This window comes from uncultured Pontibacter sp., assembly GCF_947492645.1.
Taxonomy (GTDB): domain Bacteria; phylum Bacteroidota; class Bacteroidia; order Cytophagales; family Hymenobacteraceae; genus Pontibacter.
On record NZ_CANLMZ010000015.1, the window covers coordinates 1 to 56,673 of the forward strand.

Sequence of the window (56,673 nt, forward strand, 5' to 3'; positions counted from 1 at the left end):
CAACACAAACGTATTGGAGGTCTCAAATTAAAAAGTAATTTCGTCTCAAACCCGTCAACTTATATCAGGACGAGACAACTTAAGGTGTGCTTATTTAATTGTGAATCGTACTGGAAGTGTGTAGCGTACTGGTACTGCTCTACCGTTCTGCTTACCTGGAGTCCACTTCGGCATTGTTTTCACAACGCGCATTGCTTCTTCGTCGGTACCGGCTCCAAGGTTTTTTACAACCTGGATTTCAGAGATTTCACCTGTTTTGCCAACTACGAATGAAAGTACTACCAGACCTTCAACTCCGGCACGCTGTGCAGCTGCTGGGTAGCGAATGTTTTTGGCCAGGTACTTAAGCATTTCTGTTTCGCCACCCGGGAAGGTAGGCATCTGCTCTACGTAAGTATAAGGCTTTTCTTCTACTACTTCTGCAACTACGTCGCTTGTTCCGTCAATGTCACCTAAGTCAAGAGGAGCTCCTTTAACACCTTCAACTGTTTTAGTACCAGCGTCAACTTCTTCTAGTACTTCAATATCTGGTATCTCTTCTTCTTCTCTTACCTCTTCGTCACGTTTAACCACAGGTGGTGTAAACTTAACCTGCGCACGTACTGGCGGCGGCGGTGGTGGAAGATCTGGCGGCGGCGGTGGCGGCGGCGTATTTTCTTCTAGTGGTGGTGGCGGTGCAAGGTCTACTTCTGTAATAATTCGCTCTACCACTTCTTCCTCTTCTGCTGGTGCTAACAATTTGCTTATTAGCGGAATGCTGATAAACAAAAAGAATAAAATAATAGCAATTATAGAGGCTTTAGTGACATGCGAGCTATACAGTTTGCGAAGTAAGTATGCACCATACGCTTTATTACGTCCTTCAAAGACGATATCATCAAGCGAGGCTTTTGCGAACTGACTTGCGTCCATATCTTATTGTCCTGTTTTTTGCTGAATCAGTTGTTTGTCATTGTCGGTTATATCAACAAGGGCAAATTTCCTGGTATCGGTTAATTTCAACTCATCTAAAATGTCTACCATGTTCTTGTAGCGCGAAGTTTCCATGGCTTTTACCATCACAGTCATTTTTTCGTTAGACTTAACACGTGGTGATATAAGCACTTTACGGATTCCATTTGCAGAGTAATCAGACTCTACTACTTCCGGGTTATCAGCAGGATCGCCTAAGCCAAAGAAGTAGAATAACTTGTCATCTTCACCCAGTACAATTGTTAAAGCATTACTTGCCTTTACTGGAATCTGGTTTTCTGGAACATCATCTTTCACAGGCATGTTAATTTCCATGGTCTGTGGCTTACTAAACGTAGTGGTAAGCATGAAGAACGTTAGTAGGAGAAAGGCAAGGTCAACCATTGGTGTCATGTCCAGGTGGACAGACATCTTTTTGGCTCTTTTTTTCCCGCCTTTACCGGAGTCGGCTTTTTCTTGTATTTCTGCCATTTCTTATCTCCTTCTATTAAAGGTTAGTCGGTCTATTTTCCATGTCAGTAATCAGGTTAAACCTGTTTACCTTCCTGTCCTGCAGGGTGCTAATAACCTTCTGAACCGTTTTGTAGCTTACGTCCTGGTCACCTTTGATGGCAATAACCACCTTAGGATTGCTTAGGCGTGTCTGGTGTACCCAGTCTGCTAACTCATTGTTAGTAGAATCTACAGGTATACCAGGTGCAGCTTTATCAAACTTTTTACGGGCATCGGTTTCCATAGCTAAGTAAGACTTAAGCTGGTTCATCGGTACGCCAAAGTTCGTTAAGAGCGAGAAGGTTTCTATTTCTGTTGGACTGAATCCTACACCGTATTTGCCTGCCATCTTGTTAAGTACTGCTTCCTTTGTTTGCTTGCTGTCAACTCCAAAGAATACGCGGTCGTTTTTATCAACCGTTATTACAATTACGTTAGACTCTGGTAGTTTGATCTCTGAAACTGAGGATGGAGTGTCTACCACTACGGCCTCTTCAGGAGAGAACTGTGTTGTCAGCATGAAGAAAGTAACCAGCAAGAAGGCAAGGTCCACCATTGGTGTCATGTCCAACGTTGGTTTGGTCCTTTTTACTTTTACTTTAGGCATTTTATTGTGTTAAGAGTCAATTAAACAGTTTGTTGTCTTACAGGAGCACCAGTTGTTTCGTGCTGAGCTGCGAAAGTAGAGATAATGCTGAAGCCAGCTTCATCAATGCTATAAGTTAACTCGTCGATTTTGCTAGTGAAGTAGTTGTAAGCAATGATAGCGATTGCAGAACCAGATACACCAAGGGCTGTGTTGATCAAGGCCTCAGAGATACCGTTTGATAGTGCAGTTGCATCAGGAGTACCAGAAGCTGCAAGAGCCGAGAACGCCTTAATCATACCAAGTACTGTACCGATCAAACCAGTAAGTGTTGAGATAGAAGCGATAGTTGAGATAATAACAAGGTTTTTCTCAAGCATTGGTAACTCAAGTGAAGTAGATTCTTCAATCTCTTTCTGGATAGCAGCAACTTTCTCAGCTTTTAAAAGCTCAGGCTCATTCTGCATTTCCTTGTACTTAAGTAGACCGGCTTTAACTACGTTACCAACTGAACCTTTCTGTGCGTCGCAGGCTGCAATTGCACCGTTGATATCACGCTGGTTAAGTTTAGCAGAAATAGTACGTACGAAACCTGCTACGTTCTTTGTGCCCTTAGCTTTGCTGATAGTAAGTGAACGCTCGATAGCGAAAACCAATACTAGAAGTACTAACGTCATCAAAACTGGTACTACCCAACCACCTTTGTAAACAATGCCAAGGTAGTTGCCTGGAAGTGGGTGGTTCTCGTTGCTGCCGCCTTCGAAGTTGGCAGGGTTACCAAGAACAAACATATAGATTAGCACGCAAACCACGAATGTTATTGGAATAACAATTGTGGCAAATATTGAAGCAGCTGACCCACTGCTTTTGGCCTCTACATTAGCATTTTTGCTTACTACTGCAGTCTTTTTTTCCATTTTTTTAAAGTTTAAAGTTTAGCTGTTTGTGTTGTATTAAATTGTCTGTGTTATTATAAAATGTAATTGTTTCTCTTTTAGTTCTTTATTGAAATTGCAATTTCTGCTTTTTCTGCAGATTTCAAACTCTCTGCTACGCAAAATTTAAAAAATAAGCAGTTTTTAAAGGTGCTCTTCTAAACCTGCGGATTTCAAATTTAACGTGCTTTAATATAATGCAGACTACTGTCCTTTTACAAATCTATATATTTTAATGATTTATAACAAAGTATAAAACAGCTGCAGGCAATTTAATTTATTCTAAACCGAGGCATTTCGTCTTCCATAATCGATGTAAACAGAATGTATACTTGACTAGAAAAGGAGCTGCATGGCTTACGGGTTTTTGCCAGATTCGCTGTTTAGGTACTAGCTCTGAGAGCGTCTTCTTAAATTAATGTACGTTTTGTAAAATATTTCCCTCGTTTAAATTGAGAAAAAGTGGTTTAAATATAGCTAATGTATACTTATGTTGTATGCGTGCCTACAGGTTTTTTGCCTTGTTCCAGTAATAATCCATTTCTTCCAAGTTCATATCCTGTAATTGTTTGCCGTCTTTTGCGGCTTCTGTTTCTATATACTGAAAACGGCTTATGAATTTAAGGTTGGTTTTTTCCAGCGCCTCTTCAGGATTGATATGAATAAATCGGGCGAAGTTTATCAGGGAAAACATCAGATCGCCGAACTCTGCTGTAGCGTGTGTTTTATCTATAGCACTAAAGTCTTCTACATTAAACTCTGATTCAAACTCGTTTAGTTCCTCCTTTACTTTTTCCCACACCTGAGTCTTATCGTCCCAGTCAAAACCAGCCCCTCTGGCTTTTTCCTGGATGCGCATGGCTTTTACAAGTGCCGGTAAAGAGCTGGGCACTCCGCCCAATACGGATTTATTTCCTTCTTTCAGCTTTAGTCTTTCCCAGTTTTGCTTTACCTGTTCCTCTGTCTCTGCTTTAGTATCGCCGTAAATGTGTGGGTGCCTGAAAATAAGCTTTTCACATTCGCTGTTCAGTACATCTGCAATGTCGAAAGCACCTTGCTCTGAGGCTATCTTTGCATAGAATACCATGTGCAGCATAATGTCGCCAAGTTCTTTCCTTATCTCGGGCATATCATTTTTAAGTATGGCATCAGACAATTCGTAGGTCTCCTCAATCGTCAGGTGACGAAGGCTCTCTATGGTTTGTTTACGATCCCATGGGCATTTCTCACGCAGTTCTTCCATCACGTCCAGCAGGCGGTTAAAAGCCTGCAGTTGCTTGCCTCTCGGGCTATCATCAAATTTTATAGGAGTTGTCATAAAAGCAAATGTAATAAAACCGGGGCATCTATACTTAGTTTTCGTTTAAGGATATTGTCGTATGATGGATTAGTAAAGGCTGCTTTCTTCTAAAATGCGCACACTTATTATATATAGTGGCACGTTATAACCTGCCTGGCCGCACCAACTACAGCGTGTGCATTGGAGCAGTAGCATAATTTGAACACCCGCTAAAGTATAACTATACGTATTGGTGGCAGTAGTACGCTGTAGTGGCAACATGCATGAGTTTTTGGCTAAGTATAAGGAGTAGTACTTCTGAAAGTCTCACAATTTTCACTAATTTTGCGACATTAAATAATATACAACAAGTGGCTTTAATAAAATCAATTTCCGGTATTCGCGGTACAATAGGCGGACAGGCAGGGGAAGCCCTGACGCCAGTAGACGTTGTGAAGTTCGCTGCTGCTTTTGGTACATGGGTGCTAAAAACAACAGGAAACAACACGATTGTAGTAGGGCGTGACGCGCGCATCTCCGGCGAGATGGTAAATAAACTAGTATGCGCTACACTACAGGGTTTAGGCATCAACATTATAGATGTAGGTTTGTCTACAACGCCTACAGTAGAGATGGCTGTGCCCGATATGAACGCGGGAGGAGGAATTATACTTACTGCCAGCCACAACCCAAAGCAATGGAACGCGCTGAAGCTGCTTAACCAAAAAGGGGAGTTTATCTCGGATGAGGAAGGTAAGCTGGTGCTGGAGATTGCCGAGAAAGAGGCCTTTGAGTTTGCTCAGGTAACAGAGTTAGGTTCCTACAAAACCGATTGCACTACAATGGGTAAGCACATAGAGGCTATACTTGAGTTGCCATTGGTAGATGTTGAAGCTATCAGAGAGAAGAACTTTAGTATAGCCATAGACTGCGTTAACTCAACTGGAGGTATTGCAGTACCGATGTTGCTGGAGGCCTTAGGCGTTAAAACAGTAGAAAAACTATTTTGCGAGGCAGACGGTAACTTCCCTCACAACCCGGAGCCGCTGCCGGAAAACCTGCGCGAAATAGCTAAAGTAATCGAGAAAGGTAAATTTGACCTGGGTATAGTAGTGGATCCGGATGTTGACAGGCTGGCCTTAGTAAACGAGGACGGTAGCATGTTCGGCGAAGAGTATACGCTGGTGGCTGTTGCAGATTACGTCCTCAAAAACCAGGTAGGCAATACCGTCTCAAATCTTTCGTCTACCAGGGCGCTGCGTGATGTTACCGAGAAAGCTGGTGGTGCCTATTATGCGGCTGCAGTTGGTGAGGTAAACGTTGTGAACATGATGAAGGCCGAGAATGCCATTATTGGTGGCGAAGGAAACGGCGGCATTATTTACCCAGAGCTGCACTACGGCCGCGATGCCTTAGTGGGTATTGCTTTGTTTCTGACGCACCTGGCGAAATCCGGAATGAGTATGACGCGCCTGCGCGCATCTTACCCAAGTTATTACATCTCTAAAAACAAAATAGAACTGACACCGGAAGTAAACGTTGACGAAGTGCTGCGCCAGATGCAGGAGCGTTACGCGAAGCAACCTATCAATACAATTGATGGTGTTAAGATCGAGTTTGATAAGGAGTGGGTGCACCTGCGCAAGTCTAATACCGAGCCGATCATCAGAATCTATGCTGAGTCGGATAGCAACGCTACGGCAGAGCACCTTGCAAATAAAATAATTGCTGACATAAAAGAGATTATCTCAGCCAAAGCATAATGTGTTGTTGCTGTAGCATAGTATAACCAGCAACTAAGGGTTGCGCCAGAAGAGAAACAATGTCTTTTTCTCTTTGGGCGCAACTTTTTTTTATACTTTAGTGGTTCGTTTATAGTGAATTCATCCCAAAATATCATGCGTGTTTATTTAGATAATGCTGCTACTACCCCTCTGGATAAAGAGGTTTTTGATGCCATGGCTCCCTTTATGCTTGAGCATTTCGGTAATCCTTCGTCCATACATTCGCATGGGCGAGAGGTTAGGTCTGCCATAGAGAAAGCCCGCCGAACAGTAGCCACCTTACTAAATACATCGCCCGCCGAAATCTTTTTTACGTCTGGGGGTACAGAAGCAGACAACGCTGCTATACGCTGCACTTGCCGTGCCTATGGTATAAAGCACGCCATCTCTACTAAACTAGAGCACCATGCTGTATTGCATACTATGGATCTGCTGGAGAAGGAGGAAGGCGTACAGGTAAGCTACCTGCGCCACGATGAGTATGGCAACCTGGACCTGGAACACCTGGAAGAGCTGTTGGCAAACCAGCCACGCACAATGGTCTCTATTATGCATGCAAATAACGAGATCGGTAACCTGAACAACATTGAGGCTATCGGTGAGATTTGCAGAAAGTATGATGCAGTTTTCCATTCAGACACAGTACAGACAATGGGGCACTACAAACATGATATACAAGCGCTGGGTGCTAACTTCCTGGTTGGTTCGGCACATAAGTTTCACGGGCCAAAAGGCGTGGGTTTCCTATACTGCGATGCTAACATCAAAATTCAGCCATTGATACAAGGTGGTGCCCAGGAGCGCAATATGCGCGGCGGTACTGAGAACGTATATGGTATAATTGGCTTGGCTAAAGCGCTGGAGATAGCCTACCGAGACATGGAGGAGCATGCAAAGCATATCCAGGGGCTTAAGGACAGGATGATCTATAAACTGCGCGAGCAGATGGAAGATGTAAGCTTTAATGGCCTATCGGAGTTTGGAGATAAGAGCTTGTACACAGTACTGAACGTTAGCCTTCCTGCATCCGACATAAACGAAATGCTGCTGTTTAGCCTGGATATAAACAAGATATCTGCCTCTGGTGGAAGCGCCTGTAGCAGCGGAGCCAATGCAGGTTCTCATGTGCTGCGCGCGCTTAATGCAAGCTCTGATCGTGGTTCTGTTCGTTTCTCGTTCAGCAAGTATAATACTGAGGCAGAGATAGACTATGCAGCCGAAGTACTCTCCAAAATGTATAAAAAGGAACTGGCGTAACTCTAAAACGCTGCCCTCAAAGTATAAAAGGCTTCAGCAGAGATGTTGGAGCCTTTCTTTGTCATCAGGATTTTTCAGTAAAGTATAAAAATGAAAAGTGTAGGAGTATTTTGTGGTGCTAACCCTGGGGTAAACCCAATATACCAGGAGGCGGCTGCGGACTTGGGGCGCTTGATGGCGCAGCAAAGCATACAGCTTGTTTTCGGGGGCGGTAAAGTTGGCTTGATGGGTACCATTGCAGATGCCGTTTTAGCAGCGGGAGGTACAGCTGTTGGGGTTATACCGCAGAGCCTCGTAGACCGTGAAGTTGCTCACAAAAGGCTGACGGAGCTGCATGTAGTGCAAACTATGCACGAACGAAAAGCCATGATGGCAGCCCGCTCAGATGCGTTTATCTCCATGCCGGGTGGTTTTGGTACTTTCGATGAAATCTGCGAGATAATCACGTGGAACCAGTTAGGTATTATTAAAAAGCCTGTCGCGTTTTTCAATGTAAATGGCTACTGGGATAAGTTTATGGAGATGGTGGACCATACAGTAACAGAAGGATTTGTGAAATTTGACCAGCGCGAAAACCTGATTGTGGAGAGCAACCCTGAAGTGCTGCTGCAGAAACTAAGGAGCTACGCAGATGTTACTTCAGATTACTGGATAGATTTCAAGCGGATATAGTTGCTCATCAAAGTATAAAGGCATTGCAAGTATAAACTGCTTTTGATGCAAATAGCTATTTAGAAGTGCAGGCTTAGTTTGAGTAAGCAGTTGCCCTTGATTTATGCGAGTTTAGCGGCGGCGCAACTTGTGGTGGTACGTAGTGCCAGTTTGAAACTGGCTTTGCTATCAAAAAATAAATAAAGTCTTAAGCCATACTTTTACATTGATGAGTAGTCATAAAGTATAGGTTTGGCAAAGTATGAATCCTGCTAAAGTATATTTCTGCTCTCGCAGAATGCCGGTTACAAAATGGTGTCATAAACTGTCATAAGTTGCGCCATCGCCAAACTTGTGGCAGGATAAAAAAGGAAGCGCCGCTGTGATAGTTCGTAGCGGCGCTTCCTTTTTAATTTTTACATCCTAATGCTGCAGAACCAAGTTTTCAACGGCGTCAACCCACATATCGTTGGAGTTAAGGCTTTCAACCAGTTGCCATTTTTCGCCGCCGGCCTCTAAAAACATTTCCTTAAACTCTTCGCCAACTTCAATGGTGGTCTCAAGGCAATCTGCCACAAATGCCGGGCTATAAGCCAATACTTTTTTTATACCCTTTGCTGGCAAATCCTTAAGTATAAAATCGGTGTAAGGTTGCAACCAAGGGTCTTTGCCAAGCCTGGACTGGAATGCCACCGTGTACTGGTCTTCGCGCAAGCCTAATTGCTCGGCCAGCAGCCTTGATGTGGCAAAGCAGGAAGCACGGTAGCAGTATTTGTTGCGCTTGTTATAGCTGTTGCAGCAAGAGCCAAGTTTGCAGTAGCCGTGGTCGCTGCCTTTAAGTATGTGGCGCTCTGGCAGGCCGTGGTAGCTAAACACAACGTGGTCATACTTGTCCTGGGCCATGTGCTGCTTACCTAGTGTGGCAAAAGCATTTATAAAGCCAGGGTCGTCGCAGAACGAAGATATAAAGTTTATACTTGGTACAATCCACCAGTCTTTTACGATCTCCATTATTTTATCGTGCACAGAGCCAGTAGAGGCTGAGGCATACTGCGGGAAAAGTGGCAGTACAATAATACGGTCTACGCTTTGCTCGCGAAGCTCCTCAAGCGCACTTTTTATACTTGGGCTCTGGTAGCGCATGCCAAAAGCCACATGGTAGCTGTTGCCGAGCTTTGCCTGTAGCTTTTCCTGCAGGTCGCGGCCATGGTAAAGCAGCGGAGAGCCGCGTTCTGTCCAGAGCTCTTTATAAACTTTAGCAGACTTTGGTGCCCTGAAAGGCGCAATAACCCCATTTATGAGGGCATATCGTGCAATAGCAGGTATATCGATCACGCGCTTGTCCAGTAAGAACTCGCGCAGGTATTTTCTTACATCAGGCGTGTTTGGAGTATCCGGTGTGCCTAGGTTTACCAGTAAAACACCAATTTTGCCGCTCGTTTTCTTGTTCATTAAACTACTTGTCTTCTTCTGGGTCACAAAGATACAAACTATAAGTCGTTTGTTGTAAATCGATATTATCTATAAGCAGATAGAGAAGCAACTGCATGTGGTAAAGCAAGAAGTGTAGTATAATGTTTGCAACCAGAGTATAAATATTTGCCTGGCCCGCGCAAAGTATAAACGTTATCCATCACCCGCTCATTTACAATAATTTAGACATTCTGCCGCAGTCTCGTAAAAAAGAAGTAATTTTGCATCCTTAAATTTTAAGAGTATGGCCGAAACACATCATAAAGCCGGATTTGTAAGTATAGTGGGTAAGCCAAACGTGGGTAAATCAACGTTGATGAATGCGCTGGTAGGGGAAAAACTCTCTATCATCACGTCAAAAGCACAAACCACGCGGCACCGCATCATGGGTATTTTAAATGGGGATGATTTCCAGATTGTGTATTCTGATACGCCTGGTATCATTAAACCACAGTATGCCCTGCACGAACAGATGATGAGCTTTGTGCGCACCTCCCTGGAAGATGCCGATGTTATACTTTTCGTGACGGATATTTATGAGAAGCACGACGAGGATGATGTAATTAAGCGCTTGCAGCACGCAGATGTGCCCATACTTTTGCTGATAAACAAGATTGACCAGGCCACAGAAGAAGAGGTAAACGAGAAAGTAGCTTACTGGCAGGAGAAAATGAATCCTACAGAAATCCTGCCTATCTCGGCGCTGCACAACTTTGGCTTAGACCACTTGTTTGGCCGCCTGCTTCATTTTTTGCCAGAACATCCGGCCTTTTACCCTAAAGATGAACTGACTGATAAGCCTGAGCGTTTCTTTGTGTCGGAGATTATCCGGGAGAAGATCTTCCTGAACTACAAAAAAGAAATTCCTTATGCCTGTGAGGTAGTGATAGAGGAGTTTAAGGAAGAAGAGGAGATCATTCGTATCAGGGCGGAGATAAGCGTGGAGCGCAGAAGCCAAAAGGGTATTGTGATTGGCAACAAAGGCGAGGCGCTGAAAAAAGTAGGTACCCAGGCCCGCATTGATATGGAACAGTTCTTCCAGAAAAAGATATTTCTTGATTTGTATGTGCGCGTGAACGAAAACTGGCGAACCGACCAAAAGCTGCTTAGGCGCTTCGGTTACAGCGAGTAAATAGGCGCACAGTATAAAGCTTCGGGGCAAGGTGCTCCGGGGGCACTTTAACTATTTTATTTTTATTCGATGTCATCAAACATCATCGCGATTGTAGGTCGCCCAAACGTGGGTAAGTCCACGCTATTTAACCGCTTAATTGGCCAGCGTAAGGCCATTATGGACAACGTAAGCGGCGTAACCCGCGACAGAAGCTACGGCCACGGCGAGTGGTGCGGTAAATTTTATACTGTAATAGACACCGGTGGCTATGTACACGGCTCCGACGATATTTTTGAAACAGAGATTAACCGACAAGTAGAACTGGCCATGAACGAGGCCGATGTTATACTTTTTATGGTTGACGTAGATGCTGGTTTAACCGGCCTGGATGAGGAATTTGCCAACGTACTTCGCCGCTCTAAAAAGCCAATTTATGTAGTAGCCAATAAAGCCGATACGAATGCGCGTATGCACCAGATGGGTGAGTTTTATGCATTGGGTGTAGGCGAAGAGATTTACCCGATATCGTCTCAGAACGGATCAGGTACAGGCGAATTGCTGGATGAGGTTGTAAAACACTTTAAAGACGACGGCATAGAAGATCCGGATGCAGGAATTCCGAAGATTGCTGTGTTAGGCCGTCCAAATGCTGGTAAGTCTTCGTTTGTAAACCTATTGCTAGGCGAAGAACGAAACATAGTAACAGACTTAGCCGGTACTACCCGTGATGCGATTCACTCACGTTACAACGCTTTTGGTAAAGAGTTTATAATTGTAGATACTGCCGGTTTGCGCCGCAAGAGCAAAGTAAGCGAGGACATTGAGTTTTACTCGGTAATGCGCGCTATACGTGCCCTTGAAGATGCTGACGTATGTATTGTAATGCTGGATGCTACCCGCGGTATCGAGGCGCAGGACGTAAACATTATTACACTAGCCGAGAAAAACCGCAAAGGCATAGTTATACTTGTAAACAAGTGGGACCTGGTGGAGAAGGACACAAACTCAACAAAAGAGTTTGAAGAAACCATTCTTGATCGCATTGCTCCAATAAAGTATGTGCCGGTTATATTTACTTCCGTGGTTACTAAGCAGCGTATACACAAGGCTGTAGAGAAGGCGATGGAGGTATACGACAACAAAACGCGTAAAATATCTACGTCTAAGCTTAACGACCTGCTGTTGCCAGACATTGAGCGTTATCCGCCGCCAGCAATAAAAGGTAAGTTTGTGAAGATAAAGTATATCACGCAGTTGCCGACGCACAATCCAACGTTTGCGTTCTTCTGCAACTTGCCACAGTATATCAAGGAGCCATACATGCGTTACCTGGAAAACAGAATGCGTGAGCACTTTGGTTTTGAGGGAGTTCCGATTAAACTTATCTTCAGGAAAAAGTAGTGTTTGATTAGGATATTAGAATATAGTATTATATTTGTCTCTTCATTTCATTAAAACACTAAAACATCATGAAAAAAGTATTCGGTTTACTATTTGTTGCTGGTCTTTTCGCATTCGCATCTTGCAACAACGCAGAAGAGACTGCTACTGAAGTAGAAACTACTGAAGAGACTGTAGTAGAAGAAGCTCCGGTTATGGAGGAAGACACTACTACTGTTCCTGTTGACACTACTCAAACTCCAGCTGAGTAATTAACAGCAGAAACCACCCGGCGCATGGCCGGGAAACCGAAAGGCACCCCTAACAGGGTGCCTTTCGGCGTTTTATACAGTATAAAAAAACTATATTCAGATAAACGCGTATTGTTTTTCGTGTTTCTGCCTTGGCAGCATACACACCTGCAAAACTGCAGCGAGTATGTTATTTTTAAACAGACCAGAATATGAAAAAAGTACTTTATGTGTTTGCAATGGCTGGGTTTTTCGGCTTTGCTTCCTGCGACTCTCCGGCTGAAGAAAGAGCCGAGGACAGAGTAGAGGAGATGGAAGACCAGGCTGAGGAAACCGCTGATCAACTTGAAGATGCGGCAGAGGACGCCGACACAACAGTTATCGAATAGCTAAAGGCTACCTGCTTGCAGCGGCTGTAAATAACAAAGGCTAAAGCAATACGGGTAGTTACAAGTATAAATCAATGATTAATTTTAAAAGAGAAACCATGAAAAAGTTACTATATGTTTTTGCAATCGGAGGCTTGTTCACATTTGCCTCATGCGACTCTAATACAGAAAACAGAACCGAAGAAGGAATGGAAGAAGTAGGGGATGGAGCTGACGAATTAGGTGATGATATTGAAGAAGGTGCCGAAGATGTAGGAGATGGAATAGAAGAGGGCGCTGAAGAAGTAAAAGACGAAGTGCAATAAGCACACGCAACTTAAACAGAAAGAGGACCTGCTTCAAGGTCCTCTTTCTGTTTTTATAGGCTAAGGCCCCAGCCGTTTTTGTATCAGGCTGTTTACTAAGGCAAATAAACGCTTGGGAGTATAAGTGCGCCAATAAATATCGTCTAGGTTGCCACCAGAGTTTATATAAGAGTCTAAGTTGAAGTTGCGCATCTCGCTCAGTACAAAATCGCGGAAGCCAAGTGCTGCAATCCAGCCTTCTTCCACGTCCTCAAACCATTCTTCGTAATACGAGTCGTCGGAGCCATGAAAGTTAAAGACATTCTCGCCGATAAGTATAAAATGCTTGATGCCCTCAGCCACTAACGGGTCAATAATGTTGCGTTTCAGGCTCATGATGTCGTTGTTCAACGTGTCGTTCCACTCTCCGATAAACTCAATCACGGCAAACCCCAGATCGTAGTCCGCAAAAAGTATTTTTATAAAAAGTGTCTCAGAGTCAATATCGTCCCATTGCGGATGGATGTAGTAGCCGTATATGGTATTGGTGTAGGACAAAAGGTTATTTTCTGCTCCAAATAATGGTGAGCGTGGGTCTTCAGAAGCTGTGTAATGCTCTAGCCAATTATAAAAGGGTTCTATCTCGTGCATAAATATTCTGTTGATACTGGCAGACGCTATAGTGCATCTGCTTACTTTACTTTAAAGGCACCGGCAAAGTTGATGCTTTTAGCTTAAATTTAAAGTATGAAACTAATCTGGCCGAAACCGTTTTTAAAATATAAGCGATAGAGGTAAAACAACGTTATACTTGTACCAATTGATTAATTCGCTCCTTTAAAACCTGATTTCTATCATGATAAACAATTTTTTTACGCTTATCCGTTCTGCTGCATTGCTGCTTTTTTTGCTTTTGGCAACCACGGTTTCTGCCAATGATACAGATTATACTAAAGAATATTATCCAACTATCAACCAGGCGGAGTTAAGCATACTGCAGAAGGATTATGCTACAGCCTTGACGTTATACCAGGCGGCATTTAAGGCGGTACCAAGCCCTTTTGCCCGCGATTATTATAATGCAGCAGTTTGCGCGATGCTATTGAAAGATAAAAAACAATCTGTGGTATACCTGGAGCAGCTGGCAACAAAAGGCGTAAGTATAGATTACTTAGGAAAGCAGCCGGTTTTCGATTCGTTGAAAACCACAAAGCAATGGCGAAAATTTAAACGCAAGTACCCAAAGTACCGGAAGCAGTACGACAGGCAGGTAAACCTGGACCTGCGCGCCGACCTTGATGAGCTTTATGCCCGGGATCAGTACTTCAGACAGGCTGAAGGAGGTTTGCGAGTATATGGTGACACTCTTCGTAAAATAGAAAAAGCCAACACAGAGCAGTTTCTGGCGTGGGTAGAGAAGTATGGTTTTCCAGGCGAGTCGCTGGTAGGAGTAGGAGATACGCTGGAGCATTTGCCGCGCTTTAGTATAATTATACAGCGCCAGACAAAAGCCAGAAAGGGACATGATTTTACAGGAGTTCTAAAAGAGGCTGTGCAGCAGGGCAGGATCAGCCCGCAAGCAGCAGCTTACTTGCTGGAGCAGCAGGCAGGTGCAAGTAAGTATGGCTCTAAGGCTTTTGTAAAAGTTAGCTGCAACACCTGCGAGGATAAGAAGCCGCTGCGTAACATGGACCGTTACCTGGAAGAAAAACGCTCTGCAAAAGAGACAGAAAGTATAAATGCGCGCCGAAAGAAGTTAGGGCTTGAAACGCTGGAAGATTACAAGAAGAAAGTGCTTTATAGTATGGATGATAAGCGGTTTAAGCTAAACTACGATTGGTCTGTGGTAAACTACCAGGTGCCAAGCACAGAAGCCGCTAAAATAATGATGGAGCGTTTTGTTGTTGCAGATGCAGAATAACTAGAGTTGACTTATACTTAGGCGGGAGTAAAAGCAAGTAGGCTGTTACTCCCGCTTTTTTATTAACTACACTCGTTACCGTTTTTATAAGCCTCCATAGCAGCCCGCACACTCCCGAATTTCTTTAGCAATGCAGCCGCCTCTGGCCGTGTAAGGTTTAACTCTTCCATCACCATTCGTGTGCCCCGGTCAACGAGCTTCACATTAGATAGCTGCATATCTACCATTTTATTGCCCTTTATCCTGCCAAGCTTTATCATAACAGAAGTGGTAAGCATGTTTAAGGCAAGTTTTTGTGCTGTGCCGGCTTTCATGCGGGTGCTACCGGTTACAAACTCAGGGCCTGTAACTATTTCTACAGGATAATCTGCCTCAGCTGCTACAGCACTACCAGCATTGCAAACAATGCAACCTGTAGTAATACCTTGCGCACGACACTCTTTCATGCCTCCTATCACATAGGGAGTTCGGCCAGATGCGGCTATACCCACCACAATGTCTTTAGAAGTGATGTTGTGTTGCTGCAGGTCTTTCCAAGCTTGTGCTTCGTCGTCTTCAGCAAACTCGACTGCTTTCCGGATGGCTGTGTCGCCGCCTGCTATCAGGCCCACTACCATGCCATGTGGTACGCCATACGTTGGAGGGCATTCTGAAGCATCCACTATCCCTAAGCGACCGCTTGTACCGGCACCAATATAAAACAAGCGCCCTCCTTCTTGTAGCTTTGCTACAGTAGCTTCTACTAACCGTTCTAGTTGTGGTATGGCGGCTTCAATGGCTATCGGAACCGTTTTGTCTTCGCGGTTTATGTTGTTCAATAGCTCCCGGATGCTCATTTGCTCCAGGCTATCGTAATAAGAAGCCGACTCGGTAGTAGACATGGGTATGCTTAAAGTAATGTAAAAACGGTAACCTCTATTCTATTTTGTGCTGTTAGGAGTGCCAAACGCCTGCAGCAACTCCTGGTGGTAAAGTATCATGCCCTCGCTTGGCGTGCTTAATATCCGGCCCAGGGTAATACCGTATTTTTTTGCCACCTGCTTCAGGGTATCCGAAAAATGGTAAGCAATGGAGCCCACAAAGTGCACCGGCAGTTCAGCAAATTTATCGTATTTGGTAATGTGGCATTCAAAGAACTCGGAGAAGTTCTCATAGATCATGGCTTTAATTACCGGGTGCTGGCGTTTCTCGTGCATAAATTTTGCAAAAGATGCCATGTAACGGCTAGGTACGGTACTGCCATATACTTCATCTAAAATTCCGTCTTTGGTTAAATTAAAGCGGTTCTTTAGTGATTGAGCCAATTCATCCGGAAGCTCACGGTACAGATATGCTTTGATCAGTAACTTACCCATATACGCTCCGCTGCCCTCATCGCCTAGCAAAAAGCCAAGCGAAGGCACATTATCCACAATGTCTTTTCCGTCATACAAGCAGGAGTTGGAGCCTGTGCCTAATATACCGGCAATACCAGGTTTGTGGCCGCATAAAGAGCGTGCAGCCCCCATTAAGTCATGGTCTACATGGATCTCAGAAGCGGGGAACGCTAATTTCAGGGCGTCTTCTACGCGCTTATTACGTTCCGGGGAGCTGCAGCCCGCGCCGTAGTAGTAAATGGCTTCTGGTGTTTTCTCCTTTAATTGAGGCAGCAGCGTGTCGTGCAGGGCTTGATAAATCTGGTCAGCGTCCTGGTACATTGGGTTGAAACCGATAGTTTGTACCTGGTCAAATGTTTCTGTGGCCGTAACCAGGCGCCAGTCAGTTTTGGTGGAGCCGCTGTCAGCGATTAAGATCATAGTTTAAAAGTAAAAGTATTCCAGTTAATTATGATAGTCTGGTAGTATTTACGTGATACTATTACGGTATACGGAGTTTTTTACCAAGCCTATCGCTTCAAATTTATCAAAAACATATTCAGTATGTGGCGCATCTTTTAACTCTTCGGTAAGGTCCTGCCCTGCCCAATGTTCGTAGTGGTTGCCGTTGCGCCATAACCTCGACTTCCTGACATCATAAATTATACCTTTATAGGCTACCCATACTTCATCACGGTCTTGCCCGTTGCGCGAGGCCAACTGCTGTAAAGTATATTCAGGTAAGTCCATGCTTGTGTTTAATGCAGTTGAAAGCAGCTTTAGTAAATGCCACTTTTATGCAGTTGTTTAGATATAAGGCCTACAAAGTATAAATATTGCTCCCCTTTTCAAAGAACAAAATAGTACATTTCCAGTTAGCCTATTCTGGCTTGCGTGAGTATCCAGCGGTTAGGTACCTCGCCGTTAATGGCTTGCAGGTAATCTTCGTAGCTGCATGGCACAATGCGGTTGCCTTTGTCGTTGCTGAGCGCCTCTACCTCCAGCCACCATTTTTCGCTGTGTTTGCTCTTGTAAAAGATCATACGGTCTGGGTTGTCCTCTGTGAAGGCTACAGCATACTTGGTGAAGTGCTTGCCACTAAAGTCTACTTCGTTTTTGCGGTGGTAATAACCTTCTATAAAGTACCAGATCATGGTGGCAACAGTAGTGGCGGTTAGATCACGGTTATCAAGCTCCGGGTTATACTCATAAATACCCAGCGAGGTAAGGTGGTCGTTCAGGCCGGCGTACCAGCAAAGCTGGCAGGCCTCTTCGCCTGTTAGGCCAAAGGGGTTGGCGGGCTCATAGCCAGGCGCATCTTGGTGTCTTATTGCAGATATATCGAATGTGAGCAAATCTGCCACACGTACAACAGGTTCCATTTCCTGAACGCTTCGGTGCACCTCCCCAACGCGGTACGATTCAAAGTGCAGTTTTTCGAGCGTGGCCATTACCTCTGGCTCTACCAAGTATGATTGGTAACCGATCTGGCCGAGACTGAAAAGGTAGTTGGGCTCGTGCATGAGTATCTGGCGCAATTGCTTTTTATTTGCAGGTGCTTCCAAATCTTCTGTCATGTCTACGCTGCTGTCTACGGTTACCATATTCACTACACGGTCCAGGTGCTCGTAACCAAGGTACTGCCCGTACTCAAGGTCGTGGGTGCCCCCAATAATGATGGGTATAGTATTATGAGAAATCAGTACCTCTACTATTTCTTTCAGGCGCAGGTAGGTGTCGTCTAGCGTTATGCCAGGCCTCAGGTTGCCCAGGTCGGCAATATGGCAGCGGCCGGTGCCTTTTAGCAAACCGTAAAGTTTTTTGCGAACGGCGCGCGCCGGCGATGCAGCTGGTGTTGTTTCCATTGTTTCTGCGCCGGTAAGTCCGCGGGTTTCGTGTATGCCGATTAGAGCGATGTCTGCCGATCGCCAATCCGGGAACTTGCTTACAAAGCGGTTAATGTAGGCACCTAATGTGCGTGGTTTACTAAGCGTTACAAAAACGTCTTCGTTTAGCGGCTCAAAAAATATAGAAAGATTCATGCTTTGCGTCTGGAGAAACCAAAAATACTAAAAAAGCAGCGTTTCTGCTGCTTTCATAAAATATCGTTTTTACATCCTAAAAATATAAGTTTTATTAAATATTATACTTGCGTGCATGGCACAATTGAAAAAAAATGCCTAAAATGCATATAGAATAGCCGCAACTATTATATTTAAGTAGCTAAACCGCTATATCTAAACTGACTCCTTAACTGAAACACAATGGAAATAACCCGTACTTTAGATCTGCTGCCTCATCAACTAGCAAATGCTCCACAACCTGACTGCCTTGCTGCCAAAGTAGATGGCGTTTGGGTAAAACACACTACACGGGATGTGCAGGACTATGCAAATAAAATCAGTCTTGGTCTTCTCAAATTAGGTATTGGCAAAGAAGATAAGGTGGCAATCGTTTCTTTTAACCGTCCGGAGTGGGTTTTTGCAGACTTTGGTATACAGCAGATTGGCGCAATCAGCGTGCCGATGTACCCAACTATCACAGTTGAGGATTACAGGTACATATTTCAGGACGCGGAGGTTAAGATCGTTTTTGTAGCAGATGCCTCTTTATATCATAAAGTAAGCGCCGCTACCGAAGGTCTTGATAGTGTTCAGGAGATTTATACTTTTGACAAGATACAAGGAGCGAAGCATTGGAGCGAAGTGCTGGAGCTTGGCGAGAAAGAAGATGTGGCGCAACTGGAGCCATTAAAGGCAGCCGTAAAGCCAGACGACATCCTGACGCTGATTTATACTTCGGGCACAACCGGCAATCCAAAAGGAGTAATGCTGACGCACGATAACATTATGAGCAACGTAAGAGGCACCATGCCTTACGTGCCAGTAGGCAGAGAGCACAGGGCATTAAGCTTTTTGCCGCTTTGCCATATATTTGAGCGCATGCTGCTTTACTTATACATGCGCATCGGAGTATCAATTTACTATGCCGAAAGTATAGAAAAGGTAGCGGACAACCTGAAAGAGGTACAACCACATGTATTTACAACGGTGCCACGCCTGCTCGAGAAAGTATATGATAAAATTGTAGCCAAAGGCATGGAGTTGACAGGCGCTAAGCGTAAGCTTTTCTTCTGGGCACTAGAGTTGGGCTTAAAGTATGACACCCGCGAAGACCAGGGCTGGTGGTACAACAAGCAACTGGAATTAGCTAATAAACTTATCTTCAGCAAATGGCGCGAAGCATTAGGCGGCAATGTGAAAGTGGTGGTATCAGGTGGCGCTGCCTTGCAACCTCGCCTGGCTCGTGTGTTTTGGTCTGCTAATATCAGGGTGATGGAGGGTTACGGCCTTACCGAGACCTCTCCTGTGATTTCAGTTAACCGTTTTGAGCCGGAAAATAATGTTATAGGTACTGTAGGTATGGCTATAGATGGTGTTGAAGTAAAAATTGCTGAAGAAGACGGTGAGATCCTAACCCGTGGACCTCATGTAATGAAAGGCTACTACAAGCGCCCTGACCTGACATCGGAGGTTATTGATAAGGATGGTTGGTTCCATACTGGTGATATTGGTACGCTAGTAGAGGGTAAATTCCTGAAGATTACAGATCGTAAAAAAGAAATGTTCAAGACTTCAGGTGGTAAATATGTAGCGCCACAGGCCATCGAGAACAAGCTGAAGGAGTCTGTGGTAATCGAGCAGGCAATGGTAGTAGGAGAAGGGCAGAAGTATGCCGCGGCGCTTATTGTTCCTTCGTTTGCCGGTTTGCAGGATTATTGCCAGCATAAAGGGATAGCTTATACTTCTGATGCCGAGATGATCACTAAGCCTGAGATATTGGATAAGTTTCAGCGTGAGGTGGATAAAGCAAACGAAACCCTTGCGCAGTACGAAACCATCAAGAAATTCAGGTTGCTGCCAGAGGCATGGACTATCGAAACCGGAGAACTTACAGCTAAACTAAGTATAAAGCGGAAGGTTATTACCTCTAATTACAAGAACATTATCGACAGTATGTTCTAGAACCATAAGTATAGTAGCTGCAAGTTGTAATAAGTTATTTTTCAGTTACTTTCAGTAGTAAGTGCGGTTTAAGCACATTTAAAGCCTATCTCTAACAGAGGTAGGCTTTTTTTATGTAACTATCTTCAAAAGTATGCATACATATAATACTGCTTTGGCAGTTATGCGCTTGCTTGCCTTGGGCAGAAAAAAATATGTCAAAATAGTATGCAAGCATAACATTTATTTTCTATATTTGGTATATACCAATGTTTGCCTATGAAGCCAGAAGAAACAGTAGATTATAACTTTAAGGTATGTTGGCATGCCATTTCACGCATGTATAATACAGAAGCTGCCAAAAACGACATTACCACGTCCATTGGTTTCGTGCTGTTAAACATAGATCAGGAACTTGGTACGCCTGCTACCAAAATTGCGCCCTTGCTTGGTTTAGAAGCACGTAGCCTTACCCGTATACTTAAAAGTATGGAAGAGAAAAAGCTAATCTATAAAGTTTCTGATCCTACTGATAAGCGACTGGTACGTATTTTCCTGACTGAAGAGGGCCTGAAGAAGAAAGAGGTTTCCCGGATAACGGTGAAGCAGTTTAACAATAAAGTACGCGAGGCTATACCTGAGCAAGAACTGGACACCTTTTTCAGCGTGTGTAGCCGCATACAGGGCATGATTGAGAATAAAGATATCTTTTAAACCATAGACAACCATAGCTATTCTATGAAGAGAATAATAAAGAAAGTAGCCGTGCTGGGTTCCGGTGTAATGGGCTCGCGTATTGCCTGCCACTTTGCCAACATCGGGGTGCAGGTGCTGCTGCTCGACATCGTACCCAAAGAGCTGACGCCCGACGAGGAGACAAAAGGCCTGACGCTGGAAAACAAAGCCGTGCGTAACCGCATCGTAGATAGTTCGCTGAAAGCGGCCATCAACTCCAATCCGTCGCCGATCTACCGCAAGTCAGATGCTAGCCTGATACAGACGGGCAACTTTGAGGATAATATGAAGGACATCGCTACCGCCGACTGGACCATAGAGGTGGTAGTAGAGAACCTGAAGATAAAGAAACTGGTGTACGACCAGGTGGAGCAGCACCGCAAGCCGGGCACGCTGATCTCGTCTAACACCTCGGGCATCCCGATCCACATGATGCTGGAAGGACGCTCCGATGATTTTAAGAAACATTTCTGCGGTACCCACTTCTTTAACCCGCCACGCTACCTCAAGCTGCTCGAGATCATTCCTACACCGGAAACGGACCAAAGTGTAGTGGATTTCCTGATGCACTACGGTGATTTATACTTAGGGAAGACAACCGTACTGGCCAAGGATACGCCTGCCTTCATTGCCAACCGCGTGGGTATTTACGCCATTATGCAGGGCTTGCAGGTAATGAACAAGCTGGGGCTGAACGTGGATGAAGTAGACAGAATCTCCGGTCCTATCATCGGTCGTCCAAAGTCGGCTACTTTCCGAACGCTGGATGTGGTTGGTCTGGATACACTGGCTAACGTAGCAAACGGCTTGTACCAGACAGGCGAGAAAGACGAATCAAGAGAGCTGTTCCAGTTGCCGGACTACCTGCAGAAGATGGTGGAGAACAAATGGCTGGGCGATAAAACTGGTCAGGGCTTCTATAAAAAGACCAAAGACGCCAAAGGCAAAACCGAGATCCTGACGCTGGACCTGAACACGCTGGAGTACGGGCCAAAGCAGCGCCCTAAGTTCCAGAGCCTGGAAGTACTGAAGCCGATCGAGGACCTGAAGAAACGCATCAAGGCCTTCTCCAAACAAAACGATAAAGCCGCACAGTTCTTTAATGAGTCCCTTTACGGTCTGTTCCAGTACGTGAGTAACCGCATCCCTGAGATATCTGACGAACTATACAGAATAGACGATGCTATGCGTGCCGGCTTTGGCTGGGAGCTTGGTCCGTTTGAATACTGGGATGCCATTGGTGCCCGCGAGGGTGTGCAGCGTATGATAGAGAACGGTTATCAGCCGGCAGCCTGGGTAGAAGAAATGCTGAACAGCGGCAAAGAGTCTTTCTACATTGTAGAGAACGGCACTCGCCGCTACTACGACATCCAGAGCAAAGAATACAAAGCCATACCAGGTGCCGAGAACTTCATTATACTGGAGAACCTACGTGGAAACAACGTGATCTGGAAAAACACCGGCGCAACTATAACCGACCTAGGTGATGGCATTCTGAACGTAGAGTTCCATACCAAAATGAACACCATGGGCGGCGACGTGATCATGGCGCTGAACAAAGGTATAGAGCTGGCCGAAAAAGATTTCCGTGGTATGGTAGTTGGTAACCAGGGAGCTAATTTCTCTGCAGGTGCCAATGTTGGCCTTATCTACATGTATGCTTTGGATCAGGATTACGATGAGCTGAACATGATCATCCGCCAGTTCCAGAACACTATGATGCGCATGCGTTACTCGGCTATACCTGTAGTGGGTGCGCCACATGGCTTAACGCTGGGCGGTGGCTGCGAGCTTAACCTGCACGTCGACCATATACAAGCATCTGCTGAAACCTACATGGGTTTGGTGGAGTTTGGTGTTGGCCTGATACCAGGCGGTGGCGGTACAAAAGAAATGACGCTACGTGCTGCTGATATGTATGCTGAAGGAGACATCGAGTACAATGACCTCAAAAACGCATTCCTGAATATTGGTATGGCAAAGGTATCTACGTCGGCTAAAGAAGCGGTGGACCTGGGCTTTATGCGCAAATCGGATGGTATAACTATAAACAGCAACCGCCTGATAGCTGATGCTAAAGCACAGGCTATACTTATGGCAGAAGCTGGGTATACCAAACCTGTGCAGCGCACAGATATAAGGGTACAGGGTAAAGGTGGTTTAGGTATGTTCCTGACAGGTGCTAATGCCATGTTTACCGGCCGTTACATGTCGGAGCACGACCTGAAGATCTCTCAGAAACTGGCTTATGTGATGTGCGGCGGTGACTTGTCTGCCCCAACAGAGGTAAGCGAGCAGTACCTGCTGGACCTGGAGCGTGAGGCCTTCCTGTCGCTGACAGGTGAGCGCAAAACGCTGGAGCGTATCCAGAGCATCCTGACCACAGGCAAGCCGCTGAGAAATTAAATTGCTTAATGGGCTAAAAGTAGCCCACGTTCTTTGTCATCCTGAAAGGATCTTGGTTGAAGGGAGGTTAAGCCTTAGCTATGAAAAGTCATAACTACTTCGTCTACATCATTACTAATCCGGGAAAAACGGTGCTATATGTTGGTGTGACGAATGACTTAGTAGTTAGGCTACAGCAGCATAAGGAAAACAGGGGAAAGCCTGAAACATTCGCCGGCCGCTATTACTGTTATAAACTCCTGTACTATGAGCGCTATACTTATGTAGAGCATGCTATAGAGCGGGAGAAAGAACTTAAGCTGTTAAGCCGGGATAAGAAGGTAGAGCTTATCAAAAGTGAAAATCCATACCTACAGTTTCTGAAGGTTGATGATTAAATAAGCTTGCATCTCCCAGTCACCAAGATCTTTACAAGATGACAAAAGAGTAGTAGTGGAGTGAAAGTAGAAGTCAGTATGACAGTACACTTAGAACGAAACCTACTCATTGTCATTCTGAAAGAAACTTGGTAGAAGGGAGGTTAAGCGTAAGCTACTGATAACAGACCAGCAAGAACTCTGAAAGGATAACAAAATAGAATAGAAAGTATAGCTGATAGTATAAACTATAAAAGAGCATCAAAATGAACAATGCATATATCGTAGCCGGATTTCGTAGCGCCGTGGGTAAAGCCGGCCGTGGCGGATTTCGGTTCACCAGACCTGATGACCTGGCCGCTGATGTCATCAAACATTTAATGGCTTCTGTACCAAGTTTAGACCCTGAGCGCGTTGACGACCTTATAGTTGGTAACGCTGTGCCGGAAGCTGAGCAAGGCCTTCAGATCGGTCGTATGATCTCGCTGTTGTCTTTGCCAATGTCCGTTTCAGGTATGACGGTGAACCGTTACTGCGGGTCTGGTTTGGAGACTATAGCTATTGCCGCAAACCGCATTGCAGCTGGTATGGCTGACTGTATAGTTGCCGGTGGTACGGAATCAATGTCATTAGTGCCAACAGTTGGTTGGAAGACTGTACCGAACTATAACATCGCGAAGAATAACCCTGACTGGTACCTGAGCATGGGCTTAACTGCTGAAGCCGTGGCTGCAGACTATAATGTTACCCGCGAAGACCAGGATGAGTTTGCTTATAACTCTCACCAGAAAGCTATTAACGCGATCAAAAACGGCTACTTTAAAGAGCAGATCGTTCCGATAACGGTAGAGGAAACTTACCTGGATGAGAACGGCAAAAAGAAAACCCGCACTTACGTTGTCGATACTGATGAAGGTCCACGCGCTGATACCTCTATGGAAGCGCTGGCAAGATTGAAGCCGGTATTCGCAGCAGGTGGTTCGGTAACAGCCGGTAACTCTTCTCAGACATCAGATGGCGCTGCCTTCGTGATCGTGATGAGTGAGCGCATGGTGAAAGAGCTGAACCTGGAGCCAATTGCCCGAATGGTAAGCTATGCAACTGGTGGTATTGATCCACGCATAATGGGCATGGGCCCAATAGCGGCTGTTCCGAAAGCACTTAAAATGGCTGGCATGACACTAAACGACATTGACCTGATCGAAATGAACGAAGCTTTTGCAGCGCAATCAATCGCTGTAATGCGCCACCTTGATTTCGATCCGGCTAAACTGAACATAAGTGGCGGTGCTATTGCGCTTGGTCACCCGCTGGGCTGCTCTGGTGCGAAGCTTAGTATACAGCAGTTCCACGAGCTTCGCCGTTTAGGCAAGAAGTATGGCATGGTAACCGCATGCGTTGGTGGTGGCCAGGGTGTTGCTGGAATTTACGAATTACTGAAGTAAAAGCGATTTATGGCGCGAGCGTCTTCGCTCGTGACGAACTATAGCTGGGCCTCTGGCCCATTAGGATTACAAATCCGACATTATAAAAAGTCACGGGTTACAAACCCGCGCCAGCACTTGTGCCAGCAAAACCAACATAACAAAACTAACTATAACTGTATCTAGAATCTTAAAACATACAATCCATGGAAACTCAGAATAAGACCGCAATACTAAAAGGTGGTGAGTTCCTGATAAAGGAAACGAATCCGCAGGACGTATTTATCCCGGAAGAATTTAACGAAGAGCAGCGCATGATGGCCCAGACCTGTCTGGACTTTGTGCAGGAAGAAGTACATCCGCTACTGGAAAGACTGGATAACCATGAAGAAGGCCTGATGGAGAACCTGATGAAAAAGGCAGGTGAGCTTGGGCTGTTTGCTGTATCTGTGCCAGAGCAGTACGGTGGTCTGAACATGGATTTCAATACAGCTCTCCTTGTAACAGAGTCAGTAGGTGGGGGGCATTCGTTCCCGGTTGCTTTCGCGGCGCACACAGGTATCGGTACATTGCCTATTTTATACTTCGGTACTGAAGAGCAGAAGCAGAAGTATGTGCCAAAACTGGTAAGCGGCGAGTGGATGTCGTCTTACTGCTTAACGGAGCCAGGTTCTGGTTCTGATGCCCTGGCAGCTAAAACCAAAGCCTTTCTAAACGAAGCCGGTACGCATTATATATTGAACGGTCAGAAAATGTGGATCACAAATGCAGGCTTTGCAGATGTATTCATTGTTTTCGCGCAGGTAGATGGTGAAAAGTTTACCGGATTTATAGTCGAGAAAGATTACCCGGGATTAAGCCTTGGTAACGAAGAGCATAAAATGGGCATCAAAGGCTCATCTACCCGCCAGGTTTTCTTAACAGACTGCGAAGTACCGAAAGAGAACGTGCTGGGCGAGATCGGTAAAGGCCATTTGATCGCTTTTAACATCCTGAACATTGGTCGTATTAAACTATGCGCTGCTACGCTGGGTGCATCTAAGAGCGTAGCAAGCCTATCTGTGAAGTATGCCAATGAGCGTCATCAGTTTAAACTGCCAATTTCCAAGTTTGGCGCTATCCGTTACAAACTGGCAGAGCAGGCCATCAGAATTTACGCTGTAGAGTCGGCGCAGTATCGTGCCGGTATGGATATTTACCGCATGGAGCAGGAACTGATGGCAGCCGGCAAAGACGAGAACGAAGCGCTACTTGGTGCTGCCCGCGAATTTGCCGTAGAGTGCGCCATGCTGAAAGTGGAAGGCTCTGAAGTGCTGGATTATGTAGTAGACGAAGGCGTGCAGATCTATGGTGGTTATGGTTTCTCAGCCGACTACCCAATGGACCGCGCGTACCGCGACTCGCGTATCAACCGCATTTTTGAAGGTACAAACGAGATCAACCGCATGCTTACCGTGGATATGATCCTGAAGAAAGCCATGAACGGAGAGCTTGACCTGATGGGACCTGCGCAGAACGTACAGAACGAACTGATGGCCATTCCGGATTTTGGTGCGGAAGAAGAAGGCGGCATTTTTACTGCAGAGTATAAAGCGATCCGTAACCTGAAAAAAGCTATACTTTTAGTAGCAGGCACAGCCGTTCAGAAATACATGCAGTCGCTGGCGAAAGAGCAGGAAGTGCTGATGAACATTGCCGATATGGCTATCAAAACTTACGTAGCCGAATCTACGCTGCTACGTGTGGAGAAACTGATCGGTATGAAAGGCGAGGAAGCGGTAGCCAACCAGATTGACATAGCAAAAGTAGTCCTGAATGATGCCGTGGATGCTTCGTTTATAGCTGGTAAAGAAGCAATCGCCTCTATGGCTGAGGGAGATGAGCAGCGACTGTTGTTCATGGGCCTGAAGCGCTTCACTAAAAAAGACCTTTATAACACGAAAGAAGCGCGCCGCCGTATAGCTGCCGCCCTGATAGAGGCAAACGAATACGCTTATTAATTTTTGACCATTTATAGTTTTGAAAGGCTTTCTCTTTAGGAGGAAGCCTTTTTTGTTTTAGTATCTACATCAAAAGGGAAGTATAAAACTCTTGAATCAGAATTTATACTTGGATAAGGCAAAGGCCGTAGCCGCTTTTACGTATTGTGATAATTACACTATTAGTTTTAAGTACTTGTCTATGAATGTAAGCTGCCTTATACCTTGTTTTAATGAGCGTGAGCGAATAGCGGGGGTGTTAAACGTAGTAACTAGGTCAAGGTACATAAATCAAGTTGTTTGTATAGATGATGGTTCTACAGATGGTACTTCAGGCTTCATCAAAGCACATTGGCCCGCAGTAGAAGTAATCCGGTTACAGCATAACAAAGGAAAAACAGAAGCGATAAGGCATGGCCTGCAGTATGTGCGGCACGATACTTTACTGATGATAGATGCTGACTTGCAGTACCTGAGGCAGGATGAGCTGGAGGCAGCCCTTGAAGCCTACCAAAAGTATACTGCTGTTGATATGATTATCATGCGCCGCATCAACTCGCCCTGGTTTGTGAAGTGGTATCGCAGCGATGTGTTGCTATCCGGTGAGCGCATCCTTAAAACCGCTGACCTGGCGCAGATACTAAGGCAAAAACTAAAGTGCTATCAACTCGAAGTGGCTATCAACCGCTACATGCTGCTGCATAAAAAAGTTGTGCGTTGGATGCCATGGTCAGCCATGAATACATATAAAGTAGATAAACTAGGCGTGCTGGATGGCTCCCGCAAAGAGTTTAATATGTATGTGGATATCGTTAACTACGTGGGGTTATCGCACATGTGCCTGTAGCTGGCGTCTTTTACAAAAAAACTAGGACATACTAACTTACCAACACAAAAGCATAAACGGCAGATATACTTTTAGGATTACTTTAGCTGAATGTGACTAAGGCGTAAACCATTTGCTTTTTTGCTTGGGCGCACTACTGTTATAATATTTTTGTCGGTAAGCCAGGTTGTGAAGCTCTTTACATATGCCTGTTCTTTGTCGTTGGCTACATTCAGGCGTACACTTTTGGGGGCAGTTGTTTTGCCGGTCTTCGTATCTATCTGGCGCAAGTATAAATCATACTTCCCTTCAAGCTCTTCTAAAGTTAGCAGGTTTAAAGTGTTGTTGCTTAAATAAGCATTGTACGAGATACCTGTAAAAGCCTCGTCTGCGGGTGCCTGCTGGTTTTTTAGCAGCACCGAGCTCCAGGCAGTACCCATGTATTCGTCGTAGGTAAACAGGTGCAGGTCTTTAGCAAAGTATGGCGCGTTCTCACCGCCCTCGGTATACTTCTTCTCCGCAATTACAGTCAGGTTGCCATTTTCGGATAAAAAGAGGTCGGAGAGGTAGATATCCTCGAGACGTTTGGTTGTATTGCTTTTATCCGTAGCGGTTACTTTGGCTACATATTCTGGCGTAAATTTAAACTCTTCGGCAAAAACCATGTCTTCAGCCTCAAAATCAAATTTAACGGCTTTAAGGCTGTGGTATTTGCCTCCTGCTTCTTCTGCCGTTAATACAGCGCCATAAAGTGTGTTGTTAGGCATTAACTCAAATTTAGAGTCCAGTATGTATACTTTTTGTCCGCCGTATACGCCACCTACCAATACACTCATAACTTTAGCTGTTGGTGCACCTGGTTTATACTGCCGCACCGTCAGGCGGTTCATGTCTTCTGAGATAAGGCAAACGTACTGCTCGCCGTTATTACCCACCTTAACATCAGCTGTAAGTATACCCAGCACATCACTTAGGTTATACTTGGTTTCTGTTGCTTTCTGGAAGTTGCTATCATAAAGTATGCTGCTGATATCCTTTATCTGGTGATTGTTATCGGTATGGTAGCGGTAAGCTAATAATTTAGTGCCATCTGCCGAGGCGGCTATACTTGCTCTACGCCCTTTTGCTGGTGCCTCTACGAGTAAAAATGCCTCCTGTTTCTGCCCAGTTTGCAGATTGATGCGGTGGCCGAAAAGCTGCTGCGTAGTTTCGTTTGCTCTGCGCGTGATAACAAAGGCTGCTGCATCAGATTTATAAAAGGCTTCTACTGTTTCGGTGCCTGCTAAAGGTATATCGGCTTGCCATGCTGGTTTAAGCGCGGTATTGTACTTCTCTACAGAATAACTGTTTGCGCTCTGGCGGCTAAGTATAATAAACTCATTTTGCGATAGCGGGATGGTCTTTTGTGCTATACGCTGGTTATACTGGTCTTCGCCTTTCTCAGGTAAATAAGTAAAATCTGTTGAGGCTTTCGTTTTAGATTGCGCGTAAATGTGCTGCGAAGAACAAAGAAAGCACAGAAACAAAAAGTTTAGGATGAGAAGCTTTTTCAAGGGAAGTATAAATTTGTTAGCAACACCTAAATATACGGTACGAGTATCAAAGTATAAACTTCTTATTAAGGATGTTTATTTTACCTGCTTTAGCTGATTGGTGTAAGCTATGCTAAAGTACATGCCATAGCTTATACTTACAACACTTTTAAAGGGCATGGTTTAGCAGGAAGGTGTTGCTGCAGCTGCTCCTGTATCAGAATTAAAGAGTATAACGCTTTAACTATTGTTTCTCGTGGAACTCTTGCAAGGAAAAGAATCAACAACAAATCGTCATATCAAAATATAGCTAAACTTAGAGTGCGTTGGCATTGTAATTAGTAGTATAGAGTTTGTGTTTACAGGCTTTCACCAAATAAAGGCCGGGTACAAAAACTTGCTCAAGCTTTAACCGGTACATCAAACCATATACTTTATATATGAAATCTATTCTCAAACTCTTTTTGTTTATGGGGATAATCCTCCTGAGCAAACTAACAAAAGAAAGTGAGATAGCAACAGCAACTGTGAAAACCGGCAGCGTAAAGAGTTCTTTTACAAATTTCAAACAGCAACCTGACCAGCTCAGCGAGTCGGAGGAAAACAAAGAAACTTTTAACGAAGCAATCACTAAAAATAGAGGGATGTAGGGAAGAATTAACTTTTACAAAACACCAATCTTACCAATAATCTTCTTTGAGCGTTAGAAAACAGCGTTCAGTTGCTTCTGTAGCTATAGCTTCTGAGTTATGGCCTGTATTAAACTACAGGTACTTTAGATGTGCACACCTGTTAAGCTTAGCTTATTCTACTCCAGTTTACGGCATTGGCGCTAAGCGATTGTATATGCCTGCGGATGTTGGTGTGCTGCGGCTGCTCTAACTGTGGGTCTTGTTCCAGTACACGCTGTGCTGCCGCACGTGCCTCCTGAAGTATAGGTGCATCTTTAGCCAGATCCGATATTAAAAGGTCCAGCACGCCGCTTTGCTGTGTACCCATCAGGTCGCCGGGGCCGCGAAGCTTCAGATCGATGTCGGCTATCTCGAAGCCATTGTTGGTGCGTACCATTGTTTCCAGCCTGGTCTTACTGTCCTTGCTTAGTTTATAGCCGGTCATGAGTATACAGTAGCTTTGCTCGGCACCCCGGCCTACACGCCCGCGCAACTGGTGCAACTGCGACAATCCAAAGCGCTCTGCACTCTCTATTACCATTACAGATGCATTTGGTACGTTTACACCTACCTCAATTACAGTTGTGGCCACCATTATCTGCGTCTCGTGGTTTACGAAGCGCTGCATTTCATAATCTTTGTCCTGTGGCTTCATTTTGCCGTGCACCATACTTACCTTATACTCCGGAAAGGCGCGCTGCACGCTTTCAAAACCATCCATCAGGTCTTTGTAGTTCTCCATCTGCTCCGACTCCTCTATAAGCGGGTACACGATGTATACCTGCCTGCCGAGCTTTATCTGCTCCCGTATAAACTGGAACACGCGCAGGCGGTGCGAATCGAAGCGGTGTACTGTAACAATCTCTTTACGGCCGGCTGGTAACTCATCTATCACGGATACATCCAGGTCGCCATATAAAGTCATGGCCAGAGTACGGGGAATCGGAGTGGCCGTCATTACGAGCACGTGCGGGATAACGCGCGGGTTCTTGCGCCACAGTTTGGAGCGCTGCTCTACTCCAAAACGGTGCTGCTCATCCACAATGCAGAGGCCCAGATTTTGGAACTGCACCACATCCTCCAGTAGTGCATGCGTGCCCACAATCATTTTCATATCGCCGGAGCGCAGTTGCTCGTGCAAAACCTTGCGGTCTTTTGTTTTGGTAGAGCCGGTTAATTTCCCCAGGTTTATACCTAGCCTGTCGGCAAAGGCTTTTAATCCTACATAATGCTGGTCGGCCAGAATCTCGGTTGGTGCCATCAGCACCGACTGCGCTCCATTGTCTGCGGCTATCAGCATGGTTATAAAAGCCACGATTGTCTTACCCGAGCCTACATCCCCCTGTAGCAGGCGGTTCATCTGTTTGCCGGCTGTCAGGTCAGCATATATTTCCTTTATAACCCGCTTCTGCGCATTGGTCAGGTCAAAGGTCATATGGTTTTTGTAGAAGTCGGTAAGGGTGGCGGTGTTTCTGAATATTTGTCCTTTCAGGTCAGCCTTGCGCACTACCTTTTGCCGGAACAGGCGCAGTTGTATGTAAAAAAGTTCTTCAAACTTTAACCTGAACTTAGCCGCATTATACTTTTCTGTAGACTGCGGAAAGTGTATGTTGATAAGTGCGCTGCGTTTATCGGTAAGGCGGTAATGGTCTATCAGGTCAGGAGAAAGGGTTTCCTGAATGTTGGGTACAGCCACTTTCAGCAAATGCTCCATCATTTTGCTGATGACTTTGCTATCTATCCGGTGAGCCTTTAGCTTTTCGGTGGTGTTGTAAACCGGCTGCAGAAAGGAGGTAGTTTGTTTTTCTTCAGCTAATTCCTCCAGGTCGGGGTGCGCCATGCTAAAGCGCCCATTAAACTCTGTAGGCTTGCCAAACACAATATAGTCTGTGTGGTTCTTCAGCGATTTCTCCATCCACTTCACACCCTTAAACCACACCAGTTCCAGCTGGTCACCGTTCTCATCTACAAGCGTAGCCGCCAGGCGTTGCTTTCTGCCTTCGCCTATCAGCTCTTTGCCACGCACCCGTCCGCGCACCTGCACATAAGGCATGCTTTCATCCAGCTCAGACACTTTGTAAAATTGAGTCCGGTCCAGGTAGCGGAAAGGGTAGTGCTGTATCAGGTCGCCGTACGTGAAGATCTGCAACTCTTTCTGGAGCAGCTCTGCGCGCATTGGTCCTACGCCTTTCAGAAATTCTATCTTAGTATGGAAGAAGTTGCTCACGCTTTGGCTTGCTTAAGGTGAAAGTATGGCAAGTACAGATTACAAATTTAAGCAAAAGCCCCTGAAGTATAAATTACTGCAGGGGCTTTCTCATGTATTGCTTACTGATCAGACGAATTAATTAGTGGCATTTTGTTCTTTCCACTTAAGGGTATTCAGCATATGCACGATATCCTTTTTTACAAACTCTATAATAGGAGCCAGGGAATCGTTTTGTGTGGCAGTTCTGAAGTATAGGGCGCCTCTTAAAAAATGTGTGGTAGAGTCGGTAACATAGAACTGAAACTGGCTTGGCACTTCACCTTCCAATTCAAAAACTGATGCTACTGCTCCCGAGGGCGTTTTTACTTCAGTTTCCTCAATCGAATATGCTTTGATTTGGTGCTTACCTGTTAGCTTGCGTGCATCCTCAATCAGGTCGTTCAGCATCTTCTGGTTGTTGTTTAGGCTTTTGTAGGTAAGCTGCACGTTGGCTCCCATACCTGTGTAAAGCACATTAATCCAATGCGGTTGAGCAATAGACGAAGAATCTGGGCGGATTTTAGCATGTTTTGAAAACTCGAAAGTATAGGGATGATCCTCCTGCAGCTGCTGATAAGTTTGCGCTGGCAGATCGATCCGGTTATAGCCTTTTGGTTTTGGTGTATACTCAGCTCCGCAAGCTACCATACTAGCCGCTAAGCCAAACCACATCAACAGCTTAAGCTTAGCTAACTTTATGGTAGTGTTCTTTTTTGTTTTTAACATTGATTTTTACTCGTTTTATACGCTTAACGTCAGCTGATTCTATAGTAAAGTGGAAACGGCCATACTTTGCTTCTTCGCCTACGCGCGGTATCCGTGAGAAAAGTGCCAGCATTAAGCCTGCTACAGTTTCGTTCTCGCCCTTAACTTCATTAAAAGCATCAAAAGGTAATTCTGTTATCTTAAGGAAGTCGTGGAGGGATGTTTTGCCGTCAAAGATATAGGTATTTTCGTCTAATTGAGAGTAGATAATGTCATCATCCTCATCAAATTCATCGTTTATCTCGCCCACTATTTCTTCTACAATGTCTTCAAGGGTTAGCAAGCCGGCAGTAGCGCCATACTCATTAACCACAATTGCCATGTGCACGTGCTTCTCTTTAAACTGCTGGTACAAATCAGCGATTCGTGTATTTTCCGGCACAAAGACAGGAGGTCTCAGCAGCCTTAACCAGTTAAAGTCATCGCTCTGGTCCAGGTAAGGCAACAGGTCTTTTACATAAAGTATACCATCAATCCTGTCTGTGTCTTTGGTATAAACCGGCACGCGGGAATATCCCCATTTAACAATCTGAGGTAGAAGGTCCGGCAGCTTCGTGTTGGAATTGAAGGCCACGATATCTACGCGGGGCCGCATTATCTGCTTTACAGATATTGCACCAAAGTTTACCACGCCTCGTAAAATCTTGCGCTCCTCCGGTGATGTCTCTTCATTGGTCAGAGCTACATCAAGGCTATGGTGCAACTCTTCGATGGTGTGGTTGTAGCCGCGTATCATATAGTGCTTATCAATGTAGTTGCTGATGCCAGTCATCAGTACGGACAAAGGCTTTGCTACAAACTGCATGTATTTTATGAGCGGTACAGTACGGCGTGCAACTGCCAGCTGGCGTGTTTGCACATATACTTTGGGCAGGAGCTCACCGAAAAAAACAATGAAAAATGTGGCTGTTAAAACGCAGGCGGCCAAAGTAGCTGCTGTTAAGCTCTTGGTCCCAAACATTTGCCATGCCACATAAGCAAACAAAGTAACGATGCTTACATTGATGCCATTGTTAAAAACCAGCAGGGTGTTCAGAAGCTTTCTAGGGTTTTGGAGCAGGCTGTGGATTGTGCGCTCAGCGGGTGCCGGGCTGTTTTTGCACTCCTCTAGTTCCTGTTCTGATAAAGAAAAAAAAGCTGCTTCTGCCCCTGAAACAAGGGCAGAAAGCAGCAAAAGGATAAAGCCGGCAAAAATTGCCGCTATATATTCAATCCTGAGTTGGTCAAACGACGTCTGGAATAACTGAAGTAAACTATAACTCAGGGGGTCTCCGGAATCTATACTTTCCAAAATTACTTAATTGGGTCAAACATTGGTTAGAACGGCAGGTCGTCTGGCTCGTCGTTCTGGCTGGCAGATGTGTTACCACCATAGTTTCCTCCGCTAGAAGCAGTAGAAGAAGCTGTTTCCTGGTAGTTTCCTCCGCCACCGTTTCCGTTATCGCTACGGCCACCCAACATAGTCATGTTGTCGGCTACAATCTCGGTGCTGTAACGCTGGTTGCCATCCTTGTCCTGATACTGGTTTGTTCTGATCTTACCTTCAATAAAAACAGATTGGCCTTTGCGCAGGTATTTTTCAGCTACTTCAGCCAAGCCTCTCCACACAACAATGTTGTGCCATTCGGTTTTTTCCTGCTTTTGTCCGCTCTTGTCTTTGTAAGACTCAGATGTTGCTAAAGGGAAACGGGCCACAGCCACGCCGCCTTCTAAATGACGTACTTCAGGGTCTTTGCCCAGATTTCCGATAAGAATTACTTTGTTTACACTTGCCATGTCTTTTTGTCTTAAATAGTTAATTGATTTGGGCTACTCCGGCAACCTAGCCGGAGGCAAATATGGCTTACTGAACTACAAATATAGAGGTATAAAAGTTCAGTTTATAAATGTACTAAAATCCTGGCATCTTTCAAATAGTTATTGATAAGAACAGGCTTCGGAAGTTCATCTATTTTTTGGGGGTTATAAAGCGCCAGCCTTGCCTCCTGTTCTACATTACTGTGCAGTTTATCTTTAAGTTTTATCAGGTAGAAATGGGCTGTTATTTTCTGATGGCTGAGGATGTGTTTATACGTTTTGGCAGACGGTATTATTTGAGCTGGCTGCACAGGAATGCCGGCACCGTTAAGTTCCTGTAGCAGCAACGTTTGGTCAACAACTTTGTCGGTGCTTTCATAGAGGTAAAAGTCGTACAGTCCCTGCCATATGTCCCCTTCCAATCGCTTGCGCAGGTAATATTGCCCTTGCCACTCAAACACCAGGTAGTGAAAATATCTTGGCCGCGCTGCCTTCGCTTTAGATTTTACCGGTAGTTCCTGCACCATGCCGTGGTTAAAGGCAAAGCAAGTTCGCTGAAAAGGGCAAAACAGGCAATCTGGCATAACAGGCGTGCATTGTATAGCGCCAAACTCCATAATGGCCTGGTTGTATACATCTGGCTCGTCAGCAGGGACCAATTCATCGGCCAGTTTTTGAAACACCTTGCGCGAGGCGGGCGCTGCAATATCATCTGTAATGCCAAAAACGCGCGCCAGCACTCTAAATACGTTGCCATCCAGCACAGCTACTCTTTCACCGAAGGCAAAGGTGGCAATGGCGGCGGCAGTATAGCTGCCCACACCCTTTAATTTTAGGAGTTTCTCATACTTATTGGGGAAGTTGCCGCCATGCTGCGCCACTACCTGCTGTGCGGTATGGTGCATGTTGCGCGCCCTAGAGTAGTATCCAAGGCCCTGCCACAGGCGAAGAACTTCGTCTTGCTGTGCAGCGGCAAGATGCTGTACAGTTGGGTAAGTATGAATGAATTTATAATAGTAAGGCAGGCCCTGCGCCACCCTGGTTTGCTGAAGTATTACCTCTGATAACCATATAAAGTATGGATTTGTCGTGTCGCGCCAAGGCAAGGCGCGCTTGTTTTGGTTGTACCATCTTATCAGAGAGGTAGGAAAGTGAGCTGTTGGCGCAAGTGCCATATTGTTAATATGTTATCTTATAAACTATCAGGATGGAACAGGTAAATGTAATCATTTGTTTTGAACGCGACATTACCTGGAGGTTCCTGAAATATAACCCTGCATGGGGCGTTATGGTATCGGGCTTGTGGCACAGGTATTGCAATAATTCAAATTATCAGGTTAAAAAGGTAAGTATCAGCCTGTAATAATTTGCACGAATGCTTTTACTTATCGAAAAGTAAAACTACCTTTGTGCCCCTAAAATCAGCAAGTTTTATGTAACTATCTGATTCATAATTGGTGGAAATTATCTTATTATTAAATTTATAAAAATCTAAGAAAGTGACTAAAGCAGAAGTAATATCAGAAATTGCTGATAAAACAGGGATTGATAAGGCGGATGTACAGGCTACAATAGAGGCTTTTTTCAAGGTTGTGAAAGACTCTATGGCTGATGGCAACAACATCTACGTGAGAGGTTTTGGTAGCTTTGTGAACAAAAAGCGCGCGAAAAAAGTAGCACGTAACATCTCTAAAAATACGTCTATCATTATCGATGAGCACTTTATTCCGAGCTTTAAGCCGTCTAAAACTTTCATCCAGAAGATTAAAAACAGCAAAAAGATCAAAGAATTAGCTACTGCTTAATTTTTTGTATCTTTGCAGCGCAAATTTGTTATTATTGATTAACTATTAAAGGTAAAAAGAATGTCACGGTCCCAAATCCTGATTGTAATAATAGCTGTCGCGATGGTAGCCGCTATATTCTTTTTGCCTAAAGTAGTTGTTAATGATGACAAAGACAGCTTGGCAAAGGCCGAAACCGCAGCCGCCGTACCAGAAGGACACTCAGAGGATGATGGCCATGACCACGGTGCAGAGGCAGGAGCCACCGCAGACGTGCATACGCGCGCAACGCCAGAACAACTTTTGGCTTTGACTACAGCACGTGCCAAGTATAATAAAGCAGCTGATGACCAGACAAAAAACCGTTTGGCTGCAGAACTGGCAGCAGCTTATGCTACTGTTTCAAAACACGATAGTGCCGGTTATTATTACGAAATAGCAGCTAAAGCCCGTGGTGGCGAAAAAAGCTATAAGAGAGCAGGCGATGCGTATTATGAGGCATTTACATTTGCAGCCACACAGCAACGCGCTAACGAGTTAGGTGCCAAAGCACGTAATATGTATGAGCAGGTGCTTAAAAACAATCCGTCGGACCTGGATGCGAAGACAAATGTTGCAATGACCTACATCGCTACATCAAACCCGATGCAGGGTATTACGCTGCTGCGTGAGGTGATCGCATCGGATCCGAACAACCAGAAAGCGCTGTTTAACCTGGGTATACTTTCTATCCAGTCTAACCAGTACGACAAAGCCGAAGAGCGTTTCCGCCATTTAGTTTCTGTAAACCCAGAGCATGTGGAAGGAACATTCTACTTAGCTTTATCTTTGGCCAATACAGGCGCTAAAGAAGAGGCTAAAGCCTTATTTAACAAGGTAAAAGGCATGAGCAACGATCCTGCCCTTGCAGCCTCTGTTGATGAAGAACTAGCAAAATTAAACCAGTAGTTAAAGATTTTTTTAAAACATAAACGTACAAGACTATGCCTTGCGGAAAGAAAAGAAAAAGACATAAGATCGCTACTCACAAAAGAAAGAAGCGCCTAAGAAAAAACAGACATAAGAAGAAGTAATTTCTTCTGCGTAGTATGAGGCCCACATTGCATAGCAATTGTGGGCTTTGGTCTATACATCCAACTAATCTTTGAGAAAAATTGAGTAATGAACTAATTATCAATTCTACTCAGGATGGAGAACGCATAGCGCTTTTAGAGGACAAAAGACTAGTAGAGTATCACTTCGAACGTAAAGACACAAATTACATCGTTGGTGATATTTTTCTGGGTACTGTTAAAAAAGTGATGCCAGGCCTAAACGCTGCTTTTATTGACATTGGCTACCAGAAGGATGCATTCTTGCACTACCACGACCTGGGAGCTAATATTAAAACACTTAATAAGTATTTAAAAGCAGCTCAGACTCAGAAGAACGCAACGCCTAAACTTAACCAGATTAAATTTGAGCCAGAGATAGACAAGCTGGGCAAAATAGCTGATGTGCTTAAAAAAGGACAGCAGCTGTTAGTGCAGATTGTAAAAGAACCTATCTCTACAAAAGGCCCAAGACTTTCCTGCGAAATTTCTTTAGCAGGGCGATTTTTGGTACTCGTGCCGTTTTCAAATACGGTAAGTGTATCTAAAAAAATCGTCAGCAAAGAAGAGCGCACCAGGTTAAAACGCCTGATCACTTCGATCAAGCCCGAAAACTTTGGTGTGATCATCAGAACAGTAGCAGAAGGACGCGAAGTAGCAGAACTCGACAGAGATTTGCGCAATATGCTCGCAAACTGGGAAGAGGGATTTCAGACGTTGAAAACGGCAAAAACCTGTGACAAAGTTATAGGTGAGTTGAACCGTTCTTCTTCCATTTTGAGGGATTTGTTAAACGAAAGTTTTGATAACATAGTGGTAGACGATAGTCAGCTCTATGATGAAATCAAAACGTACATCGGGAGTATTGCACCAGATAAGTTAAAAATTCTGAAGCAGTATACCGGTAAAACCAAAACCTACGAACACTTTCACATCGAAAAACAGCTTAAAGCTGCTTTCGGTAAAACAGTAACTATACCTGGTGGCGGATACCTGGTGATAGAGCACACCGAAGCACTACATGTGGTCGATGTGAATAGTGGGAATAAATCTAATACCGAAACCGATCAGGAGGCTACAGCGCTTAACGTGAACATGATGGCTGCCAAAGAAGTGGCACGCCAACTGCGCCTTCGGGATATAGGTGGTATCATTGTGGTGGACTTTATTGATATGAAGACACCGGAAAACCGCCAGAAAGTTTATGAGGTTGTTAAAGAAGAACTTAAAAGAGACCGATCAAAATCTACAGTTCTTCCGATCTCAAAATTTGGCCTGATGCAAATTACGCGACAACGTGTAAGGCCAGAGCAAAATATTATAACCGGCGAAGTTTGCCCAACATGCAACGGTACCGGTAAAATTACAGCCAGTATACTGGTTACAGACGAAATTGAAGCAGCGGTAGACGACCTGCTGACAAGCCACAACTATAAAGGACTTATAATTTACCTGCACCCGTTTGTGTACGATTACTATACCAAGGGTTTAGTGTCCAAGCAAACAAAATGGTTCTTTAAGTACTTTAAGTGGGTTAAGCTTGTAAAAGATACATCACTTGGCATTACTGATTTTAGAGTAATGGATGATCGGGGTGATGAAATTGAATTACGTACGACTTTTGTTGAGGCGGACGTAATACAAGACAAAGACGAAGAGTAAATAATATATTTTGCAACAAAAAGCCGCTCCATAATACTTGGAGCGGCTTTTTGCTTTTAATGTGATTCGATTATGTACTTATAAAAAGTAAGCTATACTTAAAACTTAACACCCACATCAAGTGAGAAACTGCTGTTTTTAATGGCAATGTTCTTGTCGTTTAACACATCACGGTAATAATCGTCGATGTTAGAAAGGCCTCTGTGGTAAGTAAGTCCTGCGAAAAGCTTTGTGCTTTCACCCATCTGGAATTCTGCACCGCCACCAAGTATAGCATCAGCCTCAAAAACGCTGAAGCGCTTTGCAACCTTTCCACCATTGATTACCTTTTCGTCGTTTACCTTGGCAGCAACTTTTGTGTTAAGCGAGCCACCTACCTGGAAGTATAAAATGGTGCCGGGTGCAACATCGTTTGTAAATAGCTTAAGGGTAATAGGCAATTCAATATACTGTACTGCATTATCATCCTTGGGTCTAATTGGATTGCCAGTTTCATCAGTACTTGCATAAGAGAGCTCGCCGCCTTTGCTGCGGTATACAAGGCCAGTACTGAACGCGTAGTTTTGGGCAAAGAAATAATCAGCTACAACCCCAACGCCTAAACCTAATTTACCTCCTTCGTTTTTAAAGTTATACTTATCTTCGGCTATAAAACGCGGGCTAGAAATGGTTGGAGAGATCATTAAACCTATTTCTACCTGAGCCATAGTTGTAAACCCGGTTAATAAAAAGAGTACTAAGAGTGTGATTTTCTTCATGAGCATAATTAAATTGATGCATTAGTGTTACACTAATACGTAATAACCCTCTATTTTTGTACAAATATACAAGATAATGTATTACAGAATTTTAATACTAGCATTACTCTTGCTCTCTTTTGGGTGCAAAGACAACAGTTGCGATATACCTGAAGAAGTAGCAAGTATACCGGTACAGGTTGAGATAGAACGATTGGAGGAGCCATTCTTTCGTGCTGAAAATAGCGGGCAAGTTGGCCAGTTCCTGGATAAAAACCCACTATTCGCGGATATTTACCTGCAACGTAGCGAGTACCCCTCAGACTCTGTGTTAATCAAATCTTTGCTGCCCCTAACCACAAATGCCTCGTTGGATACCTTGGTGCAGGAGGCAGTAGCTAAGTTTGGTGACATGCAGCCGGAAAAAGAGCAATTAGAAACAGCCTTCAAATTTATCAAGCATTACTACCCTGACTATAACGTGCCGCAGGTAAAAACATTTGTTACCGGGCTTGGCACATTAGGCAACGATTTGTTTGTATCAGATACACTCTTAGTCTTCGGCCTTGATTATTTTATAGGCAAAGAGGCTACATATCGCCCCCAGGCTTACGAGTATATTTTAAAGCGATACGAGCGCGAAAAAATGGTGCCTGCTGCTATGCTCCTGCTCTCAAACAGGTTTAATAAGACAAACATTACCGATAGGTCGCTGCTTTCAGAGATGATTAGCATGGGCAAGGCTTATTACTTTGTAAAAGAAGTGATGCCTTGCACACCAGATTCGCTTATCATAGGTTACTCTGGCCAGCAGTTAGCCGATGTGCATCGCAATGAGGGGCGTATCTGGGCACACTTTATAGAAAAAAGCCTATTGTATGAGAAGAATCCATTCCAGATTCAGAAATATATAGGTGAACGCCCGTCAACTCCCGAAATAGATAAAAATGCACCTGGCCGTATTGGGACCTGGCTTGGTTTGCAGATTGTGCGCACCTACATGGAGCGTAACCCAAATGTAACGTTGCAGCAGCTAATGGCCGATACAGATTACCGGAAAATATTTGCTGAATCAAAGTATAAGCCAAAGAAAAAGTAACCTACGGGTAAGCCTTGATGCATATAGCTGTCTTTAACCAACACCACCACAACCCCGACTGCCCTGCCACCTGCAGGCACTATACCTTTCTGGAGGAGCTGGCTAAGCGGCACCAAGTAACCCTTATTACAAGTAACGGTTGGCGCAGCATCAGGATAACAAACAATTTCAGCTGGGCTCCCAAAGGTGTAACCCTGCATGAGTGTGAAGTGCCTTATGCAAATAAGATGGGCATTTTACAGCGGTTGTTTTCGTTTACCAGCTATTCAGCCTACAGTTTCTGGAAGGGGTTGACGATGCCTAAGCCAGATGTGATCTGGGCTGTGTCTACGCCACTAAGTACGCCTTTTGTAGCGGCACAAGTAGCACGCCTGCGCAACGTACCCTGGGTTTTTGAGGTGCAGGACCTGTGGCCAAGCTTCCCGATAGAGATGGGGGCAGTAAAGTATAAATGGTTGCAGCGGCTGCTTTATCGCACCGAGAAAAACCTATACAACAGCGCCAGCCAGGTTATCGCGCTTTCACCGGATATGAGTGCATACATAGTGGAGCTTGGGATAACAGCAAGTAAGGTGAAAACCAATTATAATGGTACTGATATTAATCAGGCAGATGCTGTATGCGTGCAGGATGTAGAAGTGTTGCGCGCCAAGTATAAGCTGCAAGGGCAGCAGGTTGTGCTCTACGCCGGCACTTATGGCCGTGCAAACGACATACCTACATTGATGCAGACTATTAGAAGTATGGTTGCTGATACAAGTATAACATTTATACTTACAGGAAACGGCTATTATGAGCCGCAGCTCCGGGAGCTGGCAGCGGAGGTGCCAAATCTGCTGCTACTGGACCCGCAGCCCCGGCCAGAAGTATTTAAGCTGTTTAAGCTCGCTGATCTTTCGGTGGTTACTTTTAATGATTTGCCTGTTCTGGCTACTAATTCGCCCTCTAAGTTTTACGATAGCCTTGCCTGTGGGACACCAGTTATTGTTACTAACCCTGGCTGGACAAAAACCTTTGTAGAAGAAAACGAGGTAGGGTGGTACACACCAGCAGAGCAGCCTGAAGCGCTGGAAAAGTGTATAAAATTTGCCTTGAGCCAACCCACAGCTCTAGAAACAGCAGGAGCCAACGGTGAGGCAATTGCTCGTAAGTTGTTTAACCGGAAGCAGCTGGTGCAAGAGGTAGAGCAAGTATTAATAGGAGCTGCGAAAATCTAACAGAGCGGTTATTCTGTACTTGTAAAGCTGTACGTTGTTCTCAAACGTTTTTAGGTATAGGTGCTTTAAATGCATCGTCTTTAAGCAAAGCTGTTCATTAGTTCATGCTACTGCCCTGTTGCGATGTTACCCGCACTTTACGTATAGTATAAAGTAGGTGATGTCAGCTTATATCCTGGATCGTGAATATTTTGCCATCTTTAAAAGTAAATATGGATTTACCTGACAAGGTAAGCGTTTCGCCGGCTTTTAAACCATTTGGTAAGTTTACAGCAAGTATAGCGTTGTAGTTTATAGTCGCTTCAATCTTATTTGCTTTCTCTGAAATGCTGCTTATACTTTGCTGCCTTTGCTTAAAGTACTGGATTGCCTGCCTTGCCTGTTCTCCAAATGCAGCTTTGCCCTTAGTGGTTGTGTTAACTTTTCCGTCGGAGATATTCTCGAATTCTACTTGCTCGTGCAAATGTTGTAGCATCCCCTCCACATCAAATTTATTATAGGCGTCTATGTAGCTGCGAATAACATTCTGTTGGTCCATGTTTTTCATAACGTATTACTGTTATAGTAGGGGTTAATTTAATATTTTTTTTATCTGTATAAAAACCAGGTTGTTAAATATGATTATGCCTGCGGAAAGCAGCTGGTGCAATACGCACTGGCACTACTTAGAGTTAATTGTTTTATTTTTTGGCACAGCTTTTGGGTATGTAAAATTAAGAGGGCGAATAATCCTAGGCTTCAGCTCTGCTTAGCAAAAGAACAATCTAACCTATAAATAGAAAAAGATGAAAAAGATCATAGCAATGTTATCGCTGGGTGTGTTTATGGCAGGTGCAGCTTATGCTCAGAATGCTCCGCAGAAAGAGAAAAAGCAACGCACAGAGCAGCGCGGTGAGCGTATGCAAAAACAGAAAAAGTCTCCTGAAGAGATGGCCGCCAAGCGCACCGAAATGCTTACTAAGAAGTATGACCTAAACAAATCGCAGCAGAAAAAGCTGGAGGCATTAAATTTAAAGCAGGCAAAGGAAAAGAATGCTTTACATGCTAATAGAGGCGAGGCCAGAAATAAGGAGAACATGCGCAGCGAGAGACAGGCTAGCAGAGCACGTTACGAAGCTGAGTTAAGAGACATCCTGAACAAAAAGCAATATGCCCAATACGAAGCAGACAAAGCTGAGATGAAGGCAAAGCATGAGCAGAAGCGCGAACACCGAAAAGGTGGTCCGCGTGGCGAGAGACAGCAGCAAAAAAGCTAATAGTATGAGAATGCAGAAGGGAGGCCAAAAGCCTCCCTTTTTTGTTTATGCGAGGGTTAGTTTATTCTTTCAGCACCATATCGATGCTCATGACAGCGCCAAGTATAAGCAGGCGAATATTATTATCTTGTGGCACCTGGTCTGTTATAGTTAGCATATAGTTGTCGGCAGAGGTAAAAAGCTCTTTGCCAATGCCCGCCCATTTTTTACTTACGTGCGCAAACTCCAGGTTGTCTTTCACAAATTTAAAGTCCCAACTGGTCCATTTGCCTTGCAACGAGAACAGATAATTTTCGTGAGCGTCTAAAATGTTGAATTTGCCTCCGATAGAGAAGAACTTCTGTTTCAGCCTTCCAATTACTTCGTCGTTCTCGTCGAGCACCTCTACTGTAGATACAAAAAGAACTACGCCTCTGCGCACCGTGAGCACTTTTTCTCCTGCAGCAGTTCTTATCTCGATGTTAAAAGGCGTCATCCTTTTATAATCTGTAAAGCGGATAAGCCTCGTGAAGAAGCCTAAGCTTTCTTCGCGGCAGGTTAGGACTAACTCTTGTGTATCAGGGTTGTAGATATCGAAATTATTGGCAGCTTTAAATATGCCGGTGTGTTCTTTTACGAAGTATGAGTTTTGGTTAAGCGCTGGGTGCATGCAGTAAGGTTAGTTTGTTATAGAGGGCGATATTTACACTTCTGGTAAAGTATAAACAGGCAATATAGGAAAATTATAGTATAAGCATCAAAGTATGAAAGCCCACGGCACCTATAGTTACAGCAGGTTTTATACTTTATACTTCAGCCCTTACATCCCTCCAACCTTATTTTCAGGATCATCCGGAATATTGGGGAAATTTTTCTGGAAAAATGCGCAGAAGTGGGTAAGGGGGCATTCTTCGCATTTAGGGCGGCGGGCAACGCAGATGTAGCGGCCATGAAGTATAAGCCAATGATGGGCTTTGGCTACCAAGTCGTTTGGCAGGTTTGCTACCAGCTGCTTTTCTACCTCCAGGGGCGTTTTTGCAGTTTTAGTTACCAGGCCCAAACGTTTACTAACCCTGTACACATGCGTATCCACGGCCATGGCAGGCTGGTTCCAGATAACGGATACAATAACGTTGGCCGTTTTGCGGCCCACCCCGGGTAGCTTTACCAGTTGCTCCACCGTATCCGGTATCTCAGAATTAAACTGCTCTACCAGCATTCTGCCCAAACCGGCCAGGTGCTTGGCCTTGTTGTTGGGGTACGATATACTTTTAATGTAAGGGAATACCTCCTCTGGGGTAGCCGCTGCCAGGTGCTCCGGCGTAGGGAAAGCCTCGAACAGGGCGGGCGTTACCATGTTTACGCGCTTATCAGTACATTGCGCGCTTAGTACAACGGCAAGTATAAGCTCGTAGGGGTTAGTATACGCGAGTTCGGTTTCAGGCTCCGGGAAGTTGTGCGTGAAATATTCTACCAGCAGCCTGTAACGTTCTTTCTTCAGCATAAAAAAAGTTTGCAATCATTAAGACTGCAAACTTAAGCTTTTTGAGTAATTAAGTATATTTTGTACAGCACGCTTGTGAGGGCTCTTAAGCGCATTGTCTAAAAGGTTCTGGATCTGTAGGAGCTCTGAGCAGCTTTCGGCCAACTCTTCGTCGTGCATAAATGCCGTTTCCAGTTGTTCAGAGGCATTTTTTGCCAATTCATCATAAACGTACTGGATCAGCTCATTCTGAGTAGAGGTTTTTATCATAAGCAATGTTACTGTTTAGCATCTTTTTCCTCAGGTTAATAAGCGCATAGCGCATACGACCCAAGGCTGTGTTGATGCTCACACCGGTAGCGTCGGCTATCTCCTGGAAGCTCATGTCGGCGTAATGGCGCATCATAAGCACTTCCCGCTGCGATTGTGGCAGCGTTTGGATAAGCTCTCTCAGGCGGGCATGCGTGTCTTCTTTTACCTGTAGCTGTTCTGCAGAGTCTTCTGCAAAAGCCATGGTATTAAACACATTGCTGCCGTCCTCCAGCGTGATCATCGGGCTACGTTTCTCTTTACGGAAAAAGTCGATTGCCAGGTTATGGGCAATACGGCATATCCAGGACGAGAACTTGCCTTCTTCGTTATACCTGCCGCTCTTCATGGTGTGGATAGCCTTAATAAAAGCATCCTGCATCAGGTCTTCGGCTGTATACGTGTCCTTAACTATTAATAAGATCGTGGTGTAAACTTTGTTTTTGTGTCTGTTTACTAGCTGTTCAAACGCATTCTCATTACCTGCGATGTAAAGCGAGACTAAAGCAGAGTCGCTTACTTGCGTAGTTGTATTCATCTTAAAGCTACATTAGTTTAACGTAGAGCTTTATATCATATTGTTGCGTTTAGGTTTTAAAACAAAGTTTTTTTGAAGTGAAGAATCAAATATATGTAATGCATTTTATTTGTGCAAGAGCAACTTCATACTCTTGTAAAATTTAAATCATCACCTTTTACATTTTAAAACTCCCTTTGGCAGGAGTGCCTATACTTGATGTTTTCCTTATACGATAGTATAATATAAAAGAGTGTCAAAATCTTTCAATTTAGTTTTCCACATATAGTAAATAGGCCTTATTAAATAAATAAAGCTACTTTTAGCCAGAACAACTCTCAAATCTAGCCTGCTAAATTGCATAGCATAACGTATGCGGCGGCGGTTATTTTGTGCACCGCAGTAATACTGTACCCCCAAAAACAATAGAAGCCGGCAACACATGTAATGTGTTGCCGGCTTCTATTGTTTCCGGGCAAAGCTGATGCTACATAACCGGCTGCTTTATGCTGGAATCAATCAAGCCCATCCTCATCTGGAAAACCAACGCAATGCTGCTTGCCTTTTGTTTTGCTTCTGTCACCTTGGCGCCTTCAAATAAATTATCAGCAGTTTGAGTGAATAACTCTATCCAACGTGCAAAGTGGTGCCGATCAATCGGCAGGTCTATGTGCTTCGGGAACGGTTGTCCTTTATAAGCCATGCTTCCAAGCAATACGGTGCTCCAGAAAGTATACATCAGGGGTAAGTGGTGCTCCCATGCAACGTTGGCATGTCCGTTAAAAACTGGCGATAGCAGTTCGTCTTGGTTTACAGCATCATAAAATGTGTCTACCAGCAATTTTATATCTTCTTCGTTTTCCAGGTCTCTTTTCATAAACGCATTACTTCATCAGCTGTTAAAGCAAGGGAGAATTTGTCTCCTGCCAATAAACGCAAGTATACTGGCTTTACAGGCCACATAAAATGACTAAGGTCATCTTAGGCCTAAATAACTGCAGAATTGCAGGAAGAGCTTAATCTGGAGCCGAAGTTGGAAACAGGAAACTAGAGGGCATAAAAAATCCTTCGAAAGAGCTGAGGACCTTGTCGAAGGATAGTCTAAATAAATGAGTTACTATTTCCTGCTGTAGCCTTTCAAGCGGTTCAGGATAAGCAGTAGCTTACGGTTTATTTCGCGTTCTTCTACTGGCTTACATTGTGCGGTGATGTCGCATGGTTTCTGTAGCTTTTTCTCTAAAGCCTTCAGGTGTTCAAGATAGCATTCCAGCGTGGTGCAGGATACATTCTTAAAAGTGGAGTCGGTGCTGTCTCCGTTTTCAGTTTTATACTTCAGGTTAATGGCTTTCGATATCTCAACGTTTATCATTTTTGTTAAGTCATCGTCTGTCTTAATTTCCTGCTGGTACACCTTCTGCTCGATGTTCTCCAATAAATATCGGATGTCCAGTTGTTTCATAATTCTAATCTTAATGTTGTTAAATTAGTTTAAAATGCCTGTCCGGTCCACTAAAGTACGCTTTACAAGTGCGTGTGTTCTAGCGGAATAGTTAAAATAGCATTACGGTAATCTTTACTTCAGTTTAGTAACAATACAGTAACAGAATGGTTACTTTAGCTAAATTTTAATAGGCCGATTGGCTTTTGCTGAGTTTACGCACGGACGGCTAGCTATGAATTTTTATACTTGAGTTAGATAGCTTGAGTTGCCCTGAAAGAGCATAAAAAGTTAAAAAGTTTTTCCAAGCCTTTCGTGCATGCTTTCATAGAAGCGTGGCTGAAGCCAATTCATATATTTTGCTGCTTTCGCTCCAGCCATAACAGGGCATCGTGCTCATTTATAAAGTATCTAATTGTCAGGTTATTATTGGTTCTTACTAGTGGGGTTCCCTTTGTGATAAGCTCTTTTTGTAGCGGCAGCATCAGGTATGCTATATAGGTATGTATAGATAATGTTTTGTCCAGAGCCAGTACCAGATCTTTTTCAAATGCGAAAGCTTTGTCGGAATAGGAGCGCTTACGCAGATCTTGCAGCCAAAAGTTGGTTTGGTAGGTTTTTGCCAGTTCAAGAACAGCCTGATAACCTTCAGCTACCTGAATCAGGTCTGCATCGTGCTGCCATCTGCAAAAAAGTACCTTCATGTCTTGCTGAAAAGATATGCTGACAAAATCATGATCGGTATAGCTGGAGGTGGTCATATATGCATAGCCTAGAAAGCATTTAACAGAAGGTGCCGGTAATATATAATGTTAGCTATTGCACGTGCATCGTAAAGCCAGGCATTGGATTCTGCTTGTTATAAGGTACAATTTGCGGATGCTAATACATAATAGTACGATGTTTGTAAATAAAAGTAGCTTTATTTGTATTAAACATATCCATAAAAGCTAATAAGTTATTTTAAGCAGCTGTTTCCGTAGCTTTGCAGCAGATGATGTTGCAACAAACCAAGTCATGAAAAGTACCCTCCGGCACGATCCTTTCGCGGTGCTGCGCATTCCAGATTTCAGGCTATATGTTTCGGCAAGGCTCTGTATCACACTTGCCATGCAAATACAGGCAGTAATTGTGGGCTGGCAAATTTACGATCTCACCAAAGACCCGCTCTCACTTGGGCTTATTGGGTTAGCGGAGGCATTGCCCTCTATCGTTGTGTCGTTATACGCGGGCTACGTGGCTGATATGGTAGCCCGGAAAAAAATAATTGTCACATTTATTTCGGTACTGCTCTTTTGCTCTGCAGCTCTGTTATTTTTTACAATTGATATAAGTAAATGGCTTGATGTTTACGGTGTATGGCCTATTTATGGCGTTATTTTTTTGAGCGGAATTGCAAGGGGATTTATGGGGCCAGCTATTTTTTCGTTTATGCCGCAGTTGGTGGCTTCGAAACAACTGTATGCTAATGCCATTACCTGGAGCACAACTACCTGGCAGGCTGCTTCTTTGGCTGGGCCTGCTTTGGGCGGCTTGCTATACGGTTTCTGGGGTGTAAGTATAGCCTACGCTACTGATGCTGTGCTTGTACTGCTGTCGCTTGTGTTTTTCGGGCTTATAGCCTCCAGGCCCCTGCCCGAAAACATCAACCCGCAAAATTTTAAGGACAGCCTTAGCACAGGCTTGCGGTTTGTGTTTGGCAACCAGGTTATACTTAGCGCTATCTCCCTTGATTTGTTTGCCGTACTTTTTGGCGGTGCGGTAGCGTTGCTGCCAATTTTTGCCTCTGATATTTTGGATATGGGGCCAGAGGCGCTTGGCTTTATGAGAGCTGCGCCTGCCATGGGGTTTGTATTGATGGCTGTAATAATGGCTTATAAACCGATATCGCAAAGTGCAGGCAAGAAAATGCTGTGGTGTGTGGCAGGCTTTGGCTTAAGTATAGTCTTGTTCGGATTGTCTACTAACTTTTGGTTTTCGATGGTGTTATTGGTGCTGAGTGGCGCTTTTGATAGTATTAGTGTTATCATCCGCTCTACGCTTATCCATACATTAACTCCAGAGTACATGAAAGGCAGGGTGTCTTCCATCAACAGCATCTTTGTGGGTTCCTCAAACGAAATAGGCGCTTTCAGGGCTGGGTCTATGGCGCGGCTTATTGGCGTTGTGCCTTCTGTGGTTTTTGGAGGAATTATGACTTTGCTTGTAGTTGGCGTTACTGCTTTTAAAGCTGATAAACTCCGGAGCCTTGACTTGAAGAACGACTCCGAGGAAGCATAGTATAAAAGAGGCGCTTCGGATAAGCTTATCCGAAGCGCCTCTTTTCTTTTAAAGAAAACTAAGAATTTGCTGTTTCCTTTTTTTCTTGTTGGGCTTTGTTGGCTTTACGGAGGCGTCTGTTGCCGTACGTGCCTTTACTGATTTTGCCTTTGCGTGATTTTTTATCGCCTTTTCCCATAAGTAATCTGGTTAGTTTAGTTTTGTATAAACACGCATACGAGAAAAAGGCAAAGGCAGGTTACTCTAATACTACCCGTTGGTGCACCACTTCGTTACCAGAGGTAGCGGTAAGTATAAAAAAACCTTTGTGTTGCCTTATATCTTCAGGTGTAAGCTGCGCCACGCCATTTTGCACCCGTTTACTCAGCACCACTCTGCCTGACATGTCTTTTAGCTCCAGCAGCGTTTCCTGTGCTGCTTTGCTCGTCCGGATCAGTACCTCGCAATCGCCACCACGGCAAGGGTTAGGATACATGACTACCTGCATGGCATCAGGCGCAGTACTGGTTACACCAATCACCATCGAGTACTCAAACTGCCCGTCAAAGTCTACCTGCCGCAGCCTGTAGTAATTTTCGCCGTTATGCGGTGCTGGGTCAATAAAAGTATAATCTATAGTTGTGGCAGAGTTGCCATGGCCATCTACTTTGCCAATTTGCTCAAATGTGGTACCATCTGCACTACGCTCTACTTCAAAATGGCTGTTGTTTTCCTCGCTGGCTGTGCTCCAGTTCAGGTTTATGCCGCTTTCTGTTGGCAAGCCTGTAAAACTGATAAGTTCTACAGCCAATGGCGTAATTGGCAAGCAAGGTTCATTAGAGTCGAGGCGTGCCTGCAGGTCTACGATCGGCGGTAAAGGAAATGGCCCGGTATAACTAAAGTTGAAAAATGGAATGCTGATTGTCCTGATCTCATAAGGAGAGATGATGATGTCGGGGGTTGCTGTGAAAGAGGCTCTGTCAACCGTAAACTCTATCGTAGAATTCGCTGCCAGTTGCTCCCGCGAAAGCAAGACTACAGTTCCGCCTACTGGTGCAAATATCAATCCATCGATGTCGTTGCAGGTACCTCCTTCATTTAAAAAAGCACTTAGCACAACTAGCAGAGTAGGAGAAGTAGGGCTTTCTTCTTGTATGGCTTCATAGGCAACAAAAAAACAATCATTCTCAAAGCTGCAAACTGATGTTGTAATCTGTGCTTTAGCATCACTAACGGAGAGTAAAAACAAAAAGGAAAAAACGGCAAATAGCCGGAATAGGGTATATTTATTTTTCATAGTTCAGGTTTGTTTAAAAAGCTTTTTCAATATAGCGTCAGCTGCATACCCGAAATACAGAGATAAAAGTGGCGGCTTGCTTTAGTGCAGGGTGATATGCGCTAAGGCTAAGTATAAATCAGCGGTATTGTACATTCCAGGAAGGGTGGTAAACCTGGCGTTGGGTTTAGGGCCAAACAGAACGTATCTTAGCTAGCTAAGAGTTGCACCGTTTGCGGCACCGTTACATATGCAGTTGCTATATAAACTATTACGAAGCTACTGCTATCCTGTTATTGCGAAGGCCGGCTTTTTATTAAAAAGGGTACAATTTTAATTTAGCAGCAAGGAGCAAATGGTAGTTAAAAGCCAGCAATTGCTAAACCTTTTTGCTATTGCTGCTGTTACAAAAAGATGCTTTAACGCTATTTAGAAGTTAATTTAAAGCTTTAGCTAAACATTTTAGCCAGGTTTGATATTCGCTTTAAAAAAGAGGGAAGCTATTTGTAACTTTACAAAATTATCTAAAGAGAAAAAAGGCTGATGCACCAGGTGAATGCCTGCTGTTACGGTCGCTGCTTTTATGGCAAATATTCCAGATTATAACCTCGACGAACTCGATGCGCGCCAGCATATTATCATCAAAGGGGCACGGGTGCATAACTTAAAAAACCTGAGTGTGGCGCTGCCGCGCAATAAATTTATAGTGGTTACGGGGCTGTCAGGCTCGGGTAAGTCCTCCCTGGCCTTTGACACACTTTATGCCGAAGGGCAGCGCATGTACGTAGAGAGCCTTAGCTCTTATGCGCGCCAGTTCCTGGGGCGTATGGATAAACCTGATGTAGATTACATCAAAGGAATTAGTCCGGCTATTGCTATTGAGCAAAAGGTAAGTATAAAGAACAACCGCTCTACCGTTGGCACCAGCACCGAGATTTATGATTACCTGAAGCTGCTGTTTGCGCGCATTGGCAAAACATATTCGCCGGTGTCCGGGGAGGTGGTGCAGAAAGACTCTGTGGCTGATGTGGTAGACTTTATTTTCTCGCTGGAGGATGAAGCCCGTGTTATGATACTGGCGCCGCTGCTACAGCACAAAGAGCGTACCTTGGCCAAAGAACTGGATTTGCTTTTGCAGAAAGGTTATTCTCGTATTTATGCCAACGGCGAAGTATACTTTATTGAGGAGCTGCTGGAGCAGAAAAGCCCTAAACTAGGCAAAGAAGTATATATTCTGATTGATCGCGCTGTTATCTATAAGTCTGATGAAGACCTGCAGTTCAGAATTGCCGACTCGGTGCAGACTGCCTTTTTTGAAGGGCATGGTGAGTGCCGCGTAAAGTATGGTGATGGTGAAGAACGTGTTTTCTCAGATAAATTTGAGTTGGACGGCATTCTGTTCGAGGAGCCTTCTGTAAACTTCTTCAGCTTTAACAACCCATACGGTGCCTGCCAGACCTGCGAGGGCTTTGGTAGTGTACTTGGTATAGACCCTGATCTGGTTATACCTGATAAAAGCCTCACAGTATATGAAGGAGCGGTAGCGCCATGGCGCTCCGATAAAATGAACGAGTGGCTACAGCCGCTGCTTAAAAACGGCATCCGTTTTGACTTTCCCATTCACAGGCCATACAACGAGCTTTCGGAGGCGGAGCAAGAATTACTTTGGACCGGCAACAATCACTTTGAAGGTCTGAACGACTTCTTCAAGTTTGTGCAGCAGCAAACGCATAAAATTCAGTACCGCGTGCTGTTGTCGCGCTATCGTGGCCGCACCGCCTGCCCCGACTGTAAAGGTTCGCGATTGCGCAAAGATGCCAGTTACGTGAAAGTAAGCGGCAAAAGTATAACTGACCTGGTGCTGATGCCGATAACACAGGTACTAGCCTTTTTCGAGAACCTGGAGATATCAGAGCACGAGCAAAAAGTGGCTGATCGCCTTGTTACGGAAGTTACCAACCGTTTAGGCTACCTGGTGCGTGTGGGGCTTGGATATTTAACACTTAACCGTCTTTCTAACACTTTATCTGGTGGCGAAAGCCAGCGTATAAGTTTAGCGACATCGCTTGGTAGCGCCTTGGTGGGCTCTATGTACATCCTGGATGAGCCAAGTATAGGCCTGCACCCCAAAGACTCTGAGCAACTTATTAGTGTACTCCGAACGCTGCAGAAACTGGGCAATACCGTAATTGTGGTAGAGCACGAAGAGGAAATGATGCGCGCCGCAGACCAATTGATTGATATTGGCCCTGAGGCTGGTTCTGGTGGTGGCAACCTGATGTTTCAGGGTACTTTTGAAGAAATGACTCAAAGTGCCGACACCTATACGGCGAAGTACTTATCTGGTAAAATGGAGGTGCCGGTGCCGGTGCAGCGTCGTAAATGGCGCAATGCGATCGAGGTTTTCGGAGCACGAGAAAATAACCTTAAAAGCCTGAGCGTTAAAGTGCCCTTAGGCGTGATGACGGTGGTGACAGGTGTGAGTGGGTCAGGTAAATCTACGCTTATCAAAAAAATACTGGCGCCTGCCATGCAAAAGCTGCACGGTTCTTCATCAGAGGCCACAGGTAAGTTCGATAAACTAGCCGGCGACTACAGCAAGATTGAACACGTGGAGTTTGTGGACCAGAACCCGATCGGTAAGTCGTCGCGCTCAAACCCGGTAACGTATGTCAAAGCCTACGATGCCATCCGTACTTTGTATGCAGATCAGCCGGTGGCAAAATCGCGTGGTTTTAAGCCATCCCATTTCTCCTTTAATATAGAAGGCGGCCGCTGCGAAGTCTGCCAGGGCGAGGGGCAGGTGAAGATTGAGATGCAGTTTATGGCTGACATCTACCTTACTTGCGAGAGCTGCCATGGCCAGCGCTTTAAGCAGGATGTGCTGGATGTAAAGTATAAAGAGAAAAGCATATCAGAAGTGTTGGACATGACCATTGCCGATAGTATCCAGTTCTTTGTAGACCAGCCAAAAATCATAGAGAAAATGAAGCCGCTAAATGATGTGGGTTTAGGCTACATCCGCTTGGGGCAATCGAGCAATACATTATCCGGTGGCGAGGCGCAACGCGTAAAACTGGCATCTTTCCTTACCAAAGGCGCACAGCCACACCAGGAGAACATCCTGTTTATATTTGATGAGCCAAGTACCGGCCTGCACTTCCACGATATCAGCAAGCTGCTTACATCCATCAACGCGCTGATTGAGAATGGCAATACTGTAGTTATCATCGAGCACAACATGGATATCATCAAAACTGCCGATTGGATTATAGACCTTGGCCCGGAAGGTGGCACAAACGGTGGGTACCTGTTGTTTGAGGGCACACCTGAGGATATGGCGAAGCTGGAGGATAACCATACTGCCCGTTTCCTGAAGACCAGGTTGTAGTATAAGTATAAAATGAAGTATAAAAAGCCGCTGTAAGCAAAATGCAGCGGCTTTTTGCTTTCTGAGGTGCCAGGTTCAACTACCTCTGCCTCTGTTTACCCAAGTAGTGGAGATTTAACGAATACATACTTCAATTACCATATTTCAGGCCTTGTCTCTGTGTCATCTTGTAAAATCTGGTGAAAGGGAGGTTAAGCAGCACCCGCAGCGCCTGTACTTTTACTATAAGTATAAAATAAAGTATAAACCATAATTTGCTAACTTGCCGTAAAGCAGCGGAGACTGTAAACCAAGTATAAAATCAACATCAAAGTATAAAACATGAGAAAACGAATTGTTGCAGGCAACTGGAAAATGAACAAAACCTACGAGGAGGCGCTTTCGCTGGTATCGGAGATTGATAACATGGTGAAAGATGAAGTAAACGGCGATGTGACTGTAATCATTGCTCCTCCGTTCCCGTTCCTGCAAAGCGTAGGCAAGCTTACGCACGGCAACGATCTGATGCACCTTGCTTCTCAAAATGTAAGCGAGCACGAAAGCGGCGCTTTTACCGGAGAGGTATCAGCAAGTATGCTTAAGTCTGTGGGTACAGAGTACGTGATCATTGGCCATAGTGAGCGCCGCATGTACCACCACGAAGATGCCCAGACACTTTACAAAAAAATGAAGGCTACCATTGCGCAAGGCCTGAAACCTATTTTCTGCTGCGGCGAACCATTGGAAGAGCGTGATGCCGACAATCATTTTGAGTATGTGGGCAAGCAGCTGAACGATAGCCTGTCATACTTAAGCAACGAAGAGTTTGACCAGGTAACGGTAGCCTATGAGCCAATTTGGGCTATTGGTACCGGCCGCACGGCCAGCAGCCAGCAGGCTCAGGAAATGCACGCTTATATTCGTGAGCAACTGTCGCGGATGTTTGATGCAGAAGCAGCCTTTAACACAAGTATACTTTATGGTGGCAGCTGCAACCCGGGCAATGCAAAAGAACTGTTTTCCCAGGAAGATGTAGACGGAGGTCTGATTGGTGGGGCATCGCTTAAATCGCGTGACTTTACAGATATAATCAAGTCATTCTAAGTAGCATATAAACAAAAAAAGGCTGCCGACTACTTAAGTTGGCAGCCTTTTTTTGTTTTGATTAATGTTAATTTGAGTAACTTTAAAGATGCAAATTTTAGTAACGCTTTGGTTCGCTTTAATGCCCCTGCTGCTGGCAAAGGAAGTGGGCCCTGCACCTGTTAAAAACGCTGCCGTAGCCCGCGATTACTGCGGTATTTACGGTGCCGTATACCTGGAGCGAGATCCAAAGTATAAAAACACAGCCGCTTACACCGTTTACCTGAACGAAGACGAGGCTTTTGCCAATATGGTAGTATACCGCGAGAATAATAAACTTTTTGCCGATGCTACAGCAATTTGGTATCTTACACCCAAGAAAGCGTTTGCCGACCACATACTATATGTAACTGACAACCGCAACTTTGCAGACTTTAGCGTGCATTTTACCAACGTGCGCTCGTTTGCTGCTTGCCGCGAATAATACAAATATGGATTTTATAGAAGTTACCCTTAAAGTTGACGCAGATTATGCGGACATACTTACAGCCGAGCTCGGAGAGCTTGGCTTTGATGCTTTTGTGGAAACAGAAGATGGTTTTAGCGCTTACATTGATGAGGATGATTTCTCGGAGGAGGCCCTGAAGGAGGTTTTTGAAAGGTACAATGCTTTTGTGCAGGTAGCATACACTACGCAGAAGATAGAGCGCCAGAACTGGAACGAGGAATGGGAACGCAATTTCGAGCCTTTGTTTATCGGCGATCAGGTATCGGTAAGAGCCTCGTTTCACGAAAAGCCTGCCAATGCGAAGTATGATATCGTGATCAATCCTAAAATGTCGTTTGGCACGGGCCACCACGAAACTACCACGCTGATGATAGAGAACCAGCTGACGCTGGACCACCAGAACAAGCGTGTGCTGGACATGGGTTGTGGTACCGGCATACTGGCGATAATGGCCGGCGAACTGGGCGCATCTGAGATTGTAGCCGTAGAAATAGAAGACTGGACTGTAGAGAATGCCCGCGAAAATGCTGCGCTAAACGGTTACGGAAGTATAGATGTGCGCCTGGGCGGTGCCGAAACGATAAACGGCGATAAGCCATACGACCTTATACTTGCCAACATCAACCGCAACGTTTTACTAGAAGACATGCCTGCCTATAAAGCTGTACTTGTACCGGAAGGCTGGCTGCTGCTAAGCGGATTTTATACCGAGGACCTGCCCATTATACAGGAACGGGCA

At 44.7% G+C, this 56,673-nt stretch carries 56 protein-coding genes (1 of these 56 only partly in view); 28 read left to right on the forward strand and 28 right to left on the reverse strand.

Annotated elements, in window-relative coordinates; genetic code table 11:
- Nucleotides 1–90: 90 nt before the first annotated feature.
- The 5 genes from Q1A23_RS18095 to mazG form a co-directional block, all read right to left on the reverse strand.
- On the reverse strand, nt 91–912 hold the full coding sequence (locus Q1A23_RS18095; protein ID WP_299826044.1) for an energy transducer TonB: 822 nt from the start codon (nt 910–912) through the stop codon (nt 91–93).
- A gap of 3 nt (nt 913–915) precedes the next feature.
- On the reverse strand, nt 916–1,443 hold the full coding sequence (locus Q1A23_RS18100; protein WP_299826046.1) for a biopolymer transporter ExbD: 528 nt from the start codon (nt 1,441–1,443) through the stop codon (nt 916–918).
- Between the two features lie 16 nt (nt 1,444–1,459).
- Nucleotides 1,460–2,071, reverse strand: a complete 612-nt coding sequence (locus Q1A23_RS18105; RefSeq protein WP_299826048.1) for a biopolymer transporter ExbD — start codon at nt 2,069–2,071, stop codon at nt 1,460–1,462.
- Between the two features lie 20 nt (nt 2,072–2,091).
- Nucleotides 2,092–2,967, reverse strand: a complete 876-nt coding sequence (locus Q1A23_RS18110; protein WP_299826050.1) for a MotA/TolQ/ExbB proton channel family protein — start codon at nt 2,965–2,967, stop codon at nt 2,092–2,094.
- 523 nt (nt 2,968–3,490) lie between these two features.
- Nucleotides 3,491–4,303 (reverse strand): nucleoside triphosphate pyrophosphohydrolase, encoded by an 813-nt coding sequence (gene mazG / locus Q1A23_RS18115; protein ID WP_299826052.1) that lies wholly within the window; start codon nt 4,301–4,303, stop codon nt 3,491–3,493.
- Nucleotides 4,304–4,635: 332 nt separating this feature from the next.
- On the opposite strand from mazG, the gene glmM reads away from it, so the two are divergent.
- The 3 genes from glmM to Q1A23_RS18130 all read left to right on the forward strand — a co-directional run bounded on the left by glmM (nt 4,636) and on the right by Q1A23_RS18130 (nt 7,977).
- On the forward strand, nt 4,636–6,027 hold the full coding sequence (gene glmM / locus Q1A23_RS18120) for a phosphoglucosamine mutase (RefSeq protein ID WP_299826054.1): 1,392 nt from the start codon (nt 4,636–4,638) through the stop codon (nt 6,025–6,027).
- A gap of 135 nt (nt 6,028–6,162) precedes the next feature.
- Nucleotides 6,163–7,305, forward strand: coding sequence for a cysteine desulfurase family protein (locus tag Q1A23_RS18125; protein ID WP_299826056.1), 1,143 nt, complete (start codon nt 6,163–6,165; stop codon nt 7,303–7,305).
- Nucleotides 7,306–7,395: 90 nt separating this feature from the next.
- Nucleotides 7,396–7,977, forward strand: a complete 582-nt coding sequence (locus tag Q1A23_RS18130) for a TIGR00730 family Rossman fold protein (protein ID WP_299826058.1) — start codon at nt 7,396–7,398, stop codon at nt 7,975–7,977.
- 402 nt (nt 7,978–8,379) lie between these two features.
- On the opposite strand, the gene hemH is transcribed toward Q1A23_RS18130, so the two are convergent.
- Nucleotides 8,380–9,408: a ferrochelatase gene (gene hemH / locus Q1A23_RS18135; protein ID WP_299826059.1), complete on the reverse strand. Its 1,029-nt coding sequence runs from the start codon at nt 9,406–9,408 to the stop codon at nt 8,380–8,382.
- A 265-nt stretch (nt 9,409–9,673) separates the two neighbouring features.
- Here hemH and era point away from each other — a divergent pair, with 265 nt between their 5' ends.
- The 5 genes from era (at nt 9,674) to Q1A23_RS18160 (ending at nt 12,868) form a co-directional block, all read left to right on the forward strand.
- Nucleotides 9,674–10,561 (forward strand): GTPase Era, encoded by an 888-nt coding sequence (era, locus tag Q1A23_RS18140; protein ID WP_299826060.1) that lies wholly within the window; start codon nt 9,674–9,676, stop codon nt 10,559–10,561.
- A 69-nt stretch (nt 10,562–10,630) separates the two neighbouring features.
- Nucleotides 10,631–11,944 (forward strand): ribosome biogenesis GTPase Der, encoded by a 1,314-nt coding sequence (der, locus tag Q1A23_RS18145; protein WP_299826062.1) that lies wholly within the window; start codon nt 10,631–10,633, stop codon nt 11,942–11,944.
- Nucleotides 11,945–12,012: 68 nt separating this feature from the next.
- Entirely contained in the window at nt 12,013–12,195 is a 183-nt protein-coding gene (locus tag Q1A23_RS18150) for a hypothetical protein (protein WP_299826064.1), read from the forward strand.
- 191 nt (nt 12,196–12,386) lie between these two features.
- Complete coding sequence (locus tag Q1A23_RS18155; protein ID WP_299826066.1) at nt 12,387–12,563, forward strand: hypothetical protein; 177 nt, start codon at nt 12,387–12,389, stop codon at nt 12,561–12,563.
- A 98-nt stretch (nt 12,564–12,661) separates the two neighbouring features.
- Complete coding sequence (locus tag Q1A23_RS18160; protein ID WP_299826067.1) at nt 12,662–12,868, forward strand: hypothetical protein; 207 nt, start codon at nt 12,662–12,664, stop codon at nt 12,866–12,868.
- A gap of 60 nt (nt 12,869–12,928) precedes the next feature.
- Here the strand turns inward: Q1A23_RS18160 and Q1A23_RS18165 are convergent, their stop codons facing one another.
- On the reverse strand, nt 12,929–13,498 hold the full coding sequence (locus Q1A23_RS18165; RefSeq protein WP_299826069.1) for a hypothetical protein: 570 nt from the start codon (nt 13,496–13,498) through the stop codon (nt 12,929–12,931).
- A 205-nt stretch (nt 13,499–13,703) separates the two neighbouring features.
- On the opposite strand from Q1A23_RS18165, the gene Q1A23_RS18170 reads away from it, so the two are divergent.
- Complete coding sequence (locus tag Q1A23_RS18170; RefSeq protein ID WP_299826070.1) at nt 13,704–14,768, forward strand: hypothetical protein; 1,065 nt, start codon at nt 13,704–13,706, stop codon at nt 14,766–14,768.
- A 62-nt stretch (nt 14,769–14,830) separates the two neighbouring features.
- On the opposite strand, the gene murQ is transcribed toward Q1A23_RS18170, so the two are convergent.
- The 4 genes from murQ to Q1A23_RS18190 form a co-directional block, all read right to left on the reverse strand.
- Nucleotides 14,831–15,649 (reverse strand): N-acetylmuramic acid 6-phosphate etherase, encoded by an 819-nt coding sequence (murQ, locus tag Q1A23_RS18175; RefSeq protein WP_299826072.1) that lies wholly within the window; start codon nt 15,647–15,649, stop codon nt 14,831–14,833.
- 39 nt (nt 15,650–15,688) lie between these two features.
- The gene (locus Q1A23_RS18180; protein WP_299826073.1) at nt 15,689–16,564 is read right to left on the reverse strand and encodes a hypothetical protein; all 876 of its coding nucleotides are present in this window, start codon (nt 16,562–16,564) and stop codon (nt 15,689–15,691) included.
- A gap of 48 nt (nt 16,565–16,612) precedes the next feature.
- Nucleotides 16,613–16,873 (reverse strand): cytochrome b5 domain-containing protein, encoded by a 261-nt coding sequence (locus Q1A23_RS18185; protein ID WP_299826075.1) that lies wholly within the window; start codon nt 16,871–16,873, stop codon nt 16,613–16,615.
- A gap of 125 nt (nt 16,874–16,998) precedes the next feature.
- Nucleotides 16,999–18,165, reverse strand: coding sequence for a formimidoylglutamase (locus Q1A23_RS18190; RefSeq protein WP_299826077.1), 1,167 nt, complete (start codon nt 18,163–18,165; stop codon nt 16,999–17,001).
- Nucleotides 18,166–18,387: 222 nt separating this feature from the next.
- Here Q1A23_RS18190 and Q1A23_RS18195 point away from each other — a divergent pair, with 222 nt between their 5' ends.
- The 7 genes from Q1A23_RS18195 to Q1A23_RS18225 all read left to right on the forward strand — a co-directional run bounded on the left by Q1A23_RS18195 (nt 18,388) and on the right by Q1A23_RS18225 (nt 27,874).
- The gene (locus Q1A23_RS18195) at nt 18,388–20,148 is read left to right on the forward strand and encodes a long-chain fatty acid--CoA ligase (protein ID WP_299826079.1); all 1,761 of its coding nucleotides are present in this window, start codon (nt 18,388–18,390) and stop codon (nt 20,146–20,148) included.
- A gap of 258 nt (nt 20,149–20,406) precedes the next feature.
- Entirely contained in the window at nt 20,407–20,841 is a 435-nt protein-coding gene (locus Q1A23_RS18200; protein WP_299826081.1) for a MarR family transcriptional regulator, read from the forward strand.
- Between the two features lie 24 nt (nt 20,842–20,865).
- The gene (locus Q1A23_RS18205; protein WP_299826083.1) at nt 20,866–23,268 is read left to right on the forward strand and encodes a 3-hydroxyacyl-CoA dehydrogenase/enoyl-CoA hydratase family protein; all 2,403 of its coding nucleotides are present in this window, start codon (nt 20,866–20,868) and stop codon (nt 23,266–23,268) included.
- A gap of 80 nt (nt 23,269–23,348) precedes the next feature.
- Entirely contained in the window at nt 23,349–23,645 is a 297-nt protein-coding gene (locus tag Q1A23_RS18210; RefSeq protein WP_299826085.1) for a GIY-YIG nuclease family protein, read from the forward strand.
- Nucleotides 23,646–23,890: 245 nt separating this feature from the next.
- A complete protein-coding gene (locus tag Q1A23_RS18215) occupies nt 23,891–25,069 on the forward strand; it encodes an acetyl-CoA C-acyltransferase (RefSeq protein ID WP_299826086.1) in 1,179 nt (392 codons plus the stop codon).
- A gap of 185 nt (nt 25,070–25,254) precedes the next feature.
- The gene (locus Q1A23_RS18220) at nt 25,255–27,048 is read left to right on the forward strand and encodes an acyl-CoA dehydrogenase family protein (RefSeq protein WP_299826088.1); all 1,794 of its coding nucleotides are present in this window, start codon (nt 25,255–25,257) and stop codon (nt 27,046–27,048) included.
- 91 nt (nt 27,049–27,139) lie between these two features.
- Nucleotides 27,140–27,874: a glycosyltransferase family 2 protein gene (locus tag Q1A23_RS18225; protein WP_299826090.1), complete on the forward strand. Its 735-nt coding sequence runs from the start codon at nt 27,140–27,142 to the stop codon at nt 27,872–27,874.
- 77 nt (nt 27,875–27,951) lie between these two features.
- On the opposite strand, the gene Q1A23_RS18230 is transcribed toward Q1A23_RS18225, so the two are convergent.
- A complete protein-coding gene (locus tag Q1A23_RS18230; RefSeq protein WP_299826092.1) occupies nt 27,952–29,406 on the reverse strand; it encodes a hypothetical protein in 1,455 nt (484 codons plus the stop codon).
- 419 nt (nt 29,407–29,825) lie between these two features.
- On the opposite strand from Q1A23_RS18230, the gene Q1A23_RS18235 reads away from it, so the two are divergent.
- Nucleotides 29,826–30,035, forward strand: coding sequence for a hypothetical protein (locus tag Q1A23_RS18235; RefSeq protein ID WP_299826094.1), 210 nt, complete (start codon nt 29,826–29,828; stop codon nt 30,033–30,035).
- A 148-nt stretch (nt 30,036–30,183) separates the two neighbouring features.
- Here Q1A23_RS18235 and recG read toward each other — a convergent pair whose 3' ends face one another.
- The 5 genes from recG to mutY form a co-directional block, all read right to left on the reverse strand.
- Nucleotides 30,184–32,283, reverse strand: a complete 2,100-nt coding sequence (recG, locus tag Q1A23_RS18240) for an ATP-dependent DNA helicase RecG (RefSeq protein WP_299826096.1) — start codon at nt 32,281–32,283, stop codon at nt 30,184–30,186.
- A 117-nt stretch (nt 32,284–32,400) separates the two neighbouring features.
- A complete protein-coding gene (gldD, locus tag Q1A23_RS18245; protein ID WP_299826200.1) occupies nt 32,401–32,976 on the reverse strand; it encodes a gliding motility lipoprotein GldD in 576 nt (191 codons plus the stop codon).
- Nucleotides 32,977–32,989: 13 nt separating this feature from the next.
- The gene (gene gldE, locus Q1A23_RS18250; protein ID WP_299826097.1) at nt 32,990–34,360 is read right to left on the reverse strand and encodes a gliding motility-associated protein GldE; all 1,371 of its coding nucleotides are present in this window, start codon (nt 34,358–34,360) and stop codon (nt 32,990–32,992) included.
- A gap of 26 nt (nt 34,361–34,386) precedes the next feature.
- Nucleotides 34,387–34,845 (reverse strand): single-stranded DNA-binding protein, encoded by a 459-nt coding sequence (locus Q1A23_RS18255; protein ID WP_299826099.1) that lies wholly within the window; start codon nt 34,843–34,845, stop codon nt 34,387–34,389.
- Between the two features lie 104 nt (nt 34,846–34,949).
- A complete protein-coding gene (gene mutY / locus Q1A23_RS18260; protein WP_299826101.1) occupies nt 34,950–36,041 on the reverse strand; it encodes an A/G-specific adenine glycosylase in 1,092 nt (363 codons plus the stop codon).
- 324 nt (nt 36,042–36,365) lie between these two features.
- On the opposite strand from mutY, the gene Q1A23_RS18265 reads away from it, so the two are divergent.
- The 3 genes from Q1A23_RS18265 to Q1A23_RS18275 all read left to right on the forward strand — a co-directional run bounded on the left by Q1A23_RS18265 (nt 36,366) and on the right by Q1A23_RS18275 (nt 39,403).
- On the forward strand, nt 36,366–36,671 hold the full coding sequence (locus Q1A23_RS18265; protein WP_187068752.1) for an HU family DNA-binding protein: 306 nt from the start codon (nt 36,366–36,368) through the stop codon (nt 36,669–36,671).
- 60 nt (nt 36,672–36,731) lie between these two features.
- A complete protein-coding gene (locus Q1A23_RS18270; RefSeq protein WP_299826104.1) occupies nt 36,732–37,598 on the forward strand; it encodes a tetratricopeptide repeat protein in 867 nt (288 codons plus the stop codon).
- Between the two features lie 206 nt (nt 37,599–37,804).
- On the forward strand, nt 37,805–39,403 hold the full coding sequence (locus Q1A23_RS18275) for an Rne/Rng family ribonuclease (RefSeq protein ID WP_299826106.1): 1,599 nt from the start codon (nt 37,805–37,807) through the stop codon (nt 39,401–39,403).
- Nucleotides 39,404–39,501: 98 nt separating this feature from the next.
- Here Q1A23_RS18275 and Q1A23_RS18280 read toward each other — a convergent pair whose 3' ends face one another.
- Complete coding sequence (locus tag Q1A23_RS18280) at nt 39,502–40,110, reverse strand: outer membrane beta-barrel protein (protein WP_299826108.1); 609 nt, start codon at nt 40,108–40,110, stop codon at nt 39,502–39,504.
- A gap of 127 nt (nt 40,111–40,237) precedes the next feature.
- Here Q1A23_RS18280 and gldB point away from each other — a divergent pair, with 127 nt between their 5' ends.
- Both gldB and Q1A23_RS18290 read left to right on the forward strand, forming a co-directional pair.
- A complete protein-coding gene (gene gldB, locus Q1A23_RS18285) occupies nt 40,238–41,239 on the forward strand; it encodes a gliding motility lipoprotein GldB (RefSeq protein WP_299826109.1) in 1,002 nt (333 codons plus the stop codon).
- 17 nt (nt 41,240–41,256) lie between these two features.
- On the forward strand, nt 41,257–42,456 hold the full coding sequence (locus tag Q1A23_RS18290; protein WP_299826111.1) for a glycosyltransferase family 4 protein: 1,200 nt from the start codon (nt 41,257–41,259) through the stop codon (nt 42,454–42,456).
- A gap of 163 nt (nt 42,457–42,619) precedes the next feature.
- Here Q1A23_RS18290 and Q1A23_RS18295 read toward each other — a convergent pair whose 3' ends face one another.
- Complete coding sequence (locus Q1A23_RS18295) at nt 42,620–43,003, reverse strand: nuclear transport factor 2 family protein (RefSeq protein WP_299826113.1); 384 nt, start codon at nt 43,001–43,003, stop codon at nt 42,620–42,622.
- A gap of 238 nt (nt 43,004–43,241) precedes the next feature.
- On the opposite strand from Q1A23_RS18295, the gene Q1A23_RS18300 reads away from it, so the two are divergent.
- The gene (locus Q1A23_RS18300; RefSeq protein WP_299826114.1) at nt 43,242–43,712 is read left to right on the forward strand and encodes a hypothetical protein; all 471 of its coding nucleotides are present in this window, start codon (nt 43,242–43,244) and stop codon (nt 43,710–43,712) included.
- A gap of 61 nt (nt 43,713–43,773) precedes the next feature.
- Here Q1A23_RS18300 and Q1A23_RS18305 read toward each other — a convergent pair whose 3' ends face one another.
- The 7 genes from Q1A23_RS18305 to Q1A23_RS18335 all read right to left on the reverse strand — a co-directional run bounded on the left by Q1A23_RS18305 (nt 43,774) and on the right by Q1A23_RS18335 (nt 48,142).
- Nucleotides 43,774–44,361: a phospholipid scramblase-related protein gene (locus Q1A23_RS18305; protein WP_299826116.1), complete on the reverse strand. Its 588-nt coding sequence runs from the start codon at nt 44,359–44,361 to the stop codon at nt 43,774–43,776.
- Between the two features lie 150 nt (nt 44,362–44,511).
- Nucleotides 44,512–45,195: an endonuclease III gene (gene nth, locus Q1A23_RS18310; RefSeq protein ID WP_299826118.1), complete on the reverse strand. Its 684-nt coding sequence runs from the start codon at nt 45,193–45,195 to the stop codon at nt 44,512–44,514.
- 18 nt (nt 45,196–45,213) lie between these two features.
- Nucleotides 45,214–45,444 carry a hypothetical protein gene (locus Q1A23_RS18315; RefSeq protein ID WP_299826120.1) on the reverse strand — a complete coding sequence of 77 codons (231 nt, stop codon included), beginning with the start codon at nt 45,442–45,444 and terminating at the stop codon, nt 45,214–45,216.
- Nucleotides 45,419–46,021, reverse strand: coding sequence for a sigma-70 family RNA polymerase sigma factor (locus Q1A23_RS18320; protein WP_299826122.1), 603 nt, complete (start codon nt 46,019–46,021; stop codon nt 45,419–45,421). The genes Q1A23_RS18315 and Q1A23_RS18320 overlap by 26 nt, the downstream gene beginning before the upstream one ends.
- A 466-nt stretch (nt 46,022–46,487) precedes the next feature.
- Entirely contained in the window at nt 46,488–46,877 is a 390-nt protein-coding gene (locus tag Q1A23_RS18325) for a group III truncated hemoglobin (RefSeq protein ID WP_299826124.1), read from the reverse strand.
- A 240-nt stretch (nt 46,878–47,117) separates the two neighbouring features.
- Nucleotides 47,118–47,459: a hypothetical protein gene (locus Q1A23_RS18330; protein ID WP_299826125.1), complete on the reverse strand. Its 342-nt coding sequence runs from the start codon at nt 47,457–47,459 to the stop codon at nt 47,118–47,120.
- Between the two features lie 329 nt (nt 47,460–47,788).
- Nucleotides 47,789–48,142, reverse strand: coding sequence for a hypothetical protein (locus tag Q1A23_RS18335; protein WP_299826127.1), 354 nt, complete (start codon nt 48,140–48,142; stop codon nt 47,789–47,791).
- Nucleotides 48,143–48,455: 313 nt separating this feature from the next.
- Between Q1A23_RS18335 and Q1A23_RS18340 the strand changes: the two genes are divergently transcribed.
- Entirely contained in the window at nt 48,456–49,718 is a 1,263-nt protein-coding gene (locus Q1A23_RS18340) for an MFS transporter (RefSeq protein ID WP_299826129.1), read from the forward strand.
- A 58-nt stretch (nt 49,719–49,776) separates the two neighbouring features.
- Here the strand turns inward: Q1A23_RS18340 and Q1A23_RS18345 are convergent, their stop codons facing one another.
- Together Q1A23_RS18345 and Q1A23_RS18350 are read right to left on the reverse strand one after the other, a co-directional pair.
- Nucleotides 49,777–49,896 (reverse strand): 30S ribosomal protein THX, encoded by a 120-nt coding sequence (locus Q1A23_RS18345; RefSeq protein WP_299826131.1) that lies wholly within the window; start codon nt 49,894–49,896, stop codon nt 49,777–49,779.
- A 60-nt stretch (nt 49,897–49,956) separates the two neighbouring features.
- Nucleotides 49,957–50,994, reverse strand: a complete 1,038-nt coding sequence (locus tag Q1A23_RS18350; protein WP_299826133.1) for a T9SS type A sorting domain-containing protein — start codon at nt 50,992–50,994, stop codon at nt 49,957–49,959.
- A 562-nt stretch (nt 50,995–51,556) separates the two neighbouring features.
- Here Q1A23_RS18350 and uvrA point away from each other — a divergent pair.
- From uvrA to prmA, 4 genes are all read left to right on the forward strand, one after another.
- On the forward strand, nt 51,557–54,364 hold the full coding sequence (uvrA, locus tag Q1A23_RS18355) for an excinuclease ABC subunit UvrA (RefSeq protein ID WP_299826135.1): 2,808 nt from the start codon (nt 51,557–51,559) through the stop codon (nt 54,362–54,364).
- Between the two features lie 321 nt (nt 54,365–54,685).
- The gene (tpiA, locus tag Q1A23_RS18360; protein WP_299826137.1) at nt 54,686–55,447 is read left to right on the forward strand and encodes a triose-phosphate isomerase; all 762 of its coding nucleotides are present in this window, start codon (nt 54,686–54,688) and stop codon (nt 55,445–55,447) included.
- Between the two features lie 88 nt (nt 55,448–55,535).
- The gene (locus Q1A23_RS18365) at nt 55,536–55,910 is read left to right on the forward strand and encodes a hypothetical protein (protein WP_299826139.1); all 375 of its coding nucleotides are present in this window, start codon (nt 55,536–55,538) and stop codon (nt 55,908–55,910) included.
- Nucleotides 55,911–55,917: 7 nt separating this feature from the next.
- On the forward strand, nt 55,918–56,673 hold the 5' portion of the coding sequence (gene prmA, locus Q1A23_RS18370) for a 50S ribosomal protein L11 methyltransferase (RefSeq protein ID WP_299826141.1). The gene runs 75 nt beyond the window's last position; 756 of the gene's 831 nt are visible here — the first part of the coding sequence; the start codon lies at nt 55,918–55,920; its stop codon lies beyond the right edge, outside the window.

What these genes read in the sequence shown, in the direction of transcription:
- Q1A23_RS18335 (WP_299826127.1), bottom strand. Translation starts at nt 48,142, where the DNA reads ATGAAGGTACTTTTTTGCAGATGGCAGCACGATGCAGACCTGATTCAG.
- Q1A23_RS18315 (WP_299826120.1), bottom strand. Translation starts at nt 45,444, where the DNA reads ATGATAAAAACCTCTACTCAGAATGAGCTGATCCAGTACGTTTATGAT.
- Q1A23_RS18130 (WP_299826058.1), top strand. Translation starts at nt 7,396, where the DNA reads ATGAAAAGTGTAGGAGTATTTTGTGGTGCTAACCCTGGGGTAAACCCA.
- Q1A23_RS18110 (WP_299826050.1), bottom strand. Translation starts at nt 2,967, where the DNA reads ATGGAAAAAAAGACTGCAGTAGTAAGCAAAAATGCTAATGTAGAGGCC.
- Q1A23_RS18205 (WP_299826083.1), top strand. Translation starts at nt 20,866, where the DNA reads ATGAAGAGAATAATAAAGAAAGTAGCCGTGCTGGGTTCCGGTGTAATG.
- Q1A23_RS18270 (WP_299826104.1), top strand. Translation starts at nt 36,732, where the DNA reads ATGTCACGGTCCCAAATCCTGATTGTAATAATAGCTGTCGCGATGGTA.
- Q1A23_RS18200 (WP_299826081.1), top strand. Translation starts at nt 20,407, where the DNA reads ATGAAGCCAGAAGAAACAGTAGATTATAACTTTAAGGTATGTTGGCAT.
- der (WP_299826062.1), top strand. Translation starts at nt 10,631, where the DNA reads ATGTCATCAAACATCATCGCGATTGTAGGTCGCCCAAACGTGGGTAAG.
- hemH (WP_299826059.1), bottom strand. Translation starts at nt 9,408, where the DNA reads ATGAACAAGAAAACGAGCGGCAAAATTGGTGTTTTACTGGTAAACCTA.
- Q1A23_RS18125 (WP_299826056.1), top strand. Translation starts at nt 6,163, where the DNA reads ATGCGTGTTTATTTAGATAATGCTGCTACTACCCCTCTGGATAAAGAG.
- Q1A23_RS18295 (WP_299826113.1), bottom strand. Translation starts at nt 43,003, where the DNA reads ATGAAAAACATGGACCAACAGAATGTTATTCGCAGCTACATAGACGCC.
- Q1A23_RS18215 (WP_299826086.1), top strand. Translation starts at nt 23,891, where the DNA reads ATGAACAATGCATATATCGTAGCCGGATTTCGTAGCGCCGTGGGTAAA.
- Q1A23_RS18330 (WP_299826125.1), bottom strand. Translation starts at nt 47,459, where the DNA reads ATGAAACAACTGGACATCCGATATTTATTGGAGAACATCGAGCAGAAG.
- Q1A23_RS18100 (WP_299826046.1), bottom strand. Translation starts at nt 1,443, where the DNA reads ATGGCAGAAATACAAGAAAAAGCCGACTCCGGTAAAGGCGGGAAAAAA.
- Q1A23_RS18160 (WP_299826067.1), top strand. Translation starts at nt 12,662, where the DNA reads ATGAAAAAGTTACTATATGTTTTTGCAATCGGAGGCTTGTTCACATTT.
- mutY (WP_299826101.1), bottom strand. Translation starts at nt 36,041, where the DNA reads ATGGCACTTGCGCCAACAGCTCACTTTCCTACCTCTCTGATAAGATGG.
- Q1A23_RS18095 (WP_299826044.1), bottom strand. Translation starts at nt 912, where the DNA reads ATGGACGCAAGTCAGTTCGCAAAAGCCTCGCTTGATGATATCGTCTTT.
- Q1A23_RS18235 (WP_299826094.1), top strand. Translation starts at nt 29,826, where the DNA reads ATGAAATCTATTCTCAAACTCTTTTTGTTTATGGGGATAATCCTCCTG.
- Q1A23_RS18195 (WP_299826079.1), top strand. Translation starts at nt 18,388, where the DNA reads ATGGAAATAACCCGTACTTTAGATCTGCTGCCTCATCAACTAGCAAAT.
- Q1A23_RS18165 (WP_299826069.1), bottom strand. Translation starts at nt 13,498, where the DNA reads ATGCACGAGATAGAACCCTTTTATAATTGGCTAGAGCATTACACAGCT.
- murQ (WP_299826072.1), bottom strand. Translation starts at nt 15,649, where the DNA reads ATGTCTACTACCGAGTCGGCTTCTTATTACGATAGCCTGGAGCAAATG.
- Q1A23_RS18290 (WP_299826111.1), top strand. Translation starts at nt 41,257, where the DNA reads ATGCATATAGCTGTCTTTAACCAACACCACCACAACCCCGACTGCCCT.
- Q1A23_RS18345 (WP_299826131.1), bottom strand. Translation starts at nt 49,896, where the DNA reads ATGGGAAAAGGCGATAAAAAATCACGCAAAGGCAAAATCAGTAAAGGC.
- Q1A23_RS18105 (WP_299826048.1), bottom strand. Translation starts at nt 2,071, where the DNA reads ATGCCTAAAGTAAAAGTAAAAAGGACCAAACCAACGTTGGACATGACA.
- Q1A23_RS18320 (WP_299826122.1), bottom strand. Translation starts at nt 46,021, where the DNA reads ATGAATACAACTACGCAAGTAAGCGACTCTGCTTTAGTCTCGCTTTAC.
- Q1A23_RS18365 (WP_299826139.1), top strand. Translation starts at nt 55,536, where the DNA reads ATGCAAATTTTAGTAACGCTTTGGTTCGCTTTAATGCCCCTGCTGCTG.
- Q1A23_RS18300 (WP_299826114.1), top strand. Translation starts at nt 43,242, where the DNA reads ATGAAAAAGATCATAGCAATGTTATCGCTGGGTGTGTTTATGGCAGGT.
- gldB (WP_299826109.1), top strand. Translation starts at nt 40,238, where the DNA reads ATGTATTACAGAATTTTAATACTAGCATTACTCTTGCTCTCTTTTGGG.
- Q1A23_RS18210 (WP_299826085.1), top strand. Translation starts at nt 23,349, where the DNA reads ATGAAAAGTCATAACTACTTCGTCTACATCATTACTAATCCGGGAAAA.
- mazG (WP_299826052.1), bottom strand. Translation starts at nt 4,303, where the DNA reads ATGACAACTCCTATAAAATTTGATGATAGCCCGAGAGGCAAGCAACTG.
- Q1A23_RS18180 (WP_299826073.1), bottom strand. Translation starts at nt 16,564, where the DNA reads ATGATCTTAATCGCTGACAGCGGCTCCACCAAAACTGACTGGCGCCTG.
- Q1A23_RS18340 (WP_299826129.1), top strand. Translation starts at nt 48,456, where the DNA reads ATGAAAAGTACCCTCCGGCACGATCCTTTCGCGGTGCTGCGCATTCCA.
- Q1A23_RS18255 (WP_299826099.1), bottom strand. Translation starts at nt 34,845, where the DNA reads ATGGCAAGTGTAAACAAAGTAATTCTTATCGGAAATCTGGGCAAAGAC.
- Q1A23_RS18185 (WP_299826075.1), bottom strand. Translation starts at nt 16,873, where the DNA reads ATGGACTTACCTGAATATACTTTACAGCAGTTGGCCTCGCGCAACGGG.
- Q1A23_RS18190 (WP_299826077.1), bottom strand. Translation starts at nt 18,165, where the DNA reads ATGAATCTTTCTATATTTTTTGAGCCGCTAAACGAAGACGTTTTTGTA.
- Q1A23_RS18280 (WP_299826108.1), bottom strand. Translation starts at nt 40,110, where the DNA reads ATGGCTCAGGTAGAAATAGGTTTAATGATCTCTCCAACCATTTCTAGC.
- Q1A23_RS18170 (WP_299826070.1), top strand. Translation starts at nt 13,704, where the DNA reads ATGATAAACAATTTTTTTACGCTTATCCGTTCTGCTGCATTGCTGCTT.
- uvrA (WP_299826135.1), top strand. Translation starts at nt 51,557, where the DNA reads ATGGCAAATATTCCAGATTATAACCTCGACGAACTCGATGCGCGCCAG.
- Q1A23_RS18155 (WP_299826066.1), top strand. Translation starts at nt 12,387, where the DNA reads ATGAAAAAAGTACTTTATGTGTTTGCAATGGCTGGGTTTTTCGGCTTT.
- Q1A23_RS18350 (WP_299826133.1), bottom strand. Translation starts at nt 50,994, where the DNA reads ATGAAAAATAAATATACCCTATTCCGGCTATTTGCCGTTTTTTCCTTT.
- era (WP_299826060.1), top strand. Translation starts at nt 9,674, where the DNA reads ATGGCCGAAACACATCATAAAGCCGGATTTGTAAGTATAGTGGGTAAG.
- nth (WP_299826118.1), bottom strand. Translation starts at nt 45,195, where the DNA reads ATGCTGAAGAAAGAACGTTACAGGCTGCTGGTAGAATATTTCACGCAC.
- Q1A23_RS18220 (WP_299826088.1), top strand. Translation starts at nt 25,255, where the DNA reads ATGGAAACTCAGAATAAGACCGCAATACTAAAAGGTGGTGAGTTCCTG.
- tpiA (WP_299826137.1), top strand. Translation starts at nt 54,686, where the DNA reads ATGAGAAAACGAATTGTTGCAGGCAACTGGAAAATGAACAAAACCTAC.
- Q1A23_RS18305 (WP_299826116.1), bottom strand. Translation starts at nt 44,361, where the DNA reads ATGCACCCAGCGCTTAACCAAAACTCATACTTCGTAAAAGAACACACC.
- Q1A23_RS18325 (WP_299826124.1), bottom strand. Translation starts at nt 46,877, where the DNA reads ATGAAAAGAGACCTGGAAAACGAAGAAGATATAAAATTGCTGGTAGAC.
- Q1A23_RS18150 (WP_299826064.1), top strand. Translation starts at nt 12,013, where the DNA reads ATGAAAAAAGTATTCGGTTTACTATTTGTTGCTGGTCTTTTCGCATTC.
- gldD (WP_299826200.1), bottom strand. Translation starts at nt 32,976, where the DNA reads ATGTGGTTTGGCTTAGCGGCTAGTATGGTAGCTTGCGGAGCTGAGTAT.